General features: G+C 73.4%; 49 protein-coding genes (1 of these 49 running past the window's edge). 27 read left to right on the top strand and 22 right to left on the bottom strand.

What is annotated here, in order from left to right:
• Nucleotides 1-93: the 5' portion of an excinuclease ABC subunit UvrB gene (gene uvrB / locus ABTZ91_RS20510; protein WP_352078608.1), read on the bottom strand. It extends 2,040 nt beyond the left edge of the window; 93 of the gene's 2,133 nt are visible here — the first part of the coding sequence; it begins with the start codon at nt 91-93; the stop codon falls past the left edge of the window.
• A 78-nt stretch (nt 94-171) separates the two neighbouring features.
• On the bottom strand, nt 172-1,077 hold the full coding sequence (locus ABTZ91_RS20505; protein WP_352078607.1) for an MHYT domain-containing protein: 906 nt from the start codon (nt 1,075-1,077) through the stop codon (nt 172-174).
• A 155-nt stretch (nt 1,078-1,232) separates the two neighbouring features.
• Between ABTZ91_RS20505 and ABTZ91_RS20500 the strand changes: the two genes are divergently transcribed.
• Both ABTZ91_RS20500 and ABTZ91_RS20495 read left to right on the top strand, forming a co-directional pair.
• Nucleotides 1,233-1,796 (top strand): methylated-DNA--[protein]-cysteine S-methyltransferase, encoded by a 564-nt coding sequence (locus ABTZ91_RS20500; RefSeq protein ID WP_352078606.1) that lies wholly within the window; start codon nt 1,233-1,235, stop codon nt 1,794-1,796.
• 145 nt (nt 1,797-1,941) lie between these two features.
• Nucleotides 1,942-3,186 (top strand): MFS transporter, encoded by a 1,245-nt coding sequence (locus ABTZ91_RS20495; protein ID WP_352078754.1) that lies wholly within the window; start codon nt 1,942-1,944, stop codon nt 3,184-3,186.
• A gap of 57 nt (nt 3,187-3,243) precedes the next feature.
• On the opposite strand, the gene ABTZ91_RS20490 is transcribed toward ABTZ91_RS20495, so the two are convergent.
• From ABTZ91_RS20490 to ABTZ91_RS20475, 4 genes are all read right to left on the bottom strand, one after another.
• Nucleotides 3,244-4,257, bottom strand: coding sequence for a hypothetical protein (locus tag ABTZ91_RS20490; protein ID WP_352078605.1), 1,014 nt, complete (start codon nt 4,255-4,257; stop codon nt 3,244-3,246).
• Nucleotides 4,254-5,621: an MFS transporter gene (locus tag ABTZ91_RS20485; RefSeq protein ID WP_352078604.1), complete on the bottom strand. Its 1,368-nt coding sequence runs from the start codon at nt 5,619-5,621 to the stop codon at nt 4,254-4,256. The genes ABTZ91_RS20490 and ABTZ91_RS20485 overlap by 4 nt, the downstream gene beginning before the upstream one ends.
• Nucleotides 5,621-6,958, bottom strand: a complete 1,338-nt coding sequence (locus ABTZ91_RS20480; protein WP_352078603.1) for a discoidin domain-containing protein — start codon at nt 6,956-6,958, stop codon at nt 5,621-5,623. Before ABTZ91_RS20480 ends, ABTZ91_RS20485 begins: the two co-directional genes overlap by 1 nt.
• 384 nt (nt 6,959-7,342) lie before the next feature.
• Complete coding sequence (locus ABTZ91_RS20475; protein ID WP_352078602.1) at nt 7,343-7,699, bottom strand: cupin domain-containing protein; 357 nt, start codon at nt 7,697-7,699, stop codon at nt 7,343-7,345.
• A 387-nt stretch (nt 7,700-8,086) separates the two neighbouring features.
• On the opposite strand from ABTZ91_RS20475, the gene ABTZ91_RS20470 reads away from it, so the two are divergent.
• The 4 genes from ABTZ91_RS20470 (at nt 8,087) to ABTZ91_RS20455 (ending at nt 12,002) form a co-directional block, all read left to right on the top strand.
• Nucleotides 8,087-8,941 carry a hypothetical protein gene (locus tag ABTZ91_RS20470; RefSeq protein ID WP_352078601.1) on the top strand — a complete coding sequence of 285 codons (855 nt, stop codon included), beginning with the start codon at nt 8,087-8,089 and terminating at the stop codon, nt 8,939-8,941.
• 229 nt (nt 8,942-9,170) lie between these two features.
• Nucleotides 9,171-10,154: a hypothetical protein gene (locus ABTZ91_RS20465; RefSeq protein WP_352078600.1), complete on the top strand. Its 984-nt coding sequence runs from the start codon at nt 9,171-9,173 to the stop codon at nt 10,152-10,154.
• Between the two features lie 49 nt (nt 10,155-10,203).
• Nucleotides 10,204-11,115 carry a pseudouridine-5'-phosphate glycosidase gene (locus tag ABTZ91_RS20460; RefSeq protein WP_352078599.1) on the top strand — a complete coding sequence of 304 codons (912 nt, stop codon included), beginning with the start codon at nt 10,204-10,206 and terminating at the stop codon, nt 11,113-11,115.
• The gene (locus tag ABTZ91_RS20455; protein ID WP_352078598.1) at nt 11,112-12,002 is read left to right on the top strand and encodes a PfkB family carbohydrate kinase; all 891 of its coding nucleotides are present in this window, start codon (nt 11,112-11,114) and stop codon (nt 12,000-12,002) included. The genes ABTZ91_RS20460 and ABTZ91_RS20455 overlap by 4 nt, the downstream gene beginning before the upstream one ends.
• A 24-nt stretch (nt 12,003-12,026) precedes the next feature.
• Here the strand turns inward: ABTZ91_RS20455 and ABTZ91_RS20450 are convergent, their stop codons facing one another.
• Nucleotides 12,027-12,662, bottom strand: coding sequence for a uridine kinase (locus ABTZ91_RS20450; RefSeq protein ID WP_352078597.1), 636 nt, complete (start codon nt 12,660-12,662; stop codon nt 12,027-12,029).
• A gap of 205 nt (nt 12,663-12,867) precedes the next feature.
• Between ABTZ91_RS20450 and ABTZ91_RS20445 the strand changes: the two genes are divergently transcribed.
• Nucleotides 12,868-13,647, top strand: coding sequence for an SDR family oxidoreductase (locus ABTZ91_RS20445; protein ID WP_352078596.1), 780 nt, complete (start codon nt 12,868-12,870; stop codon nt 13,645-13,647).
• 26 nt (nt 13,648-13,673) lie between these two features.
• The gene (locus tag ABTZ91_RS20440) at nt 13,674-14,126 is read left to right on the top strand and encodes a MerR family transcriptional regulator (protein ID WP_352078595.1); all 453 of its coding nucleotides are present in this window, start codon (nt 13,674-13,676) and stop codon (nt 14,124-14,126) included.
• 27 nt (nt 14,127-14,153) lie between these two features.
• Here ABTZ91_RS20440 and ABTZ91_RS20435 read toward each other — a convergent pair whose 3' ends face one another.
• Nucleotides 14,154-14,771, bottom strand: coding sequence for a helix-turn-helix domain-containing protein (locus tag ABTZ91_RS20435; RefSeq protein WP_352078594.1), 618 nt, complete (start codon nt 14,769-14,771; stop codon nt 14,154-14,156).
• Between the two features lie 84 nt (nt 14,772-14,855).
• Here ABTZ91_RS20435 and ABTZ91_RS20430 point away from each other — a divergent pair, with 84 nt between their 5' ends.
• Nucleotides 14,856-16,067: a pyridoxal phosphate-dependent aminotransferase gene (locus ABTZ91_RS20430; protein WP_352078593.1), complete on the top strand. Its 1,212-nt coding sequence runs from the start codon at nt 14,856-14,858 to the stop codon at nt 16,065-16,067.
• Between the two features lie 154 nt (nt 16,068-16,221).
• Nucleotides 16,222-16,881 carry a DUF2293 domain-containing protein gene (locus ABTZ91_RS20425; RefSeq protein WP_352078592.1) on the top strand — a complete coding sequence of 220 codons (660 nt, stop codon included), beginning with the start codon at nt 16,222-16,224 and terminating at the stop codon, nt 16,879-16,881.
• 261 nt (nt 16,882-17,142) lie between these two features.
• Here the strand turns inward: ABTZ91_RS20425 and ABTZ91_RS20420 are convergent, their stop codons facing one another.
• On the bottom strand, nt 17,143-17,901 hold the full coding sequence (locus ABTZ91_RS20420; protein ID WP_352078591.1) for a chaplin: 759 nt from the start codon (nt 17,899-17,901) through the stop codon (nt 17,143-17,145).
• 180 nt (nt 17,902-18,081) lie between these two features.
• On the opposite strand from ABTZ91_RS20420, the gene ABTZ91_RS20415 reads away from it, so the two are divergent.
• Nucleotides 18,082-19,908: a hypothetical protein gene (locus tag ABTZ91_RS20415; protein WP_352078590.1), complete on the top strand. Its 1,827-nt coding sequence runs from the start codon at nt 18,082-18,084 to the stop codon at nt 19,906-19,908.
• Nucleotides 19,909-19,958: 50 nt separating this feature from the next.
• On the opposite strand, the gene ABTZ91_RS20410 is transcribed toward ABTZ91_RS20415, so the two are convergent.
• From ABTZ91_RS20410 to ABTZ91_RS20395, 4 genes are read right to left on the bottom strand one after another with little or no spacing between them, the layout of a single operon-like run.
• Nucleotides 19,959-22,124, bottom strand: coding sequence for a tetratricopeptide repeat protein (locus ABTZ91_RS20410; protein WP_352078589.1), 2,166 nt, complete (start codon nt 22,122-22,124; stop codon nt 19,959-19,961).
• On the bottom strand, nt 22,121-22,579 hold the full coding sequence (locus tag ABTZ91_RS20405; RefSeq protein WP_352078588.1) for a hypothetical protein: 459 nt from the start codon (nt 22,577-22,579) through the stop codon (nt 22,121-22,123). The genes ABTZ91_RS20410 and ABTZ91_RS20405 overlap by 4 nt, the downstream gene beginning before the upstream one ends.
• Before the next feature lie 43 nt (nt 22,580-22,622).
• Nucleotides 22,623-24,011 carry an SWIM zinc finger family protein gene (locus ABTZ91_RS20400; protein WP_352078587.1) on the bottom strand — a complete coding sequence of 463 codons (1,389 nt, stop codon included), beginning with the start codon at nt 24,009-24,011 and terminating at the stop codon, nt 22,623-22,625.
• Nucleotides 24,008-26,887, bottom strand: a complete 2,880-nt coding sequence (locus ABTZ91_RS20395; RefSeq protein ID WP_352078753.1) for a DEAD/DEAH box helicase — start codon at nt 26,885-26,887, stop codon at nt 24,008-24,010. The genes ABTZ91_RS20400 and ABTZ91_RS20395 overlap by 4 nt, the downstream gene beginning before the upstream one ends.
• Before the next feature lie 216 nt (nt 26,888-27,103).
• On the opposite strand from ABTZ91_RS20395, the gene ABTZ91_RS20390 reads away from it, so the two are divergent.
• Nucleotides 27,104-27,490, top strand: coding sequence for a hypothetical protein (locus ABTZ91_RS20390; RefSeq protein ID WP_352078586.1), 387 nt, complete (start codon nt 27,104-27,106; stop codon nt 27,488-27,490).
• Here ABTZ91_RS20390 and ABTZ91_RS20385 read toward each other — a convergent pair.
• Nucleotides 27,480-28,181 (bottom strand): class I SAM-dependent methyltransferase, encoded by a 702-nt coding sequence (locus ABTZ91_RS20385; protein WP_352078585.1) that lies wholly within the window; start codon nt 28,179-28,181, stop codon nt 27,480-27,482. The genes ABTZ91_RS20390 and ABTZ91_RS20385 overlap by 11 nt on opposite strands.
• A 206-nt stretch (nt 28,182-28,387) precedes the next feature.
• Between ABTZ91_RS20385 and ABTZ91_RS20380 the strand changes: the two genes are divergently transcribed.
• A complete protein-coding gene (locus ABTZ91_RS20380) occupies nt 28,388-28,660 on the top strand; it encodes a DUF6343 family protein (RefSeq protein WP_352078584.1) in 273 nt (90 codons plus the stop codon).
• Nucleotides 28,661-28,671: 11 nt separating this feature from the next.
• Here ABTZ91_RS20380 and ABTZ91_RS20375 read toward each other — a convergent pair whose 3' ends face one another.
• From ABTZ91_RS20375 to ABTZ91_RS20365, 3 genes are all read right to left on the bottom strand, one after another.
• Nucleotides 28,672-29,043, bottom strand: a complete 372-nt coding sequence (locus ABTZ91_RS20375) for a tetratricopeptide repeat protein (RefSeq protein ID WP_352078583.1) — start codon at nt 29,041-29,043, stop codon at nt 28,672-28,674.
• Between the two features lie 169 nt (nt 29,044-29,212).
• Nucleotides 29,213-29,818, bottom strand: coding sequence for a dephospho-CoA kinase (gene coaE, locus ABTZ91_RS20370; RefSeq protein ID WP_352078582.1), 606 nt, complete (start codon nt 29,816-29,818; stop codon nt 29,213-29,215).
• Between the two features lie 31 nt (nt 29,819-29,849).
• A complete protein-coding gene (locus tag ABTZ91_RS20365) occupies nt 29,850-30,788 on the bottom strand; it encodes a PAC2 family protein (protein WP_352078581.1) in 939 nt (312 codons plus the stop codon).
• 220 nt (nt 30,789-31,008) lie between these two features.
• Between ABTZ91_RS20365 and ABTZ91_RS20360 the strand changes: the two genes are divergently transcribed.
• Nucleotides 31,009-31,959 carry a right-handed parallel beta-helix repeat-containing protein gene (locus ABTZ91_RS20360; RefSeq protein ID WP_352078580.1) on the top strand — a complete coding sequence of 317 codons (951 nt, stop codon included), beginning with the start codon at nt 31,009-31,011 and terminating at the stop codon, nt 31,957-31,959.
• 143 nt (nt 31,960-32,102) lie between these two features.
• Here ABTZ91_RS20360 and rpsA read toward each other — a convergent pair whose 3' ends face one another.
• Nucleotides 32,103-33,605 (bottom strand): 30S ribosomal protein S1, encoded by a 1,503-nt coding sequence (gene rpsA / locus ABTZ91_RS20355; protein ID WP_345489430.1) that lies wholly within the window; start codon nt 33,603-33,605, stop codon nt 32,103-32,105.
• 362 nt (nt 33,606-33,967) lie between these two features.
• Between rpsA and ABTZ91_RS20350 the strand changes: the two genes are divergently transcribed.
• A complete protein-coding gene (locus ABTZ91_RS20350; RefSeq protein ID WP_352078579.1) occupies nt 33,968-34,810 on the top strand; it encodes a class I SAM-dependent methyltransferase in 843 nt (280 codons plus the stop codon).
• A gap of 107 nt (nt 34,811-34,917) precedes the next feature.
• Nucleotides 34,918-37,485 carry an ATP-dependent helicase HrpB gene (hrpB, locus tag ABTZ91_RS20345; RefSeq protein ID WP_352078578.1) on the top strand — a complete coding sequence of 856 codons (2,568 nt, stop codon included), beginning with the start codon at nt 34,918-34,920 and terminating at the stop codon, nt 37,483-37,485.
• On the opposite strand, the gene ABTZ91_RS20340 is transcribed toward hrpB, so the two are convergent.
• From ABTZ91_RS20340 to ABTZ91_RS20330, 3 genes are all read right to left on the bottom strand, one after another.
• Nucleotides 37,469-38,449 carry a DUF3068 domain-containing protein gene (locus tag ABTZ91_RS20340; RefSeq protein ID WP_352078577.1) on the bottom strand — a complete coding sequence of 327 codons (981 nt, stop codon included), beginning with the start codon at nt 38,447-38,449 and terminating at the stop codon, nt 37,469-37,471. The genes hrpB and ABTZ91_RS20340 overlap by 17 nt on opposite strands.
• An 11-nt stretch (nt 38,450-38,460) precedes the next feature.
• Nucleotides 38,461-38,601 (bottom strand): SPW_0924 family protein, encoded by a 141-nt coding sequence (locus tag ABTZ91_RS20335; protein ID WP_345489423.1) that lies wholly within the window; start codon nt 38,599-38,601, stop codon nt 38,461-38,463.
• A 164-nt stretch (nt 38,602-38,765) separates the two neighbouring features.
• On the bottom strand, nt 38,766-40,517 hold the full coding sequence (locus tag ABTZ91_RS20330) for a lytic murein transglycosylase (protein WP_352078576.1): 1,752 nt from the start codon (nt 40,515-40,517) through the stop codon (nt 38,766-38,768).
• Nucleotides 40,518-40,710: 193 nt separating this feature from the next.
• Between ABTZ91_RS20330 and ABTZ91_RS20325 the strand changes: the two genes are divergently transcribed.
• Nucleotides 40,711-41,589, top strand: a complete 879-nt coding sequence (locus ABTZ91_RS20325; protein WP_352078575.1) for a DUF4184 family protein — start codon at nt 40,711-40,713, stop codon at nt 41,587-41,589.
• Between the two features lie 109 nt (nt 41,590-41,698).
• Here ABTZ91_RS20325 and polA read toward each other — a convergent pair whose 3' ends face one another.
• Complete coding sequence (polA, locus tag ABTZ91_RS20320; protein WP_352078574.1) at nt 41,699-44,419, bottom strand: DNA polymerase I; 2,721 nt, start codon at nt 44,417-44,419, stop codon at nt 41,699-41,701.
• Between the two features lie 144 nt (nt 44,420-44,563).
• Between polA and ABTZ91_RS20315 the strand changes: the two genes are divergently transcribed.
• From ABTZ91_RS20315 to ABTZ91_RS20270, 10 genes are all read left to right on the top strand, one after another.
• Entirely contained in the window at nt 44,564-46,849 is a 2,286-nt protein-coding gene (locus tag ABTZ91_RS20315; protein ID WP_352078573.1) for an FdhF/YdeP family oxidoreductase, read from the top strand.
• Between the two features lie 239 nt (nt 46,850-47,088).
• On the top strand, nt 47,089-47,538 hold the full coding sequence (locus ABTZ91_RS20310; RefSeq protein ID WP_352078572.1) for a hypothetical protein: 450 nt from the start codon (nt 47,089-47,091) through the stop codon (nt 47,536-47,538).
• 404 nt (nt 47,539-47,942) lie between these two features.
• Nucleotides 47,943-48,452: a hotdog fold thioesterase gene (locus ABTZ91_RS20305; RefSeq protein WP_352078571.1), complete on the top strand. Its 510-nt coding sequence runs from the start codon at nt 47,943-47,945 to the stop codon at nt 48,450-48,452.
• 319 nt (nt 48,453-48,771) lie between these two features.
• A complete protein-coding gene (locus ABTZ91_RS20300; protein ID WP_352078570.1) occupies nt 48,772-49,656 on the top strand; it encodes a trypsin-like serine protease in 885 nt (294 codons plus the stop codon).
• A complete protein-coding gene (locus ABTZ91_RS20295; protein WP_352078569.1) occupies nt 49,653-50,081 on the top strand; it encodes a hypothetical protein in 429 nt (142 codons plus the stop codon). The genes ABTZ91_RS20300 and ABTZ91_RS20295 overlap by 4 nt, the downstream gene beginning before the upstream one ends.
• A 448-nt stretch (nt 50,082-50,529) precedes the next feature.
• Nucleotides 50,530-51,765: a branched-chain amino acid ABC transporter substrate-binding protein gene (locus ABTZ91_RS20290; protein ID WP_352078568.1), complete on the top strand. Its 1,236-nt coding sequence runs from the start codon at nt 50,530-50,532 to the stop codon at nt 51,763-51,765.
• A gap of 112 nt (nt 51,766-51,877) precedes the next feature.
• The gene (locus ABTZ91_RS20285; RefSeq protein WP_352078567.1) at nt 51,878-52,810 is read left to right on the top strand and encodes a branched-chain amino acid ABC transporter permease; all 933 of its coding nucleotides are present in this window, start codon (nt 51,878-51,880) and stop codon (nt 52,808-52,810) included.
• A gap of 5 nt (nt 52,811-52,815) precedes the next feature.
• The gene (locus ABTZ91_RS20280; protein ID WP_352078752.1) at nt 52,816-54,585 is read left to right on the top strand and encodes an ABC transporter permease subunit; all 1,770 of its coding nucleotides are present in this window, start codon (nt 52,816-52,818) and stop codon (nt 54,583-54,585) included.
• A gap of 5 nt (nt 54,586-54,590) precedes the next feature.
• Complete coding sequence (locus ABTZ91_RS20275) at nt 54,591-55,637, top strand: ABC transporter ATP-binding protein (protein ID WP_352078751.1); 1,047 nt, start codon at nt 54,591-54,593, stop codon at nt 55,635-55,637.
• Entirely contained in the window at nt 55,634-56,350 is a 717-nt protein-coding gene (locus tag ABTZ91_RS20270; RefSeq protein WP_352078566.1) for an ABC transporter ATP-binding protein, read from the top strand. Before ABTZ91_RS20275 ends, ABTZ91_RS20270 begins: the two co-directional genes overlap by 4 nt.
• The last annotated feature ends 157 nt before the right edge of the window (nt 56,351-56,507 follow it).

Raw genomic sequence — 56,507 nt, 5'->3', positions numbered from 1 at the left:
GGCGATGGCCGCCGGCTGGTCACCGCTGGGCTGGTAGGGGCTGACGACCTCGAAGGGCGCCACCGTACGTTCGATCTTGGAAACGGGCCGCATGCAACCACCGTACGACCCGGCACCGACAGTCGGGGGGTGATCGGCCCGCCGCCGTCACGGCGCGGGCCGGTCCGGGCCTCACCAGTCCTGCGTGCGATAGGTGTCGCGGTAGGCGCCCCTGCGGCCGGAGCGGGTGGCGGGGCGCGCCGACCAGTTCGCGGGCTCGCCGTAGGCCGAGGTACGGCGCTGGGTGGGCAGGCCGGGGAGACCGTGGCCGTGGCCGCCGCGCGCGGCGGGCCGCTGCCAGTCCGGCTCGCCCATGACGAGCAGCGGGTCGAACATGACCACGACGGCGGCGAGCACCAGGAAGACGGCCGGGCCGATCAGCATGGGCAGCAGCAGCGAGGTGGCGGTGTCGCCGGTGCCGGGGGCGGGCGTGCCGTGCAGGGTGACGTCGACGGCCGCCATGGCGGTGTAGTGCATGCCGCTGACGGCGAGCCCCATCACCATGCTGGCGCCGAGGCTGGCGAGGAAGCCGTGGACGGAGACGGCGGCCCAGAGGGAGGCGGTGGCGGCCACGACGGCGATGACGACGGACAGGGCGACGGTGAGGGTGTCGTACTGGATGTCGCCGTGCAGGCGCATGCCGGCCATGCCCAGATAGTGCATGGTGGCGACGCCGAGGCCGGTGATGGTCCCGCCGGTGACGAGGGTGAGCGGTGTCGCGCCGCGGTAGCCGACGATGAAGATGCCGATGCCGACCATGACGACGGCGACGCCCAGGCTGGCGAAGGTGATGGGCCGGTCGTAGCTGATCGGGGCCTGGTGGACGGTGAAGCCCATCATGGCGATGAAGTGCATGGTCCAGATGCCGGTGCCGATGGAGGTGGCGCCGAGCGCCAGCCAGCCCGCCTTGAAGGTGTCCTGGTGGCGCAGCGACCTGGTGGTGCAGCGCAGTCCCAGCGCCCCGCCGAGGCAGGCCATGAGGAAGGCGGCCACCGGCGTGACCAGTCCGTAGCTGAATCCGTCGACCGTGCCCTGCATGAGCGTCGTCCTCCACCCCTGGTGCAACGTCGTCCGAAAACAGTCGGTACCGCTGAGTAGTGCTATCGGATTATGGCGCCCGGCGAGGCCCGGCGGCCATGCCGTCCGGGAATTGGCCTGCCCCTTTGTCAGTGGCGGGTCGTACGGTGATCTGCATGGAGCGGGAGAAGCCGGAGACGGAGCCGACGGCGGGGCGGGTGGAGTGGGCGGTGGTGCCCAGCGACATCGGTCCCCTGCTGCTGGCCGCGACGGACCGGGGTCTGGTGAGCGTGGCCTTCCACGCCGACGAGCGGGGACGGGAGCGGGCGCTCGGGCGGCTGGCCGGCGCGTTCGGCGGGGCGCTCGTGGAGAGCGCGTCGGGCCGGCTCGCCGGGCCGATACGGCAGGTGGGGGCCTATTTCGACGGGAGCCTCCGACGCTTCGATGTCAAGTTGGACTGGTCGCTGGTGACCGGATTCAACCGTCAGGTGCTGCGCGAGCTGGCGGGCACCGTCCCGTACGGGACGGTGGTGGGGTACGGGGAGCTGGCCCGCCGGGTCGGGCAGCCGACGGCCGCGCAGGCGGTCGGCGCGGCGATGGGGTCCAATCCGCTGCCGCTGGTGGTGCCGTGCCACCGGGTGGTCGAGAGCGACGGCGGGATCGGCGGCTTCGGCGGCGGGCTGGAGACCAAGCGGAGGCTGCTCGCCCTGGAGGGAGTGCTGCCGGAGCCGCTGTTCTGAGCCGGACGGCCTGCCGGGGGGCGTCCGCGAGGGGCGGCCGAACGGCGCACTCGGCGTTCCCCGGTCGAGGGTGGACTGGCACTATGTGTAAGTGACCAAGGCCCCTGACGCTCCTGACGGCCCCGGCGCGCTCCAGTCGACCGCGATATCCATACCCGGCTCCCCCGCCGGGCTTCCCGCCGTGCGGCGCCGCATCCAGGCGGTGCTGATCGCCACGCAGATCCTCGGCGGGCTCGGCATCGCCATCGGGTTCGCGCTCGCCGCGGTCCTCGCCAAGGAGGTCAGCGGTACGGAGGCGCTGTCGGGGCTCGCGTCGACGGCCGCGGTCGCGGGACCCGCCCTCCTGGCGATGCCGCTCGCCGCCCTGATGGCCCGCCGAGGGCGGCGGGCCGGACTGGTCCTCGCGTATCTCGTCGGCGCCGTCGGTGCGGGCGTCGCCGTCCTCGGCGCCGACCTCGGCGACTTCCCGCTGCTCCTGGCGGGCCTGGTCGGCTTCGGCGCCGGTTCCTCGGCCAACCTCGCCGCCCGGTTCGCCGCCGCCGACCTCGCCGAGCCGGACCGGCGGGCGCGGGCCATCTCCACGGTCGTGTGGGCCACCACGATCGGGGCCGTCCTCGGCCCCAACATCGCCGCTCCGGCCGGCGAGAGCGTGGCCGGTCTCGGTATCCCGGCCGCGGCCGGGCCGTTCGTCTGGGCGGCGGGCGTGTTCGTGGCCGCCGCCGTCATGGTGGCGCTGCTGCTGCGCCCCGACCCGCTGCTGACCGCCCGGGCGCTGGCCGCGCCCGCGGAGGCGGAGACGGCCGACGGCCGGTCCCTGAAGGCCGGGTTGCGGGCGGTACGGGAGTCCTCCCGGGCCCGGCTCGCCCTGGTCACGGTGGCCGGCTCGCACACCGCGATGGTGTCGATCATGTCGATGACCCCGGTCGCGCTCGCCCACCACGGGGCGGACATCCGGCTGATCGGTCTGGTGATCAGCGGGCACATCGCGGGCATGTACGCCTTCTCGCCCGTGATGGGCTGGCTGTCCGACCGGCTCGGGCGGCTCACGGTGATCGGCCTCGCCGTGGCGCTGACCGCGGTGGCGGCCCTGCTCGCGGGCACGGCCGGTCCACGCCACGGCCAGGTCGCCCTCGGGCTCTTCGTCCTGGGCCTCGGCTGGTCGGCGGGGCTCGTCTCCGGCTCGGCCCTGCTGACCGACTCCGTCCCCCAGGCGGCCAGGGCCGCCGTCCAGGGACTCTCGGACTTCACCATGAACACCTGTGCGGGGCTCGGCGGGCTCGCGGCCGGACTGATCGTCGCCCAGGCGGGATACGGGTGGCTGAACGTCGTGGGGGCGGGCCTGCTGGTGGTGGCGCTGCTGGCGGTACGGGGAGTGGGGCGGCGGGGCTGAGCGGGGGTGCGAAGGATCCGATATCCAACATCCCGGATCCGCCACACACCCCGGCCCTCACCGCGGCACCGCCGGTGAGGTCGCTCCGGCCAGAACCCGGCGCGGGGCTCCCGTGCCGTCGGCCGGCACGCTCCACACCGCTCCCTCGTGGGCGTAGGACAGGGTGCCGGGACCGGTCCAGGCGGCCTGGTCGTCTATCGAGCGCGCTTCGGCGAGCGGGTGCTCGCGGAGGGTGGCGAGGTCGAGGACGTGCAGCCGCCAGGGTGCGCGGGTGTCCTTGGAGACCTTCTTCTTGTAGGCGATCCGGGTGCCGTCCGGGGAGAGCGACGGACATTCGACGTTCTCCTTGAGGGCGCGCGCCTTCCAGGCCCGCAGGTCGCCCTCGACGAGATGGGTGCGCCCCTGGGTGGCGACGGTGGCGTAGAAGCGGTTGTCGTCGCGGGCGAAGCTGACGCCCCAGTAGTTGACGTCGGGGGCGTGGTGGCGGCGCCCGTCGAGGGTGAGCGGGATCTGCTCGATGTTCTTGATCAGATAGCCGGTGCGCAGGTCGAGGACCGAGGTCCGGGTGGAGAACGCGGCGGTGGCGTAGGAGTCGCCGGTCGCGAAGGTGGTCCAGGCGAGCACCCGGCCGGAGGCGGAGACGCGGGCCCGGTTGGGGATGCCGGGCAGGCTCATCCTGCGCAGTTCGCGCAGCCGCCGGTCCAGGACGATCACGTACGAGCGGGCCGGCACCCCGGGGCGCAGCTGGAGGCAGAGCGCGGTGCCCCCGGCGGCGTGGAAGCGCTCGCAGCGCGGTCCGAGCGCGAGACGGCCCCCGGGCGCGGACGGCTCCTCGCGGGCGACACGCCCGCTCGCGGTGTCGCGGAACCAGAGGGCGCCCGCGGGCCCGTCGAGGGTGAAGCCCTCGTCGGCGGCCGGGGCGCCTGGTCGGTCGGCGGCGGTCGGGGCGCCGGGGCGGTCGGCGGCCCGCAGGGTGTACGCGGTGGCCCCGCCGGCGAGCAGCAGCACGCCGAGGACGAGCGCCCAGAGGCGACGCCGGGTCGGGCCGCTCGCCATGGTGCTTTCGGTCATGACGGTTCCCTTTCGCGAGACGGCGGGGACGGATCGGCGGGCTCGGACGCCCGGGACACCCCGGCCGGCTCCGCCACCCCGGCCGGGAACAGACGTACGGCGCAGCACAGGGCCGTCGCGAGCCCCGCCACGGCGAGGGCGAGCGCGGTCGTCGGCCCCCACAGGGTCCACGCGGCGCCGAAGCCGGTCGCGGCGGCCACCTTGGCGAGTGCCTGCGCCGTCTGGACGAGGGCGAGCCCGCTCGCCCGCCGCGCGGGCGGGAGCAGCGGGCCGGTGAGCGCCATCAGGACCCCGTCCGTGGCCGCGTAGAACACCCCGATCAGCACCGGGACGCCGACGAGGAGGACGGGGCCCGGCACCGGGGCGAGGAGCAGTGCGAGGGCCAGGAGCAGGGCCCCGTGCCCGTACAGGAAGGGACGCCGGCGGCCGATGCGGTCGGCGAGCCGCCCGGCCGGTACGGCGAGCAGCAGATAGACGGCCGACGCGCCGAGCGGCAGGAACGGGAACCAGGTGGCGGCCAGTTCGGTCCGGTGCTGGAGCAGCAGGTAGAGGAAGGCGTCGCCGACGGTGACCGCGCCGAGGAGGGCCGCGCCGAGCGTGACCCGGCGCACTCCGGGCAGCCGGAGCGGCGCCGTGAGCTCGCGCCAGGTGGCACGCGGCCGCGCCGGCGCACCGGCCCCACCCCCACCTCTGCCCCTGCCACCGCCTCCGCTCCCGTCCGCCGTGCCGTCCGCTCCCCGGCGTCCCCCGGGGACGAGGACGACGAGGAGAAGCACGCCGAGCAGCCCCGTGCAGAAGCTGACGACGAAGACGGCGTCGTACGCGTCGGCGGTGGCCCACAGCAGCGCGAAGGCGGCCAGGGGACCCAGGAGCGCGCCGATGGTGTCCATGGCGCGGTGGACGCCGAAGGCGCGGCCGAGGCCGTCGGACGGGCTGTCGAGGGTGATGAGGGCGTCGCGCGGGGCGGTCCTGATGCCCTTGCCGAGCCGGTCGGCGGCGAGCGCGGTGGCGATCCAGCCGGCCGCGCCGCCCGCGAGGAGCAGGCCGAGCCGGGAGCAGGCGGACAGGGCGTAGCCGATTCCGGCGACTTGCTTGTGGTGGCCGCCCCGGTCGGCGGCGTGGCCGCCGGCGAGCCGTACGAGGGCGGTGGCCCCGTTGAAGAGCCCGTCGAGGAAGCCGAACTGAAGGGGCGTGAGGCCGAGGCCGAGCACAAGATAGAGCGGCAGGACGGCCGTGACCATCTCGGAGGACACGTCGGTGACCAGGCTGACCGTGCCGAGGGCGAGGACGGTGCCGGAGACGCGCCGCCGCGCCCCCGAGGGGGCGGGCGGCACGCTCGGGCGACCGGTGGTCGCGAGGTACATCAGTGGCAGGTGTAGGTCGGGGCGGCGTCCTTGACCCGGCCGTCGGTGCCGACGTACTGCCAGGTGTAGGTGGTGTCGGTGAAGTCCAGCTTCAGCACCCCGTACGAACCGCTGATCCGCTTCTGGCTGTGGGGCTGGACGGTCTCGATGGGGTACGGCTCGGCGCCGCCCATGCCGCCGACGATCTCGACGATCCCGTCGGGGGTGGCCCTGCCGTCCGGGTCCTGCGGGGCGAAGCGCTCGTAGTGGTGGTCGTGCCCGTTGAGGACGAGGTCGGCCTTGGCGGCGTAGAGGATCCGCCAGACGGGCTGGGAGACGGGGTCGTTGCCGTGGCCGCCCGAGGAGTAGAGGGGGTGGTGGAAGTAGGCGGCGACGCAGCCCTTGGTGGTGCGGGCGAGGTCGTCCTTCAGCCACTGGATCTGGGCGGGGTCGTCGAAGGAGTTGGAGTCGAGGGCGATGAAGTGCCAGTTGCCCTCGTCGTAGCTGTAGTAGGGCTTGCCCGCGGGGTAGGCGAGCGCGCCGAAGTACGCCTTGTAGCCGGCGAGCGGGCCGGCCGGGTCGTAGGTCTCGTGGTTGCCGGGCGCGGGCCGCGTCCTGGCCTTGAAGGCGCCCCAGGTCTTGTCGTAGTAGTTCCGGAAGTCGGACAGCCGGGCGTCGTCGTACTGGTTGTCGCCCATCGTCAGATAGAACTTCGGGTTGATCCGCTGGGCCTGCGCGGCGGTCTTCGGGTGGGCGCAGGAGCTGCTGGAGGCGGTGCACTGGGCGGCGATGTCGCCGGCGGCGACGACGGTGAAGGAGCCGGTCGTGGGCGGCGGGGTGGTGCCGTCGGCGATTCCGTACACCTCTACTTCGTAGAGGGAGTAGCCGTACGAGGTGCCGCGGGCGGTTCCGTGGACGCGGAGGTGGCGGCCCTTGCCGGTGAGTCCGGTCCAGTCGTCGGTGCCGCCGTTGCCGGCGGTCTCGGTGGCGAGCGTGGTCCAGGTGGCGCCGTCGGCGGAGATCTCGACGCGGTAGGCCTTGGCGTAGGCGGCCTCCCAGGAGAGGCGGACGCGCGAGACGGAGGCGGTGGTGCCGAGGTCGACGCGGATCCACTGGGGGTCGGAGCCCTCGGCGCTGGCCCAGCGGGTGGCGGGGTTGCCGTCGAAGGCCTTGTCGGGGGTGAGGGTGGAGTCCTCGTTCGAGGACGAGGTGGCGGGCTTGCCGCGGGACAGGAGCGGGTCGGCGGCGTCGGCGCGGCCGGGCGGGGCGATCAGCAGGCCGCCGGTGAGGAGCAGCACGGCGGCGAGGAGGAGGGTCAGGACGGGGCGGTGCGGTGGGGTTGAGGCGTGCGGGCGCATACCTGTGACTCCCTTGCCTGGGAAGGACGAGAGCTGGGCACCGGTGCGGGCAGCGCGGCCCGGTCCGCCGGCGTCGGGCGCCGAAGGGCGTGCCGCGGTGCGTGGCGGCCGGGTCAGAGCTCTCACTGAGCGCGTCACGCCCGCGCCCCGAGGGCGTCGGGGAACGGGCGCCGCGCCAAGCCGCCGCCCGGGATGCTAGCTGATAGGAAAGTTTCCTACCAGACTCTCGGCTCGGCTCGTCCCGAAGGGAACCAGAGACCTTTCCGGTCCCTGGGAGGCTGCCGGCCCCGGAGGCCGATGGCCTCGGAAGGCTGCCGGCCTCAGAGACCGATGGCCCCGGAAGGCTGCCGGCCTCGGACCGATGGCCTCAGAAGGCTGCCGGCTTCAGAGGCTGATGTGGTACGCCTTGCGCAGGGTCTCGTGCACCGTCCACGTGGTGCGGTCGCCCTCCCGCAGCACGCAGGCGTCGCCGGGACCGAGCTCCAGGGTGTCGCCGCCCTCGACGGCGACCGTGGCACGGCCGCTGACGACGACGAACAGCTCGTTCGCCTCGGTGTCGGTGACCACCCCGGGGGTGATCTGCCAGATGCCGCGGATCTGCTTGCCGTCGGCGGACTCCCACAGGACCTTGCCGGTCACCTCGGGGCTGCCGGAGAGGACCTGAGCGGGGTCGAGCGGCTCGGGCTCGAGGTCGGCGTCGGGGATGTGGACGGCGAAGGAGGGCTGCGCGTGTGTGGTCATGGGCGGTGACTGTAGCGGGGGCATGCGGGCGGGGGCCGGGGTGGGACCTCGTGGGAGACGGCCCCGGCCCCGCGCCCCGCATCCGGCCCCCGGCCCCGCGCCGCGCGTCCGGGGCCGGGCCTCGCGCCCCCGCGCCCCGCACCCCCGCTCGCGCCCCCGCACCCCGGACCCGCGCCCCGCGCCTTGCGCCCCGCGCCGAAAACCGTGCTCCGCGCGGGCGTCGGCGGCGGAGGTCTCCGCTGGTCGGAGGCGGCGCCTTTGGTGCGCCCAATGTTGGTCCGCGGGATTGCGCCGCGCCCTCTGTCAGGTGGGGCGCGGGACCGTCACACTCCCCTCGGAGCTGCTCGTTCTTCCCGCTCCTCCCCCCACTTCGGACAGGAGAGTGCGATGACCCCCACCCATGTCCGCGTCGCCGTCCTCGGCGCCGCCGCACTGCTGGCCGCCGCCACCACCGCCCCCGCCGCCTCGGCCTCGTCGGCCTCCGCCGGTCAGCCGGGGCCCGGGTCCGCGCCCGGCGCCGCGTACAAAGCCGCCCACGACACCCTCGGGCCGCAGTACCTGACGGCCGCCCAGCGCCGGCTCGCCGACGCCAAGCAGGCCGAGGCGGCCAGAACGTACGAGCGGGTGCGCACGCTCGGCGCCTCGGGCGCGCTCGCCGGGTACAAGCTGTCCGGCGGCATCCACCAGTCGCAGAAGACCTCCTACTGGTGCGGCCCGGCCGCCCTCGTGATCGCCCAGTCGGCCCACGACGAGGTCGGCGGCCGCTCGCAGCAGGACGCGGCGACGCTGCTCAAGACGAACACCAACGGCACCGCCTGGTACGGCATCAACATCAACGTGCCGAACCCGACCGGATACCCGATGGCCGACGCGCTCAACCACCGGCTGCCCGGCGCCGGTTACGTACCGAAGGCGTTGCCCTACACCCCGACCGCCACCGACAAGACCAACTTCAAGCAGCACATCACGCACAACACCGACTACGACTACGCGATCGCGGGCAACGCCTGGGAGGTGCCGGGTGGTCCGCACCTCGTGGGGCACCCCAACATCGAGATCTTCCACTGGGTGGCGATCGACGGCTACAACACCGACACCGCCGCCGGGCAGGTCAACTACCTCGACCCGGTGGGCGGGGTGAGCACCAGCGTCATCTCGTGGGCCGGGTCCGTACCGAAGTCGGCGCACATCTCCTCCGACACGATCACCACCATCATGGGCGGCCGTGGCTACGTCTGGTAGGCACGTCCGCTGCCTTCTCCTGGCGGGTGTCCTCCTCGTGGGGTGCTCGCCGGGAGTCGGCGGCCCGGCGTCCACGGGCGCCCCGACCGGCACCGCGACGGGTCCCGCCCACGCCGCCCCCTCGGCCACTCCCCCGGCCGCCCCCTCGGCCGCTCTTCCGGGCACTGCCTCGGGCTCCGCGTCGGCCACCGCGCCGAGCCCCGCCCCGGCGCGCGGCGGAGCCTGTGAGGTGCCGCTGCCCGCCGCGTGGCGGGGCGCGTTCGCCGCCGGCGCGTACCGGCCGCCGGCCGGAGAGCGCCCGGTGCTCGCGGACACGGGGCCCGGCTGGACCGCGCTCCAGCTCACCGGTGCGCAAGGACGCCGGGCCGTCCTCGTCCGCCGGGGCGAGACGTCACCGCGGACGCTGCTGCGGTTCGCCGATCCCGTCGAGCACCAGCTGCTCGCCGCCGACTTCGACGGCCACCGCTGGGCCGCCTTCGCCGTCCTCGAGGGCCGGACGCTCGACAGCGCGTGGAGCCTGTACGTGTGGGACGCGGCGACCGGCGAGGCCCGGCGCCTCGCCCGCGCCGACCGGCCGGGGCCGCTGCCCCGGCCCGTCGTCCACGACGGCACCGTGCTGTGGGCACAGGGCGCGGGGGCGGGGAAGGCGACCGTGTTCGCCGCTCCCGCGGGCGGCGGGCACGCGCGCGCGTGGCACACGGGCGTCCTCGACACGCCGTTCGCGGCGGGCGGCCTGCTGGTGTGGCGGGAGGCCGCCGGTGACCGGACACGGGCGGCGGCCGTCTCCCTCGAGGGCGGGCGGCCGGCCGCGCTGCCCCCGCCGATCGCCGCCCTGCGCGACATCCGCTCCCTCGTCTCCGACGGCACCACGTGGGCGTGGGTGGCGGGCGAGACCGCGCCGCGGCTGATGGTGTGGCGCACGGGCGAGGCCCGGCCGTCCGCCGCCGTGACGGCCTCGCCCGCCGCCGACGGCATGGACCAGCTGCGGATCGCGGGCCGCCTGGTCACCTGGCGCACGCCGGAGACCTCCTACGCCCTGGACCTCGCCTCGGGCGCGTACACCGCGATCACCCCGCCCTACGGGTACGCCGCCGCCGCGGGGAACGCGTTGGCGGTCGCGTACAGCCTCGGGAACGCCAAGACGGCCGGCGCGCGCCCCGTGATCCAGGTGGTGGACGCGGCCCGGCTGCCCCGGCTGCCGCGCTGTGGCTGATGTCGGCCGTCGAGGTTTGCGGGGGCGGTGGGTGCGCCAGAGATCCACCATGTCCACACATGTGTCCGAAGAGGTACGGGAGGCGCTCCACGAGGGGCGTCCCGTCGTCGCGCTCGAGTCGACGATCATCGCGCACGGCCTGCCGCGCCCGCGCAACCTGACGGTCGCCCGGGAGCTGGAAGCCCTGGTGCGGGACGGCGGGGCGGTGCCCGCCACCATCGCGGTCGTCGACGGCACGGTGCGGATCGGTCTGGACGAGGCGGGGCTCGCCCGGATCGCGGAGGACCCGTCGGTGCGCAAGCTCGGCCACCGCGATCTGGCGCCGGCGCTCGCGACCGGGGCGACGGGGGCGACGACGGTGTCGGCGACGGCGCTGCTCGCCGACACCGCCGGCATACGGGTCTTCGCGACCGGCGGGCTCGGCGGGGTCCACCGGGAGTGGGCGGAGAGCCAGGACGAGTCCGCGGACCTGCGGCTGCTGGCCCAGGTCGGTGTGACGGTGGTGTGCGCCGGGGTGAAGTCGATCCTCGACGTGCCCGCGACCCTGCAGCGCCTGGAGACCCTCGGGGTGACCGTCGTCGGCTACGGGACGGACACCTTCCCCGGCTTCTACCTCACCTCCTCGGGCGAGCCCGTCGACTGGACGGTGCGCACCCCGCAGGACGTGGCGCAGGTGATGCGCGCCCAGGACGAGCTGGGCGGGTCCCGCTCGGCGCTGATCGTCGCCCATCCCGTCGCACCGGAACGGCAGCTCGACCCGGACCTGCACGACCGGGTGCTCGCGGACGGGCTCGCGGTGGCGCGGGAGAAGGGCGTCACGGGGCAGGCCGTGACCCCGTTCCTGCTTGAGTATCTGACGACGCACACGGAAGGGGCGTCCCTGGAGGCCAATCTGGCCGCGGTACGGGGGAACGTGGCGCTCGCCGCCCGGATCGCCTCGGCGTACCGCACCAGGCCGTGACCGGCCCCGGCGCGCTTCTGGTGGTCGGGGACGTCGTCACCGACGTGGTCGCCCGGCACCGCACGCCGCTCTCCCCGGCGACGGACACGGCGGCGGAGATCCGGACCCTGCCCGGCGGCGCCGGGGCGAACGTGGCCTGCTGGGCGGCGCGTTCGGGCTGCGCCGACGTACGGCTCCTGGCGCGCGTGGGCACCGATTCCGTGGCCTGGCACGAGCGGGCGCTGCGCCGGGCGGGCGTACGGCCGGTGCTCGTCGCGGACCCGGAGGCGCCCACGGCGTCGGTGATCGCGCTCGTCGGCGCGGACGCGGAGCGCACGTTCCTGACGGACAGCGGGGCGGCGCTGCGGCTCTCGGCCGCCGACTGGTCGCCCGAACTGCTGGACGGGACCGCCCGGGTGCATCTGTCCGGCTATCTGTTCTTCGCCGGTCCGAGCCGCGAGACGGCCGGGCGGGTGCTGCGGGACGCGGGCGCGGCGGGCGTCCCGGTGAGCGTGGATCCGGCGTCGGCGGGTTTCCTCGCGGAGCTGGGCACGGAGGCGTTCCTCGCCGCCGTGGACGGCGCGGAGTGCCTGCTGCCGAACGCGGACGAGGCCCGGCTGCTGACCGGCCGCGCGGACCCGGCCGATGCGGCGGCGGCCCTCAGTCGTCGTTTCCCCCTGGTCGCGGTCACCCTGGGGGCGGCCGGAGCGGTCATCGCCGCCGGTGGGCGGGTGACGGCCCGCGTGCCGGCGCCCCCGGCCCGCCCGGTCGACTCCACGGGTGCCGGGGACGCCTTCACCGGTGCCTTCCTGGCCTCCCTGCTCACCGGCGCGGACCCGGTCGACGCGGCCGGGTCCGGCTGCCGTGCGGGCGCCCGGGCGGTGACCCGGGTGGGCGGCCGTCCCTGAGGCGGTGCCCCGGGGCTTCACCGGCTAGCCGGTGAAGCCCGTCCACGCCGGGCGGCGGGGGTCGTCGGCGCGGACGACGGCGTCGGCGACGTCGGCGGGGCCGACCTCTTCCTCGTAGCGCGCGAAGGCGGGCAGGGTCCACGGCTGGTCGGTGCGGCGGGCGAGCGCGCCGACGGACAGGCGCAGGTGCACCTTCACGTCGAAGGGGAACCAGTGGCCGAGCAGGAACGGCCCGTGGACCACGAGGACTCCGCCGGGCGGCAGCGGTACGGCGGGGCTGCGGGTGGCGCGGTCGGTGACGGGGTCCCAGAGGTCGGGCAGCACGCGCCCGCTGCCGCCCGGCTCCAGCGGACCGAACACCTCACGCCACAGCGCCCCGGTGTCGTACCAGCCGCTGTAGTACGCGTCCGGGTCCTGCTTCCCGTGTTCGAAGCGCAGCGAGGCCGGCCTGAGGAAGCCGCCGGTCGAGACGACGAGCACGGACCGCCCGCGCAGCCTCAGCGCTTCGGCGACCCGGTCGGCGAACTCCCCGCCGGGCGCGGCGGGAGCACCGTCGATCCCCACCTTGAGCCAGTCACTGCCGTCCGCGGGCTCGGCGCCGTCGACGCGGTCGACGACGGCGTCGGTCAGCCGCTCCCAGCTGATCGCTTCGAATCGCATCCGTCCCATCCTGCCGTATGCGTTCTGGATATCGGATCCGAGATCGGTTCGGAGATGGGATCCAGGCCGCTGGACTGGATCCGAGGCTTGGATCCTGGATCCAGCCCGGCGGGTCGGAGCCGAGGCCTGGATCCTGGATCCAATATCCGGGATCCAAGCAGCCGGCTTGACCTTGCCGCTGGCGGCAGGGTTTCAAGATCGCCGCATGAACAGCCAGACACAGCAGCAGAACACCGGCGCCGGCACCGCTCACCGCGTGGTCGTCGTCACCGGCGCCGGCACCGGTATCGGCCGGGCCACGGCGCGGGCCTTCGCCCGGCAGGGGGCGACGGTCGTCGCCGTGGGGCGCAGGCCGGGGCCGCTCGGCGAGGCGGCGGCGGGCTTTCCGGGAATCCGGCCGCTGGTCGCGGACATCACGGCCGAGGGCGGGCCCGAGGGCATCGTGCGCTCGACGGTCGAGACGTACGGGCGCCTCGACGTGCTGGTGAACAACGCCGGCATCGCGACCGGCGGCCCGCTCGGCACGCTGGGCCGCGGGACGATCGGCCCCCTCCTGGAGACGAATCTCGTCGCCCCCGTCCTGCTCACCCAGGCCGCGCTCGACCCGCTCACCGCCGCCGGTGGGGTGGTCGTGAACGTCACGACCACGGTGGGGCAGCGCGGCTGGCCGAACAACTCCGTGTATCCGGCGACCAAGAGCGCCCTGGAGACGCTGACCCGCTGCTGGGCGCTGGAGCTCGCGCCGCGCGGTGTCCGGGTGGTGGCGGTCGCTCCCGGGCCGACCGAGACGCCGATCGGCGAGCACACCGGCCTCACGCCGGAACAACTCCGGGCCGTGCGCGCGTGGCAGATCGCGCACACGCCACTCGGCCGGCTCGGCCGCCCGGAGGAGGTCGCCTGGGCGATCACGGCACTGGCCTCGCCGGATGCCGCGTTCCTGACCGGTACGGTGCTGCCCGTCGACGGGGGTGCCCTGGTGTCGTGATACGACTGCGCCGGGAGGTGGCGTCCGTGCGCATCGGTGAACTGGCCCGGAGGACCGGGACGACGGCTCGCGCCCTGCGCCATTACGAGGAGTCGGGACTGATCTCCTCGACGCGCGCGGCCAATGGATACCGGATGTACGACGAGGGTGCCGTGGTCCGTGTATCCAATATCCGATATCTCCTCGACGCGGGGCTGACCCTGGAGGACGTGGCGGCGTTCGAGCCCTGCCTCGACGGTGACATGTCCGCAACGGCGCCCTCCGCGGGCGGGCTCGCGATCGCCCGGGAGCGGCTCGCGGTCCTGGACGCGCGGATCGCCGTGCAGACGGAGGCGAGGAACCGGCTCGCCGCCGCCCTCGCCTCGCACGCCGTCGCTCCGGACCAGCCCCACCCGGCCACCACCGCCCGGACCACCGCCGCCGAGGCCACCACCCGGGCCTCCGCCACCCCTGCCACCGGCTCGTCGCCCGAGGACTGATCCGGTCTCAGGCAGCCTCGCGGTCGCCTAGAGCACGGCCGATTCGTGGAGTTCGGCACGGCCGGCCGCGACGGCCTCGGCCAGGGTCAGCTCCCCGCCGGCCAGGGCCCGGCAGGTCGCCGTGTCGGTGCGCAGGCGCACCTCGGCGTCGGTGGCCGGCCCCTCCCCGTACTCCACCTGTCCGTCGCCCCGCGTCCGTACATGGAACTCCCCCTCGTCGAGGGTCACCTGGACGACCCGCGCGTCCAGCCCCTCCAGGGCGGTGAGCAGCGGGATCGCGAACCAGTGGGCGCGGACCGCGTCGGTGGGCCGGGGCTCGTCGAGGGCGGGCGCGCCCCAGGCGGCGAGGGCGCGCAGGACGGGCAGCAGGTCGCGGCCGCGGTCGGTGAGCTCGTACACGGACGCGGAGGCGGGGGGCGGCAGCCGGCGGCGGGTGACGAGTTCGGCGCCCTCCATGTCCTTGAGCCGGCCCGCGAGCATGTCGGTGCTGACGCCCGGCAGGTCGGCGTGCAGATCGGTGTAGCGGCGTGGCCCGGCGAGGAGTTCACGGACGATCAGCAGGGTCCACCGGTCGCCGACGGCATCGAGGGCGCGGGCTGCGGCGCAGTACTGGTCATAGCTTCGGCGGCGAGGCTGGCGTGGCATGCGACGCAGTCTAGACATGTTGTTGGACTTTCCAAGCTCGAACTTGGTAAAACCAAGCATCAACACTTCTGGGGAGGTCGGCGCATGGAGTTCCGGCAGTCGAGCAAGCTGAGCGAGGTCTGCTACGAGATCCGCGGCCCGGTCATCGAGCAGGCCAACGCCCTGGAGGAGGCGGGCCACAGCGTCCTGCGCCTCAACACCGGCAACCCCGCGCTCTTCGGCTTCGAGGCGCCCGAGGAGATCGTCCAGGACATGATTCGGATGCTTCCGAAGGCCCATGGCTACACGGACTCCCGCGGCATCCTGTCCGCCCGCCGCGCCGTCGTCCAGCGCTATCAGTCGATGGGCCTGACGGAGGTGGACGTCGACGACGTCTACCTCGGCAACGGAGTCTCCGAGCTCATCTCCATGGCCACCCAGGCCCTCCTGGAGGACGGCGACGAGGTCCTCATCCCCGCCCCCGACTACCCGCTGTGGACCGCCGTCACCACCCTCGCGGGCGGCAGGCCCGTGCACTACCTGTGCGACGAGGCCGCCGACTGGTACCCCGACCTCGACGACATGGCGTCGAAGATCACCGACCGGACCCGGGCCGTCGTCATCATCAACCCCAACAACCCGACGGGCGCGGTCTATCCGAAGGAGATCGTCGAGGGCATCCTCGACCTCGCCCGCCGCCACGGCCTGATGGTCTTCTCCGACGAGATCTACGACCAGATCGTCTACGACGAGGCCGTCCACCACCCCACCGCCGCCCTCGCCCCCGACCTGGTCGTCCTCACCTTCGGCGGCCTGTCCAAGATCTACCGGGTGGCCGGGTTCCGCTCCGGCTGGCTGGTCGTCACGGGCCCGCGCGAGCACGCCAAGAGCTATCTGGAGGGCCTGACCATGCTGGCCTCCATGCGGCTGTGCCCCAACGCGCCCGCCCAGTACGCCATCCAGGCCGCGCTCGGCGGCCGCCAGTCCATCCACGAACTCACCGCCCCCGGCGGACGGCTGCGCGAGCAGCGCGACCGGGCCTGGGAGAAGCTCAACGAGATCCCCGGCGTCTCCTGCGTCAAACCGAAGGGCGCGCTCTACGCCTTCCCACGCCTCGACCCGGCCGTGCACGCGATCCACGACGACGAGAAGTTCGTCCTCGACCTCCTGCTGCGGGAGAAGATCCAGGTGGTGCAGGGCACCGGCTTCAACTGGCACCGCCCGGACCACTTCCGCATCCTGACCCTGCCGTACGCGGACGACCTGGACGCCGCGATCAGCCGCATCGGCCGGTTCCTGAGCAGCTACCGGCAGTAGACCGCGTAGTCCGGGTAGTCCGCGCAGTCCGCGTAGACCGCGTAGTCCGCGCCGGACTCCCGGGCCGCCGCGGCGATCCGGTGCCGCCCCCGAGCGTGGGGCGGAGGGGGCGCGCCGAGGGGTGCGCGCGGGGGCGTACGGGTAGAAGACCGTCGTGGATCTCGTCGCCCCGGTCGTGGTCGAGCCGCTCCGGCGGCGACGCTGCTCGGAGTGCCACCAGGGGCCGCTGGAGCGGATGATCGTCGAGTTCAACAGGCCCGTCTGCCTGGACTGCGCCGACCTCGGCCACCTCGTCTTCCTGCGCCGCGGCGACACCGCCCTCACCCGGCGCGCCCGCGAGGGCAGTGGCCTGTGGGCGGTGGTGGTCCGTCACAACCGGCGCCGGACGCGATACGAGCGCCAGGGCCTGCTCGTCGAGGAGGCGGCGCTCATCCGGGCGGAGGCGGCCTGCCTCGCGGACGCGGAGGCACGAGCGCGGCGCCGGGCCCGGGACGCCGCGCGACGGGCCGAGCGGGACGCCGAGGTCACGGCGGCCCTGGAGGCGGAGATTCTGCGGCTGTTCCCGGGCTGCCCGGCCGAGCGGGCCGCGCGGATCGCCGCGCACGCCTCGGCGAAGGGCAGCGGGCGGGTGGGCCGCACGGCCGCCGGCCGGGCCCTGGACCGGGGCGCGGTCACGGCCGCGGTGCGGGCCGCCGTACGCCACGTCGACACCGACTACGACGCCCTGCTCATGTCCGGCGTCCCCCGCCACCAGGCCCGGTCGACGGTGGCACCGGCCATCGAGGCGGTGCTCCGGTCCTGGCGTGCGGACTGAGACGAGAGGGCCGTCGAGAGCCGGGGGCTCCGAGTCGGCCACGCAGAGCCGGCCGTTCACGGCCGGGCGTTCACGGCCGGCCGCTCATAGCCGGGCCTTCACAGCCAGCCGCTCACTGCCGACCGCCCGCAGCCGGGCCTTCGTAGCGCTGGCGTGACAGCCATGACAGCCGGGCTTCCGTACTGGGCTTCCGTGCCGGGCGCCGCCCCCTGGGTCGGCAGGGGGACGGCTCCGTTCCGTCCGTCGTGGCCAGCTCCGCCGTCAGATCTCGCCGCCGGCGCGGCGGGCCCTGCGGTACACGATCGCGCCGCCGAGGAGCAGCGCGGCACCGGCCGAGGCCGCGTAGCCGACGCCGTCCGATCCGGTGCTGGCGAGCTCGACGGAGCTCGACTGCGGGGCGGGCCGGGGGGCGTCGTCGCCGCTCGGGGCGGGCGGCACGTTGCGGTTCGGGGTCTGCGGGCGCGGGGTGGGCGTCTCGGGGTGCTCGCACTCCTCCTCGGACTCGTTGACCGAGGTGTTGCCGACGGCCGGGTTGCCGATGCCGACGACGTTGACCGAGTTGCCGCTGATGTTGACGGGGAGGTCGATCGGCAGCTGGATGCCGTTGCCGGACAGCACGCCCGGCGAGCCCTCGGTGCGGCTCTCGGCGGTGGCGCCGCCGCCGTTGGACGAACCGCCGCCGCGCGAACCACTGTCCGACGAACCGGCGTGGGCGGTGCCCGGCACGTCCTTGTGCGCGGGGCCGCCGGCCTCGGAGCCGCGGCCGCCGCCGTCGGTCGAGCGGTTGGCACAGCTGTTGCCGTAGGCCGGGTTGAGCAGCCCGACGACGTTGACGGTGTTCCCGCAGACGTTCACGGGGGCGTCCACCGGCAGCTGGAGCGTGTTGCCGGAGCCGATCCCCGGCGAGCCGACGGCGGTGCCCTGTGCCGCGGAGTCGGCGTGGGCGGCGCCCGCCGAGAGCGCGAGCGCGCCACCGGTGACCAACAGAGTGGCCAGACCACTTCGGCGAATCTGCCTCATGGCTTCCTGCCTTCCGGATGTCTTCACGGGCACTCGCCCGTACCCGAAATAACGCCGTCCGTGAGGAGCCCGGATCCGACCGTGGGCGTGTTTCACTCCATCGAGGGAGTGTGGCGCGGCGGATCATGTCCCGACGTCGGGCGTGTGCGGTGGGTTACCGTGGCGCGGAAGGGGGGTCAGGTGACGGTGGGGCGGGAGCGGCTGCGGGTACCGGTGGGCCGCGACGCGGTGCGCTGGCGGACGCGCGAGCCCGCCCGCACGGTGCTGTTCGTCGTCCACAACGTCACCTCGGCGACCCGGCTGCTCGATGTGCTGCCGCTCTTCGACGACGCCCACGACGTGCAGACTCTCGCGACCTGTACGGGATCGTCCCCGTTCCTGGCCGGGGTTCCCGAACTCCTCGACGCGGCCGGACTGCCGGTGCTCCCGTGGGAGCAGGCGAAGGAGCTGACCGCGGAGGGACGGGTCGACCTCGCCATCGCGGCGAGTTACGGCGGGGAACTCCACGCCTTCCAAGGGAAGTTGGCCATCCTCTCACATGGGGTTGGATACAATAAGAGGCTGGCGACACCGGACACCGGACACCGGACACCGGACACCGGACACGGGGAGTGGGAGCCGGGTGGCGCCGGGCGGATCGCTCCCGTCTTCGGTACGGATCCGGCGTGGGTGCTCCATGAGGGCAGACCGCTCGCGGCGGCGACCGTGCTGTCCCACCCCGAACAGCTCGACCGACTGCGCAGGGACTGCCCCGAGGCCGCCGGGACCGCCGTCCTCGCCGGCGACCCGTGCTTCGACCGGATGCTCACGCTGCGCCGCCGGCGCCCCGCGCTGCGCCGCGCGTTCGGTGCCGGTGACGGGCGCCGGCTCGTCGTCCTGAACTCCACCTGGGGCCGCGCCGCGCTCCTCGGCTCGGACGCCTTTCCCGCACTGCTGCGGGAGTTGACCGAGACCTTCCCCCTCGACGAATACCGGCTCTGCGCGGTGCTCCACCCCAACATCTGGTACGGGCACGGACCCGGCCAGGTGCGGGCCTGGCTGCGCCGGGCCACCGACTCCGGGCTGAGTCCGATCGATCCCCTGGGGCCCTGGCGGCAGGCGGTCGCGGCGGCCGACTGCGTCATCGGCGACCACGGGTCCGTCACCTACTACGCCGCCGCGCTCGGACTGCCCGTGCTGCTCGGGACGTTCGCCGAGCAGGACCTCGACCCCGCCTCACCGGTCGCCGCGCTCGGGCGGGCCGCCCCGCGGTTGCGCCCGGAGACGCCGCTGCGCGCGCAGGTCGACGCGGTGATCGAGGGCCATGTGCCGGGGCGGTACGACGGGTTCGCGGCGGCGGCCAGTTCGGATCCGGGCGCTTCGGCGGGGCTGCTGCGGAATCTCTTCCACACCATGTTGGACCTGCCCGAGCCCGAACGGCCGGCCCGGCTTCGACCACTGCTGCCCGAGGACGTCCCCGCACCCGATGTCACCGTCCCCGTCCGGGCCCTCACCACCGTCCGGGTCCGCCCGGACGGGCCGCCCGAGGTGGCCGTCACGCGCTTCGCCGACCCCTCCGCGGAGCCGGACGCGCCCGAGGCGGAGGACGCGCACACGGCGGTGGACGCGTGGAGCGCCGACCAGGGACGGCTCTCCCTCGCGGACGTGGTGCTCGACGCCGGGCAAAGCGGCGACCCGGCGGGCCCGCGCGCGGCGGAGCTGCTCGCGCAGCACCCGTACGCCGGGCTCGCCGCCGTCCGCACGGGCCCCGGTCGCTGTCTGGTCCGCGGCCGGGAGGGCACGGTCCTCGAACTGGCCGCGCTGCCCCGCCCGGACGGCTTCGCCGATCCCTGTGACCCGTTCGCCTACGCCTCCGCCGCGTACGCCTGGTGGACGAGCGGCCGGCCGCTCTCGGCGCTCGTCGACGCGGGCGTCATGGTGGTGGCGACCGGGAACGCCCACCACCGGGTCACGGTACGGGCCGCTCCGGCCGACCGACGGCGCCCCGCAGCCCCCTGGCCCCCTTGACCCGCCCCTCCGTTCCCTTGGCCTGCTCGGCCCCTCCGGCCCCCCGGTCCCTACTCCGCCCCTGCGTCTCCTCCGGCCACTGGGCCCCCTCCGATCCGGTCCCGCTCGGCGCGCAGGGCGGCCGCCGCGGGTGAGCCGAGGCGCTCGTACCGCTCGATCGCCTCCGTCAGGAAGCGCACGCGCTCCTCGGGGGTGGCCGCGGCCCGGGCGCGGAGCGCGGCGATGGCCGCCTCCTGGACCGGGACCCGTTCGACGGCCATCCGCCGGGCCGCCTCCGCGAGAATGCCGGCGGCGCGCCCGGGGTCACCGGCGGCGAGCGCCGCCTCGCCGAGGCTGGTCAGGACACGGGCCTCGTTGTACGGGTCGGGGACCGGCAGCGCGGCCATGAGTTCCCCGGCCCGCTCCAGGGTGGCGGCGGCCTCGTCGTGGCGGCCCTGGCCGGAGAGGGCGCGGCCCAGGTGGTGCTGGAGGAGGGCGCGGGCGCGCGGGTCCTCGGCGAGATCCCGCGCGACACGGAAGCGGTCCGCGGCCTGCTCGTAGCGGCCCTGGGCGAGCCGTACCAGGCCGAGGGACTCGATCGCCGTCGCCTCTCCTCTGCGGTGTCCGCAGCGCCGGTCGGCCTCCGCGGCGGCGGCGAACGCCTCCTCGGCCTCGTCGTGGCGGCCGAGACCGAGCAGGGCGAAACCGAGCTGGGCGTGCATCCGGCCCTCCGCCTCGGGGGTGTCGGGGCAGCGGGCGGCGGCGCGGACGCCGAGCCGGTGGGTGCTGATCCAGTCCTGGTGGAAGCCCTGTCGGAAGAAGAGACTCCACAGCGCCTCGCACAACTGCCAGGTGAGGTCGTCGAGTCCGTACTCGTCGGCGGCCCGCACCGCCTCGACGAGGTTCTCGCGCTCGGCGAGCTGCCAGTCGGTGGCCTCGTCGGCGGTCCTGGGGTCGTCGGGCAGCCGGTCGTAGGCGGGCCCGAGGTGCCAGCGGCCGGGCATGACGCGGGCGTCCGCGGCGGCGGCCGCGGCCAGATGGTGGCGCAGGAGCCGGCCGACGGCGGCGGCCGAGCGGGCGTGGCCGTCGGTCCGGAGCGCCCGGCGCTCCGCGTGGGCCCGCAGCAGGTCGTGGTGGCGGTAGCGGCCGGGCGCGTGCTCCTCCAGGAGGTGGACGGAGGCGAGCTCTTCGAGCAGGGCGGCGGCGCGCTCTTCGGGGACCTCGGCGAGGGCGGCGGCGGCCGGGGCGGTCAGTCCGGCCCAGGGGCGCAGCCCGCCGAGGCGGTAGAGGCGGGCGGCGTCGGGGCCCAGATCCTCGTAGGAGGTGTCGGCGGCGGCGCTGACGGGGTCGTGCCGCGGGCCGTCGGGGCTGTCGGGACCATCGGAGGGGTGCGCTGCCGCGGAGGCCATGTCCTGCTCCAACTGCTGCCAGGTGAGGTGGGTCCGTACGGCGAGGCGTTCGCCGGCCATGCACAGGGCGAGCGGGAGTCCGCCGCAGCGGCGGGCGACGGCCTCCACGCCGGAACCGGTGTCGGCGGCCGTGGTGGGGCCGGTGGTGCGGCCGGCGAGTCGGGTGAGGAGCAGGGCGGCGTCGGCGGGGCCGAGCGGCGGGAGGGTGAGGTGGTGGGCGCCGGCCGCGCCGCCGAGGCCGGCGAGCCGGCGGCGGCTGGTGACGAGGGTGAGCGAGCCGGGGCCGGTGGGCAGCAGGGGCAGCACCTGGGCGACGGAGTGCGCGTTGTCGAGGACGGTGAGGAGGCGGCGGTCCGCGGTGAGGGTGCGGTACCAGTCGATCTGCTCCTGTTCGTCGGCCGGCACGTACTGCGGGGCGACGCCGAGGGCGCGCAGGAAGCGGACGAGGACGGTGGAGGGGGCGGTCGCCGTGGCCGTGGCGTCGCCGTGCAGGTCGGCGTGGAGCTGACCGCCGTCGTAGCGGTCCCGCAGGCGGGCGGCGAAGTGGAGCGCGGTGGCCGACTTCCCGACGCCGCCCGTGCCGGTGAGGACGACGACTCGGGGTGCCGGGTCGTCGTCCGCGCCGTCCAGCAGGGCGGTGAGCCGGTCGAGTTCGGCGTGCCGGTCGGTGAAGTGGCGGGTGGGCGCCGGGAGTAACCGGGGTGGCGGGCTGTCGGGGAGGATCGCCGGCACGACGGCCTGCTCCACGGTCAGGGTGCCGATGTGGCCCGCCTGGACGACCGTTCCGTGGACCGCGCCGCCGACCTCGTTGCGCACGGACGGGTTCACGGCCGGCGTCCTTCCGCACCGCCGTCACCGCTCATGTGGTTCGTCATCCGGCCGACGGTGCCGATCTGGAAGGCGATCCCGTGGACGTCGCCGGAGATGGTGTTGTGGACCACCGTGCCGGGCTGTGGACCGGTGCCCAACTCGTCCAGGATCGCGCGTAGTTCGTCGGCCGACCGCGGGTCGGCGAGCAGGCTGCGGCGCATCCGGGCCCGCCACTCGACGCGGGCCTCGGTCCTGGCCTCGTCCGCGGCCTCCTCGTCACCGGCCCGTTCGGCGCGCAGCAGTTCTTCGCGGGCGGCGTCGAGGTCGGCTTCGACGGCCTGCTCGGTGACCCCGGAGCGGGCGGCGAAGAACGCGGCGATCCTGGTCCGGGCCCGCTCCCAGCCGTCTCCGACCATGTGCTGGACGAGGGCGGTCGCCCCCGCCGACGCCAGTGCCACCAACTCGGCTTCCATCGGGCCCCCTTCGAAGCGTCGTCCGTCGTCGTCAGCCTATCGGTCACCGTCCCAGCAGGTCGGTGATCACGCCGACGGGGTCGGCGTCGGGAGTGCCGCGCGGCCACCAGTCCTCGCGGTCGGTGTCCGACTCGTATCCGTACCAGAGTCCGTCGCGGCCGAAGCGGAGCTGGAGGGACCGGGTGGACAGCCGGTTGCGCCAGGGCCGGAAGGCGGGGAGGTCGGCGGCGAGCAGGGCGGGTCTGGCCCGGTCGAAGGGGCCGGCGGGCGGGTCCCAGGGCTCCTCCAGGACCGCGAGTCCGGCGATGCCGCCCTGCCGCCAGGCGGCGACGGCGCGGGCCAGGTCGGTGGGGGTGCGGTCGAGGGCGTAGGCGAGGTCCCGGTACAGGGCGCGGGTGGAGGCGGTGAGCCCGGAGCCGGGGTGCGCGGCCGCCAGCCGTACGGCGTCCTGCCAGGGGGTGAGGCCGGCGACCGGGTCGTGTCCGGTGGTGAGGAAGGCGTGGGCGCGGGCGGCTGCCTCGGTGGCGAGGAGGTCCAGGGCGAGGGGGTCGGGTGCGTCGGGGTCGGCGGGGAAGACGGCGGGCCGGCCGGGGTGCGTGGGCGCGGGGAGCGGCGGGGGCAGCGGCGGGAGGGCGTGACCGGTGGTCGGAGCGAGCACCGTGCGGGCCGGGACGCTGGGCATGGCGGGGGCGGTGGTGGCGCTCTCGGCGGCGGAGCGGGCGGCGTTGCGCCGGGTGAGGGCGGCGAGGAGTTCCTGTTCGCCGCGGCCGCGCATGAGGAAGAGGACGAACGGGTCTTCGTCGAGGAGGCGCGCGGACTGGTAGCAGAGGGCGGCGGCGTGCTTGCAGGGGTAGCCGTCGTCGGGGCAGGAGCAGTCGGGGACGAGGTCGCCGGGGGCGGGCAGGAGTCCGGTGACGGCTTCCAGGGCGTGCGGGACGTCCTTGTCGAGGAGGGCGGCGATGTGCTCGGGCCGGGCGGCGGCCTGGTCGAGGAAGCGTTCCCAGTCGTCGTCGCCGAGGGTCCGCAGCCGGATCTCGGTGCGGTACGGGCGGGGCCGGGTGCCGTGGACGTAGGCGACGACCCGGCCGGGGGTGACGGTGATGGCGTCGACGTGGCCGCGCTGGGCGTACGCCTTGCCGCGGGCGAGCCGGGCGGCGTCGAGGGCGGTGTCCTCCAGGGCGTCCACCCAGGCGTTGCCCCACCAGGTGGCGGCGAACCGGCCGTCGGGGGCGGTGTGCGGGGCGAGTGCGGGGAAGGTCCTGCGCCGGTCGTCGTGCCGGGGCAGGGCGGGGCGGGCGGCGCCCGCACGGGGCCGGGAGGACCGGGAGCGGCCGGGCGTGGCGCCGGGGAGGCGGGGACCGTCGGGCGTGGCGCCGGGAAGGCGGGGGCCGTCGGGCGTCGTGCCGGGGAGGCGGGGGCCGTCGGGGCTCATGCGGGCCTCCTCAGGGACACCAGGTCGGCCAGTTCGCGGTCGGTGAGCTCGGTGAGGGCGGCCTCGCCGGAGCCGAGGACGGCGTCGGCGAGGGCCTTCTTGGCCCGCAGCATCTCGGCGATGCTGTCCTCGACCGTGCCCTCGGCGATCAGCCGGTGGACCTGGACCGGCTGGGTCTGTCCGATGCGGTAGGCGCGGTCGGTGGCCTGGTCCTCGACGGCCGGGTTCCACCAGCGGTCGTAGTGGACGACGTGGCCGGCCCGGGTGAGGTTGAGGCCGGTGCCCGCCGCCTTCAGGGAGAGCAGGAAGACGGGGACCTCGCCGGCCTGGAAACGGTCGACCATGCGCTCGCGCTCGGCGACGGGCGTGCCGCCGTGCAGCAGCTGGGCGGGGATGCCGCGGCCGGCCAGGTGGTCGGCGAGCAGTCGCGCCATCGACACGTACTGGGTGAAGACGAGGACCGAGCCGTCCTCGGCCAGGATGGTGTCGAGGAGTTCGTCGAGGAGGGCGAGCTTGCCGGAGCGGCCGGCCAGCCGGACCGTGCCGGCACCGCCACCGTGCGGGGCCTGCTCCTTGAGGTACTGCGCGGGGTGGTTGCAGATCTGCTTGAGCGAGGTCAGCAGCTTCATGATCAGTCCGCGGCGGGCCATGCCCTCGGCGCCCTCGATCTGCGCCATCGTCTCGCGCACCACCGCCTCGTAGAGCGAGGCCTGTTCGCGGGTGAGGGCCACGGGGTGGTCGGACTCGGTCTTGGGCGGCAGCTCGGGGACGATGCCGGGGTCGGACTTGCGGCGGCGCAGGAGGAACGGCCGGACCAGCCGGGCCAGGCGCTCGACCGCCTCCTCGTTGTCGATCTCCTCGCTGTTCTCCACGGCGCGGGCGTGCCGGGCGCGGAAGGCCTTCAGCGGGCCGAGGAGCCCGGGGGTGGTCCAGTCGAGCAGCGCCCACAGCTCGGAGAGGTTGTTCTCCACGGGGGTGCCGGTGAGGGCGATCCTGGCGGGCGCGGGGACGGTGCGCAGTGCCTTGGCGGTCGCCGAGAAGGGGTTCTTGACGTGCTGGGCCTCGTCGGCGACGACCATGCCCCAGTCCCGCTCGGCGAGCTGGGGCGCGCTGGTGCGCAGGGTGCCGTAGGTGGTGAGGACGAAGCCGCCGTCGAGCCCTTCGAGGGTGCGGTCGGTGCCGTGGAAGCGGCGGACGGGCACTCCTGGCGCGAAGCGGCGGATCTCCCGCTGCCAGTTGCCGAGGAGGGAGGCCGGGCAGACGACGAGGGTGGGTGCGGTGCGGGCGCGGCGCAGGTGGAGCGCGATGAGGGTGACGGTCTTGCCGAGGCCCATGTCGTCGGCGAGGCAGCCGCCGAGGCCGAGGGAGGTCATGAGGTCGAGCCAGGCGAGACCGCGCAGCTGGTAGTCGCGCAGGGTGGCGTCGAGTCCTGGTGGTTGCGGGACGTCCTCGGGTCCGGCGAGGAGCCGGTCGCGCAGGGCGGCGAGGGCGCCGACGGGGACGGCGGGGACGGTTTCGCCGTCGATGTCGGCGGTGCCGGTGAGGGCGACGGCGAGCGCGTCGACCGGTTCGAGCAGGCCGAGCTCGCGCTTGCGGGCCTTGCGGACGAGGTCGGGGTCGATCACGACCCACTGGTCGCGCAGCCGGACGACCGGGCGGTGAGCCTCGGCGAGGGCGTCCATCTCCCGCTCGGTGAGGGGGTCGCCGTCGAGGGCGAGCTGCCAGTTGAAGCGGAGCAGCTCCTCGCTGTCGAAGAAGGCGGTGCCGTCGGTGGCGGAGCCGGGCGCGGTGCGGGCCGGCCGGACGACGGCGGAGGCGCTGAGGGAGCGGGCGAGGTCCCGCGGCCAGTGGACGGCGACCCCGGCGTCGGCGAGGCGGGCGGCGGCGGGGCCGAGGAGCTCGTACAGCTCGTCCTCGGACACGGCGAGGACGTCGGGCACGTCCCGCTCCAGGAGGCGGCCGAGCGGCGGCCAGACGCGGGCGGCGCGGCGCAGGGCGAGGACGGCGTCGATCCGGGCGCGGGGCCCGAAGTGCTCGTCGCCGTCCCCGGACCAGAGGGCGGCGGCGTCGATGACGAGGGTGGGGTCGGCGAGGCTGTGCACCTGGAGGAGGGCGGCGGCCTGCCGTTCCTCGCCGGTGCCGTCGTCCGAGGCGTCGAACAGCTCGTAGCCGGACAGGTCGAGGCGCAGCGAGACGCGGACGCCGGCGTCCATGCCGGCGGCGGCCTCGGCGGCCCAGGCACGCGCGCGGGGCAGGTGCTGGGGCTCGCGGGCGGCGAACGGCGCGCCGACCGCGTGGGGCGCCGCGGGCGTCCGGGGCAGGGTGTCGGCGACGGCGTCCAGGAAGGCCCGTACCAGCGCCTCGGGCTCGGGGAGCCGGAGCGGGCCGCCGCCGGGTACGGGCGTGGCGTGGGCCTCGTACGGCATGGCGGCGGCGACGGCCCGGAGGTGGGCGATGTCCTCCGCGTCGAGCGGCCCGGCCCGCCAGGCGTCGTGGTCGTCGGCGGTGAGGCCGGGCAGCAGGCGCCCGCGGGCGACCAGGTGCAGCGCGTGCAGGGCGGCGGCGCCCCAGCAGGCGGCCGCGGGGTGGGCGGCCGGGTGATGGCGGGCGGCGACCAGATGGGGCAGGGCTTCGGCGACGGGCATCAGGACGGCGGGCGCGGTCCGGCCGCGCGCCCCCGTGCCGTGGCGCCGCACGACGGTGATCTCGGCGCGCTCGGCGGTGCCGGGCGGGAGCTCGCCCGCCGGGTCGGTCCCGTCGGGCGACCAGAAGGCGATCCGGCCGTCCCGGGGCAGGGCGGCGGGCAGGAAGACGGCGGCACGGCCGAGCAGGACGCCGGTGCTGGTGCTCGTGCTCGTGCTGGTGCTGGTGCCCATGCTGCTGCTCGTGCTGGTGCTGGTCACGGTGTGGTTCACCTCCCGGTCCGCGACGGGTCCGACTCTGGACCTCCGACCTTACGGGTGGGGTCTGACAACGGGCCTCGCGGCGCTTCCCCCGGGCGGCGCATCCGGGCATGACACCCGGCCCGGCAGGCGGGAGGGTGGCGGGGAACAGGCTTCGGCCGCCCACGCCCGACAGACGAGGATTCCGCCATGTCCCTTCACCGGCGTCTGACCATCGCCACCGGGGCCGCCCTGCTCTCGCTCGCGGTCGCGGGCTGCTCGGGCCTCGGTCGCACCGCGGTGGGCACCATCACGTACGAGACGGGGCACGGGGCCGGGCAGGAGCCCGGGCACGAGACGCGGGAGGAGCCCGGGGTGGAGGCCGCGGCCGGGCTCGTGACGAGCCCGGCGGTGAAGGGCTGCCACAAGCTGGCCCCGGAGGGCGCGCACAAGGTCGAGAACGGCACGCTGGTGGACATCCGGCTGTACCCGACGCCGGACTGCCGGGGCCGGGAGTTCACGTATCTGCCGAGCAACAGCGGCGACGAGATCGCGCCGGGGGCCCCGGTCTGGCGCAGCTACGACGTCATCCACTGACCGGCACGGGCCGGGCCACGGCCCAGGTGCCGTCGTCGGTCGGATAGCGGTCGACGGCGAGCCCGGCCTCGGCGAGATGGCCCTCGAAGGCCTCCCTGGTCAGCGGCCGGGACAGGAACGTCTGGGTCCAGCGGGCGTCCGGGAACAGGTACTCGGCGAAGACCCGGTCGACGCCGTCGCCGATCGGCTCCGACGACACGATCCGTACGGTGTATCCGGCGGGGTCGCGGCGTTCCCGGGGCACGTCGTCGTGGTAGTCCGCGCCCTCGCGCTGGATCAGCACGAGCCCGTCGTCCTTCACGTGCCGCCGGCAGGTCTCCAGGAGCGCCTGCCGGCTGCGGTGGTCGGCGGTGTGCACCAGGAAGGAGCCGAGGACGACCGCGTCGAAGCGGCGGGGCAGCCGCAGGGCCTCGATGGAGCTGTGCACGGTCCGGGCGCCCGGTGCCCGCTCGGCGACCGCCGCCAGCATCTCCGCCGACTCGTCGACGGCCGTGACGGCGAAGCCGCGTGCGACGAGGGGGACGGTGACCCGGCCCGCGCCGCTGCCCAGTTCGAGGAGCGTGGCGCCGGCGGGCACGGCCGCCCCGATCACGTCGGGCTCGCTGCCGACCGACAGCCTGCGGTAGAGCTCGACGGCACAGCCGTCCGGGGTGATGGGGCCGGGTCCGGTGCCCTGGTGACCGTTGCGCATGCGCGTGACCCGCGTGCCCGTGTCCCGGTGTGCGTCCCTACCGTGTGCGTCCAGGCCGTGTGCGTCCCTACCGTGTGCGTCCATGTCCGCCGGCGTCCTCTCGCTGCACGGTCCGCCGCGTCCCCGGCGGACCTTTTCGGATCGTGCGTCGTGGGTGGATCCTGGAAGTGGCCTCGGGGGTCGCCTCACCCGGGAGATGCGAGGTCATGCGTACGGGAAGCGAACCGGCGACCGCGCGCAGTGCGCTGCGGCTGAGGTTCTGGCTGAGCCTGTGGGGAGCGCTGTGGGGCGCCTTCGGTACGGCGGCGTTCTCGCTGGTCGGGCGGCCGGGGTGGGCGGCGGCGTGCGGGGTGCTGTTCGCGGTGGCGGCCGTCGACCTGATCGTGGTGTCGCGCCATCTGCGGCAGGGCCCGCACTGGCAGCCGGGGCGTGACATCCCGCCGTACGAACCCGATCACCGCGGTCGCGGCAGGCGCTGAGGCCCGGCGGGCTATTCGGCCGTCGTGTCGAAGCGCGCCGCCTCCAGATACTCCGGCTTCGGGTCGAGGGCGGCGGCGAGGCGGAAGTGGCGGGTGGCCCGCTCGGGGCGGCCGGAGCGCTGGTAGGTGCGGGCGAGGGCGAAGTGCGCGAACGCGTTGTCCGGCTCTCTCTCCAGGACCAGTTCGAACTCCAGCTCGGCGGGTCGGAGTTGGGCGGCGGCGAAGAAGGCCCGGGCGCGCAGCAGCCGGGCGGCGGTGTTCTCGGGGTGGGCGGCGATCACCGAGTCGAGCAGCTTGACCGCGCCGCGCGGGTCACGGGCGGCGAGCAGCTGCTCGGCGGCGCGGAAGTCGATGACGTGGGTTTCCGGGTTGCTCTCGGCCACAGCGGTCTTCCTTCCCTCACTCCGGCGGTTCAACAGCGGGCACGGCGGTCGTATTCCACGGGGAGGCGCCGGCGCGCCGATTCCTCGCGAACGTCATCTCTACCCCGTCGGCAGGCCCTTGCGACGCGCCGGGCCCCGGTCGTTTCCCGGAAGGCCGGTCGGCGCCGCGTCAGCGGCTGTCCGAGGCCCGCTGCCGGAGCTCCTCCCAGATCTTGCGCACCTGCGGCTCCAGCGCCTCCAGCGGGCCGTCGTTGTCGACGACGAGGTCGGCGACGGCGCGTCGCTGGGCGCGGGTGGCCTGCGCGGCCATGCGGGCGCGTGCCTCGGACTCGGTCATGCCGCGCAGCCGGACGAGACGGTCGAGCTGGGTCTCGGGGGACGCGTCGACGACGACGACCAGGTCGTACAGGGGCGCCAGGCCGTTCTCGGTGAGCAGGGGCACGTCGTGGACGACGACGTCGTCGGGGCCGGCCTCGGCCTCCAGCTCGGCGGAGCGGGTGCCGACGAGCGGGTGGACGATGGCGTTGAGGGCGGCGAGGCGTTCGGGGTCGGCGAAGACGATCGCGCCGAGCTTCGGCCGGTCCAGGGCACCGCCGGCGTCGAGGATCTCCGGCCCGAACTCGGCGACGACGGCCGCGAGCCCGGGGGTGCCGGGCTCCACGACCTCGCGGGCGATCCGGTCGGCGTCGATCAGGACGGCTCCGTACGAGACGAGCAGCCGGGACACTTCGCTCTTGCCGGCGCCGATGCCGCCGGTCAGGCCCACTTTCAGCATGAGCGGCAGCTTAGAGCCCGTCGCCGGGCGCTCAGACGTCGCCCTCGCGCTCGGCGAGGAAGCGCTCGAACTCGCGGCCCAGTTCGTCGGCGGACGGCAGGTCGACGGGCTCGGCGACCAGGCTGCCGCGGGTCTCGGCGCCGGCCACCGCGTCGTACTGGTGCTCGAGGCCCTGGACGAGCGCGACCAGCTCCTCATCGCCCTCGCCGATCTGGCGGTCGATCTCGGTCTGGGTGCGGCGCGCCTCGGTGCGCAGGGCGTGGGCGACGCCGGGCAGGACCAGGCCGGTGGCGGCGGTGACGGCTTCGAGCACCGTGAGGGCGGCGTCGGGGTACGGGGAGCGGGCGACGTAGTGCGGGACGTGCGCCGCGACGCCGAGCGTGTCGTAACCCGCCTCGGTGAGCCGGAATTCGACGAGGGATTCGGCGCTGCCGGGCACCTGGGCCTCGTCGAAGGGGCTGCGGTGGCCGGGCATGAGGTCGGTGCGGCTGCCGTGGGGGGTGAGGCCGACGGGGCGGGTGTGCGGGACGCCCATGGGGATGCCGTGGAAGTTGACCGCGAGGCGGACGCCGAGGCGGTCGACGATCTGACGCACGGCGGCGGCGAACCGCTCCCATTCCACGTCCGGCTCGGGGCCGGACAGCACGAGGAAGGGCGCGCCGGTGGCGTCCTGGACGATGCGCACCTCGATCGCCGGGGTCTCGTACGCCGTCCAGCGGTCGCGGCGGAAGGTCAGCAGGGGCCGGCGGGCGCGGTAGTCCACGAGCCGGTCGTGGTCGAAGCGGGCGACCAGCTGGTGGGGCAGGGTGTCGAGCAGTCGGTCGATGATCTGCTCGCCGGTCTCACCGGCGTCGATGTATCCGTCGAAGTGGTAGAGCATGACCAGTCCGGCCGACTCCTGGGCCAGGGCCAGGTCGACCACGGCCAGGCCCTTCTGGTCCCATTCGTACAAATCCTGGGGATCAAGCACGATTTCCGCTCCTCCTCGCGTTCTCCCTGGACAACGCGGCCCACCCCGGCACCATTCCCGTCCGCCGGATTTCCCGCGCGGGCGGCCCACTGGTCCAGACCTTGACATGCCCACAGCACCTCCCTACCGTCACGGGACAGCACCGCGTTCAGCATCCCGTTCGCCGTACATGTACGGGAACGGTCAGCGAACCTCTGGCATCGACCGGAAGGCATCCCCCATGCGCCCCCGAACGCTGCTCCTCCCCCTGCTCCCCGCCCTCCTCGCCCTGCCTCTGGCCACGGCGGCGCCGGCCTCGGCGGCCACGATCGAGGTGTCCACCACCGCCCAGCTCAAGACCGCGCTGGTCAACGCCCGCCCCGGGGACACCATCCGCCTCGCGGACGGCACCTACACCGGGAACTTCAAGGCCACCGTCGCGGGCACATCCTCGGCCCGGATCACGCTCACCGGCTCGTCCCGGGCGGTCCTGAAGGCCGGCGGCGGCTACGGACTGCACCTCGACGGCGCCTCGTACTGGACGGTCCAGGGTGTCACCGTCACCGGCGGCCAGAAGGGGATCATGACCGACGCCGCCAACGGCGTCGTCATCGACGCGGTCACCGTGCACGACCTCGACATGGAGGGGGTGCACTTCCGCAACTCCAGCAGGAACGGGGTCATCAGGAACTCGAGGATCTACGACACCGGCAACGACGGCCGCGGCATGGGCGAGGGCGTCTACGTCGGCACCGCGAACACGCTCTCCGACCGCAGCGACCACGTGCAGATCCTGAACAACGTGATCGGCCCGGACGTCGGCGGCGAGAACGTCGACATCAAGGAGGGCACCACCGGCGCGCGGATCATCGGCAACACCTTCGACGGCAGCGGCCTGACGGGCGTCCACTACGACGACTCCTGGGTGGACGTGAAGGGGAACAACGTCCTCGTGGAGAACAACACCGGCCGCGGCACCATCAACAACGGCTACGAGACCCACACCCAGCAGAGCGGCTGGGGCTGCGGCACGGTCTTCCGCGGCAACCGCTCCGACCTCACCGGGGCGACCGGCGCCAAACGGCTGGCCGTCCACGTGACCAACCACAGCGGCGGCTGCCCGACCACGGTCTACGCCTCGAACACGGTGACCGGCGGATACGGGCTGACCAACATCGCCGTCACGCCCTGAGACGGCGGAAAGGCCCCGAGACTGGGAGAAGGCCCACCGAGACTGCGGGAAGGGCCCTGAGACTGCCGGAAAAGACCGAGGCCCGCCTCCCCGAAGGGAGGCGGGCCTCGACGCTAGCTACTGGAGCTCAGCGGTGAGCCGTTTCAGCTCTGGCCGCCGGCCAGCTTCTCGCGCAGGGCGGCAAGCGCCTCGTCCGACGCCAGGGCGCCGGAGTTGTCGTCCGACTCCGAGGAGTAGGAGCCACCGGACACGCCCGCCGGGGCACCGGCCGGAGCGGCGGCGCCACCCTCGGCAGCGGCGGCCTCGTCGGCCTCGCGGGACTTGATGACCTGAGCCTGGTGCTGCTCGAAGCGCTGCTGCGCCTCGGCGTACTGGGTCTCCCACGCCTCGCGCTGGGCCTCGTAGCCCGGCAGCCAGTCGTTGGTCTCGGGGTCGAAGCCCTCGGGGTAGATGTAGTTGCCCTGGTCGTCGTAGGACGCGGCCATGCCGTACAGGGTCGGGTCGAACTCGACCGAGGCCGGGTCGGCACCGAAGGACTCGTTGGCCTGCTTCAGCGAGAGGCTGATGCGACGGCGCTCGAGGTCGATGTCGATGACCTTGACGAAGATCTCGTCGTTGACCTGGACGACCTGCTCCGGGATCTCCACGTGGCGCTCGGCCAGCTCGGAGATGTGGACCAGACCCTCGATGCCCTCGTCCACGCGGACGAACGCACCGAACGGAACCAGCTTCGTGACCTTACCCGGAACGACCTGGCCGATCTGGTGGGTACGGGCGAACTGCTGCCACGGGTCCTCCTGGGTCGCCTTCAGCGACAGGGAGACGCGCTCGCGGTCCATGTCCACGTCGAGAACCTCGACGGTGACCTCCTGGCCGACCTCGACGACCTCGGACGGGTGGTCGATGTGCTTCCAGGACAGCTCGGAGACGTGGACCAGACCGTCGACGCCACCCAGGTCCACGAAGGCACCGAAGTTGACGATCGAGGAGACGACGCCGGAACGGACCTGACCCTTCTGGAGGGTCGTGAGGAAGGTCTGGCGGACCTCGGACTGGGTCTGCTCCAGCCAGGCGCGGCGGGACAGGACCACGTTGTTGCGGTTCTTGTCCAGCTCGATGATCTTCGCCTCGAGCTCCTTGCCCACGTAGGGCTGGAGGTCGCGGACACGACGCATCTCGACGAGGGAGGCCGGCAGGAAGCCACGGAGGCCGATGTCAAGGATGAGACCACCCTTGACGACCTCGATGACGGTACCGGTGACGATGCCGTCCTCTTCCTTGATCTTCTCGATGGTGCCCCAGGCGCGCTCGTACTGGGCGCGCTTCTTCGAGAGGATCAGGCGGCCTTCCTTGTCCTCCTTCTGGAGAACCAGGGCCTCGATCTCGTCGCCGACCTTGACGACCTCGTTCGGGTCGACGTCGTGCTTGATCGAGAGCTCGCGGCTCGGGATGACACCTTCGGTCTTGTAACCGATGTCGAGCAGGACCTCGTCCCGGTCGACCTTCACGATGACGCCGTCGACGATGTCGCCGTCGTTGAAGTACTTGATCGTCTCGTCGATCGCGGCGAGGAAGGCTTCCTCGTTACCGATGTCGTTGACCGCAACCTGCGGGGTGGTGGCGGTGGTCTCGGTGCTGCTCGTCATGTGGGAAAGGGCTCCGGTACGGACATTGAAGTCGTAGGTACTGCTACGCCGAGAGCCCGTATCGCAGCTGAAGAAGCCGGACAGCCAAAGAAGCACCTGACCCGCTGCCGGGTGGCGCCTCGAAAACCGAGGGGACATACAACAGATGCGAGCGCGGCCTGCTCCGTCTGAGGCGCGCAGGCCCGCAGCGCAACCTTTAGCATACGGGGGCGGCCGGACAGGGTCAATGCGCGAAGCGCGCACCCGGGGCAGAACGCCGCATACCCGGCACAACTCGTCTCAGCCCGGGCCGTCCTGGCCCACGGGAAGCCGTCCCCGCTCGCGCGCGGCGGCACTGAGCGCAAACTACATCGACGGGCGACATGAACCAAGAGTACGGACAGGAAGAGGGCCCCGGGGGTTCCGAGGCCGAGGCGGAGGCGACCCGCCGTGACGCGGGGGAAGCGGAGAGCAGCCGGGCGAGCCGTGGGTGGTGGGACCGCAACGCCGACGAGTACCAGACCGAGCACGGAGCGTTCCTCGGGGACGACCGGTTCGTCTGGGGGCCCGAGGGCCTGGACGAGGCGGACGCCGGCCTGCTGGGCCCGGCCGGCTCGCTGAAGGGGCTGGACGTCCTGGAGATCGGCGCGGGCGCGGCGCAGTGCTCGCGCTGGCTGGCCGCCCAGGGCGCCCGGCCGGTCGCCCTCGACCTCTCGCACCGGCAGCTCCAGCACGCGCTGCGGATCGGCGGGGACGTGCCGCTGGTCGAGGCGGACGCGGGGGCGCTGCCCTTCCGTGACGGCTCGTTCGACCTGGCCTGCTCGGCGTACGGGGCGGTCCCCTTCGTCGCCGATCCGGTACGGGTCTTCCGCGAGGTGCACCGGGTGCTGCGCCCGGGCGGCCGGTGGGTGTTCTCGGTGACGCACCCGATCCGCTGGGCGTTCCCCGACGAGCCGGGCCCGGAGGGGCTCTCGGTCTCGGCGTCCTACTTCGACCGGACGCCGTACGTGGAGCAGGACGAGCGGGGGCGGGCGGTCTACGTCGAGCACCACCGGACCATCGGCGACCGGGTCCGGGACGTGGTCGCGGGCGGCTTCCGGCTGATCGACCTGGTGGAGCCGGAGTGGCCGGCGTGGAACAGCCAGGAGTGGGGCGGCTGGTCCCCGCTGCGGGGGAACCTGATCCCCGGCACGGCGATCTTCGTCTGCGAGCGCGGGGACGGATAAGGCTTCCACGCCGGCCGATCCCACCGTCCGTCCTGTTAGTCATATGAATCGGCGGACCTGTGGACAACCGTGAGCACCGGGTCGGCCCGGCGTACGAGACTTGCCGCGTGATCCGAAACGACGCACTCGACCTGCTTCCCGTCCGCCATGCCGTCCCCGAGCTGCTGACCGCGCTCGACGAGCGCGGCACGGCCGTCCTGTACGCCCCGCCCGGGACCGGCAAGACCACGCTGGTCCCGCTGGCGCTCGCGGGTCTCATAGGAGAGGGGCCCGGGCGGCGGGTGCTGGTGGCCGAGCCGCGCCGGATGGCGGTGCGGGCGGCGGCGCGACGGATGGCGTGGCTGCTCGGCGAGGAGGTCGGCGGGTCGGTCGGCTTCTCCGTGCGCGGAGAGCGGCGGGCCGGTCCCACCACCCGGGTCGAGGTGGTGACGACGGGCGTCCTTCTCCAGCGGCTCCAGCGCGATCCGGAGCTCGCGGGAGTGGACGTGGTGCTGCTCGACGAGTGCCACGAGCGGCACCTCGACGCGGATGTGGCGATGGCGTTCCTGGTGGACGTGCGGGCCACGCTGCGGCCCGAGCTGAAGGTGATCGCCGCGTCGGCGACGAGTGACGCGGAGGCATGGGCCCAGCTCCTCACGGTCCTGGACGGGAGCGGGCCCGCGCCGATCGTGTGGGCCGAGGGCCAGGCGCACGGATACGCCGTGCGCTACGCACCGCCGCCGACCGGCATCCGCCCGGCGCACGGCACGTGGGTGGATCCGGCGCTGCTGCGCCATGTGGCGGCGACGGTGCGGATCGCGATGGAGCGGCACGAGGGCGACGTGCTGTGTTTCCTGCCGGGCACCGGGGAGATCGCGCGGACGGCCGGGCTGCTCGCGGATCTGGACGCCGAGGTGCTCCAGCTGCACGGGCGGGCTCCGGCGGCGGTGCAGGACGCGGTGCTGCGCGGCTCCGGGCCGCAGGGGCGGCGCCGGGTGGTTCTCGCGACCTCGGTGGCGGAGTCGAGCCTGACCGTGCCGGGGGTGCGCATCGTGGTGGACTCGGGGCTCGCGCGGGAGCCCCGGACGGACCATGCGCGCGGGCTCGGCTCGCTGGCCACGGTGCCGGTGTCGACCGCGGCGGCGACCCAGCGGGCGGGCCGCTCGGGCCGTGAGGGCTTCGGCGTGGTCTATCGCTGCTGGGCCGAGGCGGAGGACGGCAACCGCGCCCGTTTTCCCTCCCCCGAGATCCGGATCGCGGACCTGGCGGGCTTCGCGCTGCGGGCCGCCTGCTGGGGCGACCCGACGGCGGCCGGGCTCGCTCTGCTGGACGCGCCGCCCGCCGGGGCGATGGCGGCGGCCGGGCAGGTGCTGGCGGCGATCGGCGCGGTGGACCGGGACGGCCGGGCGACGGACCGGGGGGTGCGGATGGCCCGGCTCGGGCTGCACCCGCGGCTGGCGCGGGCGCTCCTGGACGGTGCCGCCGAGGTGGGGGCGCGGCGGGCCGCCGAGGTGGTGGCGCTGCTGAGCGAGGAACCGCCCCGGGAGTACGGGGACGATCTGGCGGCGGCGTGGCGCGAGGCGCGGCGGGGCGGTGACGGCTATGCGGCGCGCTGGAAGGCGGAGGTGCGGCGGCTGGAGCGCGCGGCGGCCTCCGAGACGGGGCCCGCGGCGGGGCGGGACGCGGGCGGCGGGGCGGTCGGTCCGGTGACCGGTGAGGACGCGGTGGCGGGGCTCGTGACGGCGCTCGCCTTTCCCGAGCGGGTGGCGCGGGCCCGGGAGCAGGGCGGGTATCTGATGGTGTCGGGCACGGGGGCCCGGCTGGCCGAGGGTTCGCGGCTGGGCAGCGGCGGGTGGCTGGCAGTCGCGGTGGCGGACCGGACGGCGCAGAGCGCCACCGCGCGGGTGCGGCTCGCGGCCGTGGTGGACGAGCGGATCGCGCGCGGCGCGGCCGGTCATCTGCTGCGGGCGGGCGAGGAGGTCCACTGGGAGGACGGGGACGTGGTGGCCCGGTCGGTGGAGCGGCTGGGCGCGGTGGAGCTGGCGGTCCGCCCGCTGCGGGACGACGCCGATCCCGCCCTCGTGCGGGAGGCGCTGCTCGACGGGCTCCGCCGGGAGGGCACTGCGCTGCTGCGGTGGAGCAGGGATGCCGAGGAGCTGCGGGCACGACTGGCTTTCCTGCACCGGGAGTTGGGCGAGCCGTGGCCGGACGTGTCGGAGGCGGCGTTGCTGGGGCGGGCCGATCAGTGGCTGGAGCCGGAGTTGTCCCGGGCGCGGCGGCGGGCGGATCTGGGCCGGATCGACGCCGGTGAGGGGCTGCGGCGGCTGCTGCCGTGGGCGACGGGCGAGGCGGGGCGTCTGGACGAGCTGGCGCCGGAGCGGATCGAGGTGCCGAGCGGTTCGCGGATCCGGGTGGAGTACGGCGGTGAGCGGCCGGTGCTCGCGGTGAAGCTCCAGGAGATGTTCGGTCTCGCCGAGACGCCGCGGGTGGCCGGGGTGCCGGTGCTGGTGCACCTGCTCTCCCCCGCGGGGCGGCCGGCGGCGGTGACGTCCGATCTGGCCTCGTTCTGGCGGGAGGGCTATCGGGCGGTACGGGCGGAGCTGCGCGGCCGCTATCCCAGGCACCCGTGGCCGGAGGACCCCTCGGCGGCGGAGCCGACCCGGCACACCAGCGCCCGGCTCAGACGGGAGCGGTGACGGGGGCGGGCTCCGGGGGTGCGGGGCGGCGGGAGCGGGCTTCGAGCCAGAGGGAGAGGCCGAGCAGGAGGAGGGCGAGGGCGGTGAAGCCCCAGGGGAGATAGGAGACGAGCAGCAGCACCATGAGGCGGTTGGACTCGACGAGCTCGACGACGTACGCGATGTAGTCCTCGCGCATCTTCACATGGCCGTCGAAGACGGTGACGGTGTCCCGGCCCATCAGGGCCCGGGCGTTGCGGAGCTCCTCCCTGTGGATCTCCTCGCCGTTGACGGGCGCGCCGGTGACGGGGTCGACCCAGAACATGCGCTTGGTGGTGTACCAGCGGGTGAGGCCGGTCTTGGCGAGGACATCGGGGGTGATGCCCTTGACGGGCATCGTCTTGGGCATGGGGACCTCGGTCCAGGGGACGGTCTGCTCGAAGTAGTAGACCTCCAGGCCGCGGAAGACGCGGGTCCCCTTGTAGTGGATGGGGGCGGAGGTGCGGGTCTGGGCGTCGAAGTAGCGGTAGTCCCGCTTCTCGGTGAGGAAGGGCCACTTGAACTCGATGCCGTCGCGGCGGACCGGGTCGCCGTCGACCATCTCGCCGGTGGCGTGGACGGGGTCCTGGGTGTGGGCGTCGAAGATGTAGCGCTCGGGGATCTTGGAGACCATCGTGCCGTCGGGGCCGAGGACGTAGGAGAGGGAGTCCCAGACGACGACGTCCCGGCCGGCGTCGCGCTCGATCCTCCGGGACTCCTCCACGTTGCCCTTGAGGGTCTGGACGATGGTGATGCTCTCGACCTTCTCGGCCTTGAGGGTCGAGTAGTCGAGCAGGGTGGCGGGCCTCGCCTCCAGGACCGTCTCCTGGTACTGGTTCGGCGGGATCTTCGCGAGGCGGGGGAAGGCGTACCAGCGCAGGGTCGGGGCCATGGCGGCGAAGAAGACGGCGAAGGCGAGCAGGACGAGGCTTGCTCGGCGGCGCACCGGTCCGCCCCTCACTTCTTGGGGCCGGGATCGGCGGTCAGCAGGGGCTTGGGCGAGGTGGGCCCGTCCGGCGGGAGGTCGACCAGGGAGACGAGGAGCATGAACAGAAGGACGGGAACGAGTCCGATGGCGGCGGCGACAAGGGCGCGCATGACCGGCCTCCCGATGCTCTGTCTGATACGTCGTCAGGGCGGGGGCACCGTAGCAACGCGGCCGCGAGATGAGAACACGTCGCACGCAGAACGCGGGGCGCCGCCCCCGGGTCCGGAAGGGACACGAGGGCGGCGTGGAGGCGGGCGTCGCCGGGTGGGCGGCGTCAGGACGAGGGGGTGGTCTCCGGCGTGCTCGTGGAGGGCGACGGCGACGGCGAGGTCGACGAGTCCGGCGACGGCGTCGGCGTGGGGGTCGGCTCGGGGGCGGGGGCGGTCACCTTGAGCTCGACGGTCACCGTGCCGCCGCCGGGTGCGGTCAGACGCAGCAGGAAGGTGCCGGTCTTGTCGCCCGCGTACACGGCCGGGAGGGTGAGGAACCCGTCGGCGTCCGTCTTCAGACCGGTGAGGGTGCGGACGGCGGTGCCGTCGGCGGTCTTGAAGAAGGGGCCGTCGGTGGCGGTCTGCGAGCCGTCCGCCGAGGTGACGAAGGTGGCGGTGAGGGCGACGCCGGAGGCGACGGCCCCGCCGTCGGTGGCCTTCACCGTGATCCGGTCGGCGAACTGGCCGCCGGTGGTGGCCGCCAGCTCCTTGGCGTCGATGCGGGTCAGGGTGTCGGCGGCGCGCTCGGTGACGGTCGCGGCGAACGAGACGGCGTTCAGGCTGCGGCCCACCACGGTGGCGCTGACGGTGAAGGAACCGGTCCGCTCGCCCGCCTTGACGCTCGGCGCCGCGGCCTTGCCCGTGCTGCCGGTGGTGGCGGTGATCTCGCGCGCGCCGATGCCGAACCGGGCGTCCGTGTCGCCCGTGATCCGGAAGCGCACCTGGACGCCCGCGACCGGCTTGCCCGCGAGGTCGACGGCCAGGACCGTGGGGCGGGTGGTGAAGGTGCTGCCGGCGGTGGCGGTGAGGCTGGCGGGGCCGGCCTTCTCGATCCGTACGACCTTGGCCGCCGGGGACGTGGTCGGCGGGGTCGGCTTCGGCGTGCCGGGCTTGGACGGGGCCGGCTTCGGGGTGGCCGGAGGCCGGGTCACGGGGGCCGTCGGGGACGGGGTGGGCCGGCCGGGCGTGGTGACCCGGTCGTCGTTGCGCTCGCGGGGCAGCACACCGGTGCCGTCGGGGACCTGGTGGGTGCCGCGCTTGTAGTACTCGAACCAGGACAGGACCGTGTGCAGGTACTCCGTCGAGCGGTTGTAGCTGAGGATCGCCCGGTCCAGGTCGGCCTTGACGGCGAGGTTGCGGTCGTTGGCGCAGAGGTAGAGGCCGGCGGCCTGGGCCGCGTCGTAGATGTTGTTCGGGTCCTTCTTCCCGTCGCCGTTGGCGTCCTGGCCCCAGGTGGCCCAGGTGGACGGGATGAACTGCATCGGGCCCACCGCGCGGTCGTGCACCTTGTCGCCGTCGTAGGCGCCGTCGTCGGTGTCCGAGATGTTGGCGAAGCCGACGCCGTTGAGGGCGGGGCCGAGGATCGCCGAGGTGGTGGTGCCGTTGGCGTCGACCGCGCCGCCGCGCGCCTGGCCCGACTCCACCTTGCCGATGCCGGCGAGGAGCTGCCATTGCAGGTTGCAGGAGGGGTCGGTGGAGCGGATCGACTGCTCGGCGCGCTGGTAGGCGGCGAGGACGGTCGCGGGTATGCCGGCCTGGGCGGGGCCGGTGATGACCGGCGGATTGCCGGGAGCACCCGGCTTGTTCGGGGTGTTCAGCGGGGGCAGCTCGGTGTAGTACGTCGAGTCACCGGGGCCCGAGGCGTCCGGTGGCGTGGTCGAGTCGCCCGCACCGATCGGAAGGTCACCGCCGGCGTTGTCCGTGGGCGGCGGTATCGAACCCGGCCCCTGCGAAGCGGCCAGCGCCGCGACCGCCGCGGCCACCACCGCACCGCTGGTGGCTCCCCTGCGCAGCCGACGGCCCAAGTGCGATGCCATACGTGTGGTCCCTCCCCGTGTCCCGCGTCCGCGCTCCCCGCGCGGGTCCGACCCGGAGACCCTATGCCAACTCCGGACACGGGAACACCGGGCCCTGACCGAGTTTCACGGTTTCGTCACCACTTGGCCGTCCACGCGTTCGACACCGGGCCGTCCTGAATACTGAGGGCACACCGGACGAGGGGGATTTTCCGTGCCGTTCACGCTCAGCCATGCAGCCGCCGTGCTGCCCGCACTCCGCGGGGACGGCACGGCCCGCGGTCCTCTGGTGGCGTCGGCGCTGGTCGCCGGCTCCTTCTCGCCCGACATGACGTACTTCGCGGCCACCGCCGTGCCCGACGCGATGTTCTTCGGTGACGTCACCCACTCCTTCCTCGGGATCGTCACGGTCGACGTGGTCGTCACGGCGGTGCTGGTGGCGCTGTGGCTGATGGTGCGTGAGCCGCTGGTGGCGCTGCTGCCGCGGCGGTGGCGCGGCCGGGTGTACGGGTTCGTCCGCGGCCGGCCGTGGCGGGAGCGCCGGCCGGTGTCCCTCGCCTTCTGGTTCGCCGTCTCGGCGGCGCTCGGGGCGCTGACGCACGTGGTGTGGGACGCGTTCACCCATCTCGACCGCTGGGGCACCCGGTTGATTCCGGTCCTCGGCGAAGTGGTGGGCGGTCTGCCCGTCTATCTGTACGCGCAGTACGGGGGTTCGGCGCTGGCGCTGGTGCTGATGGGCTGGTTCGCGGTACGGGCGCTGCGTGCGGCGCCTTCGGACGCGCCGTCACCGTCGCTCGTCCCGGTGCTCGACCGGCGGGGGCGCCTGCTGGCGGCCGGGGTGATCGGGGGCTGCGTCCTGGCGGGCGCGGCACATCGCGTGCTGCGCTGGTACGCGTACTGGGGCCGGATCGACTCGCCCCTGGACGTCGTCCCGACCTTCTGCTTCGGGGCGGGGGCGGGGCTGTTCCTGGGGGTGGTGCTGTACGGGGCCGGGGTGCGGGCACTGCGGGCGGGGGCCCGGCCGGCAGAGGGCGGCCCGGAGGGCCCGGTGGTGGGGCGGGAGCCGGAGCGGTCCCGTCCTGGAGCTCGCTGACGCCTGCCGGGGCGAAGCCGCGCGGGACGTACCCCGCACCCGTGGGCCTTCGGCCCGCCCCGTGGGGGGCGGACCGACACCGGTGACGGCGCCCCGGCAGGGGCATGGCTCAGTGCGCCGCCGAGTCCCAGTCCGGGCCGACGCCGACGGAGACGTCCAGGGGGGCGCGGAGTTCGACGGCGTGGGCCATCTCGTCGCGGACGAGGGCTTCGACCTGGTCGCGCTCGCCGGGGGCGAGTTCCAGGACGATTTCGTCGTGGACCTGGAGGAGCATCCGGGAGGCGAGGCCGGCCTCGGTGAGGGCGCGGTCGACACGGAGCATGGCGACCTTGACGATGTCCGCGGCGGTGCCCTGGATCGGGGCGTTGAGCGCCATCCGTTCGGCGGCCTCACGGCGCTGGCGGTTGTCGCTGTTGAGGTCCGGGAGGTAGCGGCGACGGCCGAGCATCGTCTCGGTGTAGCCGGTGGCGCGGGCCTCGTCGACGACCCGGCGCAGATAGTCCCGTACGCCGCCGAAGCGCTCGAAGTAGGTGTCCATCAGGCCGCGCGCCTCGGCCGGCTCGATGCCGAGCTGCTGGGAGAGGCCGAAGGCGGAGAGCCCGTACGCCAGGCCGTACGACATGGCCTTGATCTTGCGGCGCATCTCGGCGTCGACGGCGGACCGCTCGACGTTGAACACCTGTGAGGCGACCGTGGTGTGCAGGTCCTCGCCGGAGGTGAAGGCCTCGATGAGGCCCTCGTCCTCGGAGAGGTGGGCCATCACGCGCAGCTCGATCTGGCTGTAGTCGGCGGTCATCAGGGCCTCGAAGCCCTCGCCGACGACGAAGCCGTGCCGGATGGCGCGGCCCTCGTCGGTGCGCACCGGCACGTTCTGGAGGTTGGGGTCGGTGGAGGACAGCCGGCCGGTGGCGGCGACGGTCTGGCTGAAGGTGGTGTGGATGCGGCCGTCGGCGGCGACGGTCTTGATCAGCCCCTCGACGGTGGAGCGCAGCCGGGCCTGCTCGCGGTGCCGGAGCATGATCACCGGGAGCTCGTGCTCGGTCTGGGCGGCCAGCCAGGCGAGCGCGTCGGCGTCGGTGGTGTAGCCGGTCTTGGTCTTCTTCGTCTTGGGCAGGTTGAGCTCGCCGAAGAAGACCTCCTGGAGCTGCTTGGGCGAGCCGAGGTTGAACTCGTGGCCGACGGAGGCGTGGGCCTCCTTGACGGCCTGCTGCACGGCGCCCGCGAACTGCTGCTCCAGGGCCTCCAGGTGGTCGCGGTCGGCGGCGATGCCGTGCCGCTCCAGGCGGGCGAGGAGCGCGGAGGTGGGCAGCTCGACCTCGTGGAGGAGCTCCATGGCGCCGACCTCGGCGAGCTTCTCCTCGAAGGCGGTGCCGAGGTCGAGGACGGCACGGGCCTGGGTCATCAGGGCCTCGGCCTCGGCGTGGTCGTCGGCGCCGAAGGCGAGCTGGCCGTCGGCGGGGGCGGCGGGGGCGAGCTCGCGGCCCAGGTACTCGACGGCGAGCGCGTCCAGGGCGAAGGAGCGGCGGCCGGGCTTGACCAGGTAGGCGGCGAGCGCGGTGTCCATGGTGACGCCGGCGATGCTCCAGCCGTGCTCGGGGAAGACCCGCATGGCGCCCTTGGCGTTGTGCAGGACCTTCGGCCGCCCGGGGTCGGAGATCCAGGCGGCCCAGGCGCGCTCGTCGGCCTCGTCGAGCTCGGAGGGGTCGAACCAGGCGGCGGCGCCGTCGCCGGAGGCGAGGGCGATCTCGGCTACGTTGCCGGTGCCGAGGGCCCAGCTGTCGAGGGTGGCGACGCCGAGCGGCTGCCCGCCGTGCTCGGCGAGCCAGCCGGCGAGCTCGCCGGAGCCGAGGACGGTGAAGTCGAGGTCGACGCCGGGGGCCGGGGCGGGGGCGGTCTCCTCGGCGGCGCCGGGGTCGACGGCGAGGAGCCGCTCGCGCAGCGAGGGGTTGCGGATCTCCAGGGTGTCGAGGACGAGGGCGACGGCCGTGCGGTCGTACGGCTCACGGGCGAGGTCCGCGACGGTCTTGGGCAGCTCGACGTCGCGGACCATCTCGGTGAGGCGGCGGTTGAGCTTCACCGACTCCAGATGGTCACGGAGGTTCTGGCCTGCCTTGCCCTTGACTTCCTCGGCGCGCTCCACCAGCTGAGCGAAGGAGCCGAACTGGTTGATCCACTTGGCGGCGGTCTTCTCGCCGACGCCGGGGATGCCGGGCAGGTTGTCCGACGGGTCGCCGCGCAGGGCGGCGAAGTCGGGGTACTGCGACGGCGACAGCCCGTACTTCTCCTGGACCTTCTCGGGGGTGAAGCGGGTCAGCTCGGAGACGCCCTTGGTGGGGTAGAGCACGGTGGTGTGGTCGGTGACCAGCTGGAAGGAGTCCCGGTCGCCGGTGACGATGAGGACCTCGAAGCCCTCGGCCTCGGCCTGGGTGGCGAGGGTGGCGATGACGTCGTCCGCCTCGTACCCGTCGATGGCGAAGCGGGGGGCGTGCATGGCGTCGAGCAGCTCGCCGATCAGCTCGACCTGTCCCTTGAACTCGTCGGGGGTCTTGGAGCGGTTCGCCTTGTACTCGGGGAACTCCTCCGAGCGCCAGGTCTTGCGGGACACGTCGAACGCGACGGCGAAGTGCGTGGGCGCCTCGTCGCGGAGCGTGTTCGCCAGCATGGACGCGAACCCGTAGATCGCGTTCGTCGGCTGCCCGGTCGCGGTGGTGAAGTTCTCCGCGGGCAGCGCGAAGAACGCCCGGTACGCCAGGGAGTGCCCGTCCATGAGGAGCAGGCGCGGGCGGTTCTCTTCGGTCATATCGGTCTTCTTCGCTGCTGTCTCGGCCACGGGACGATCCTGCCACGCGCCGCTGACATTCCCGTCCACGCGCCGAGGGTGACCGGCCGCGCACCGACCGTGCGTGGTCCGTTGTCGGTGGCGCGTGACAGGATCGGAGTCGTACGAGTCCTTCACCGCTCAAGGGAGAGCGCGATGGTCAGCAAGCCGCCGGTCGGCGACCCGGTCCAGGACGCGCCGCGGGTCGCGGCGCCGCAGCACGCGGCCGCCGGGCTGCCCGCCGTCGCGCACACGCTGCGGATGGCCCACGAGCAGATGGGCGTGCGGCGCACCGCGCGGACCCTGCTCAAGGTCAACCAGAAGGACGGCTTCGACTGCCCCGGCTGCGCCTGGCCGGAGGCGGACAAGCGGCATGTGGCGGAGTTCTGCGAGAACGGGGCGAAGGCGGTCGCCGAGGAGGCGACGCTGCGCCGGGTGACGCCGGAGTTCTTCGCCGCCCACCCCGTGGCCGACCTGGCGACGCGCAGCGGTTACTGGCTGGGCCAGCAGGGCCGGATCACGCATCCGATGTACCTGCCGGAGGGCGCCGAGCGGTACGAGCCGGTGAGCTGGGAGCGGGCGTTCTCGATCATCGCGGAGGAGCTGACGGCGCTCTCCTCCCCCGACGAGGCCGTGTTCTACACCTCGGGCCGTACCAGCAACGAGGCCGCGTTCCTGCTGCAGCTGTTCGCGCGCGAGTTCGGCACGAACAACCTGCCGGACTGCTCCAACATGTGCCACGAGTCCTCCGGCTCGGCACTGACGGAGACCCTCGGCGTCGGCAAGGGCAGTGTGTCGCTGGAGGACCTGCACCGGGCGGACCTGATCGTCGTCGCGGGACAGAACCCGGGGACGAACCATCCGCGGATGCTGTCGGCGCTGGAGAAGGCGAAGGCGGCGGGAGCGCGGATCATCTCGGTGAACCCGCTGCCGGAGGCGGGCCTGGAGCGGTTCAAGAACCCGCAGACGGCTCAGGGCATGCTGAAGGGAGCGGCGCTCACCGATCTCTTCCTCCAGATCCGCATCGGCGGCGACCAGGCCCTGTTCCGGCTGCTCAACCGGCTCGTCCTGGAGACGCCGGGCGCCGTGGACGAGGAGTTCGTCGCCGCGCACACCCACGGCTTCGAGGAGTTCGCCGCGGCGGCCCGCGAGGCGGACTGGGAGGAGACGCTCGCGGCGACGGGCCTGACCCGCGCCGAGATCGAGAAGGCCCTGAAGATGGTCCTGGCCTCGCGGCGGACGATCGTCTGCTGGGCGATGGGCCTGACCCAGCACAAGCACTCCGTGCCGACCATTCGCGAGGTGGTCAACTTCCTCCTGCTGCGGGGGAATGTGGGCCGGCCGGGCGCCGGGGTGTGTCCGGTGCGCGGGCACTCCAATGTGCAGGGCGACCGGACGATGGGCATCTTCGAACGGCCGGCGCCGGCCTTCCTGGACGCCCTGGACAAGGAGTTCGGAATCACCTCGCCGCGCCACCACGGTTTCGACGTGGTGCGGTCCATCCAGGCGCTGCGCGACGGCGAGGCGAAGGTGTTCTTCGCGATGGGCGGCAATTTCGTCGGGGCGACCCCCGACACCGAGGTCACCGAGGCGGCGATGCGCAACGCCCGCCTGACCGTCCACGTGTCGACGAAGCTGAACCGCTCGCACGCGGTGACCGGCAGGCGGGCACTGATCCTGCCGACGCTGGGCCGCACCGACAAGGACGTGCAGAAGAGCGGCCGGCAGTTCGTCACGGTCGAGGACTCGATGGGCCTGGTGCACGCCTCGCGCGGCAACCTGCCGCCGGCGAGCCCGCACCTGCTGTCCGAGCCGGCGATCGTGGCGCGGATGGCGCGGGCCGTGCTCGGCGAGGCGTCGGCGACGCCGTGGGAGGAGTTCGAGGCGGACTACGCGACGATCCGCGACCGCATCGCGCGCGTGGTGCCCGGTTTCGAGGACTTCAACGCGCGGCTCGCGGCCGACCCGGGCGGTTTCGCGCTGCCGCACGCCCCGCGCGACGAGCGCCGCTTCCCGACGAACACCGGGAAGGCGAACTTCACGGCGGCGCCGGTCGAGTACCCGAGGGTGCCGGAGGGCCGGCTGCTGCTGCAGACGCTGCGCTCGCACGACCAGTACAACACCACGATCTACGGTCTCGACGACCGCTACCGGGGCATCACGGGCGGCCGCCGGGTGGTCCTCGTGCACCCCGAGGACGCGGCGGCGCTGGGCTTCGCGGACGGGGCGTACGCGGATCTGGTGAGCGAGTGGACCGACGGCATCGAGCGGCGGGCGCCCGGCTTCCGGGTGGTGCACTATCCGACGGCCCGGGGCTGCGCCGCCGCGTACTACCCCGAGACGAACGTGCTGGTGCCGCTGGAGTCGACGGCCGACGTCAGCAACACCCCGGCGAGCAAGTCGGTGATCGTACGGCTGGTCCCGCGGCCCGCGGGGGACTGATCCGGTCGTCGGAGACGGTGGCCGGCTCCGCACTGCCCGGGAGCGAGGAGGGTGGGGACCAGAGCCCGCCGGCACCGCTCGATCCGCCGGACCAGAGCCCCCCGGCGCCCGTACCGCAGGCACCCGTGCCGCCGGCGCCACCGGGACCCGCGGCTGCCCCGTCCCTCGCGGATCTCGCGCTGGAGCGGATCGCCCCGGGTTCCCCCGTCCCGCCGTCCCGGCGGGGCCGGGCGCGGGTCATGGTCCAAGGGCTGCTCGTACTCGCGGCGGGCCTGCTGGCCACCGCCGCCCTGGGGCAGGCGGTCACCCATGTCTACGACACCGTGTTCGCGGACGAGCGGCTGCGGGACGAGGACGAGGCCCAGCAGCGGCTGGACCAGGCGGAAGCCCCGTTCACCGCGGCGGTGGACCCCGATCTCTCCACGCTCGACAGCGCCGGCTGGACGATCGTCCTCGACCGGGCGCTCACGCCGGCCGAGCAGCACTCCCTCAAGGCCGTGAAGGTCCGGGCCACCGTCGGCTACGGGCGGGACGTCTGGCGGATCCTGGGCCCGCTCGGCGCGCGGGTCATCGGCTCGAAGCCGTTCATGGAGGCCGGTCCCTTCTCCATGGACGGGCCCACGACCACGTTCAAGCTGCATCTCTTCAGCGGCCGCAGCTCCCAGCTGGCGATCACCGAGCCCCGCTGATCACCGACGAGGGCGACGACCAGGGACTGCCGTTCTTCGACCGTCAGAAGATCGATCTCGGCGGGGCAGCACGCCGGGCGGGCTGCGGGTCGCGGCCACCGTGGGTTCGGAGAGCTGCGACTGGAGAATCGCCGCGACCTACCGGGACGCGGCCGGGACCCGCGGCGAGGTGGTGATCCAGGACGGTACGAGGCCGTTCCGCGCGGAGGCGGAGCCTGCCGCACCCGAACAGTTCTTCGTCGCCCAGGCCCATCCCTACCGGCTCACCCCGTGCCACGAGCCCCGTTTCGCGAAGGACGGCCTCTGTCGCACGGCTCTTCGGGGGCCATGACAGAATCGCCCCACCTAAGCGTTTGCTCAGGCAGTGAGGAAGACCAGCCGTACGACAGGAACGGAGCCCGGCCATGGGTGAGCAGCAGCATGTGAAGTTCCCGCAGGAGGTCATCGACGAGTACGCCTCGCTCGGGGTGGACCTGCCCGCGCTCTTCTCCGCCGGGCATCTCGGGAACCGCATGGGCGTGCAGATCCTGGAGGCCTCGGCGGAGCGCGTGGTCGGGACCATGCCCGTCGAGGGCAACACCCAGCCGTACGGTCTGCTGCACGGCGGCGCCTCCGCGGTGCTCGCCGAGACCCTCGGGTCGATCGGCTCGATGCTGCACGGCGGCGTCTCCCGCATCGCCGTCGGCGTGGACCTGAACTGCACCCACCACCGCGGCGTGCGCAGCGGCCTGGTCACCGGGGTCGCGACGCCCGTGCACCGGGGACGGTCGACCGCCACGTACGAGATCGTGATCACGGACGAGCAGGACAAGCGGGTCTGCTCGGCCCGGCTGACCTGCATGCTCCGGGAGATCGACGCGAAGGACGCGGGCAACCTGCCGGAGGCCGGCCGCCGGGACGGCGCCGGCGCCTGAGCGACCGGGACGCGGCGGCCTCGCGGAGCCCCGCTCCGGACCCCGCCGTGATCACCGCCGCCCGGGGCCCCGCTCCGGACCCCGCCGCCCGGGGCCCGGTAAGGACCGCACCCGCGCCCACCGCCACGCGGAGCCCCGCTCCGGACCCCGCCCGCGCCCACCTGCAACCCGGAGCCCCGGTACGGACCTTCCGTACCGGGGCTTCGTCGTCCAACTCCCCGGCGCCCTCCGCCTCTTGCCCTCGCGCGCCCCAGCCGGTTCACTGTCGACCCTCCCCCACAGGAGTACACCCGGTCCACCACACACCGAGGGGCTCTTCTTGACCGCCGTACGCACCACCACCATGGCCACCGCCGTGACCGCCGCCGCCTGCGCCGCCGTGATCGTCACCGCGATCCCGTCCGCGGCGATCAACTCCTACAACGCCGCTCCCGCGCCCGAGCGCACCGAGGTCGGCGCTCTGGTCGCGACCTGGGACAACGACGGCGACCCGGCCACGCCCGACCGGGTGGACTGGGTCTGCTCCGGCACGATGATCGACGCGGACACCTTCCTGACCGCCGCGCACTGCACGACCGACTGGCCGGAGAACGTACGTTTCTACGTCTCCCTCGACCAGGACGTGCAGGCCGGCCTCGACCGGGCCGCGGCCGAGCACCCCGGCGACCCGGCGGCCGTCGCGCGGGCCGTCGCGGTCGAGGGGCGGGCGATCAGTCACCCCGCGTACCCGGGGCCGGCCTCGGACGACCACGACATCTCGGTGGTGGAGCTGCCCGCGGCCAAGATCAAGGAGCGCTGGTCCTTCACCCCGGCCGCCCTGCCGAAGGCCGGGGCGCTCAGCGCGCTCGGCCCGCAGGGCCTGAACGACACCGACTTCCTCGTCGCCGGCTACGGCACCCAGGAGGCCCAGCGCGGACCGGGCGGCCACACCCACCCCGGCGGCGGGGTGCGCATGAAGGCGCCGGTCTCCTTCAACGCGCTGAACGACGCCTGGGTCCGGCTCGCCATGACGGCACCGCAGGGCAACGGCGGTGCCTGCTACGGCGATTCGGGTGGCCCGAACTTCGCCACGCTGGGCGGCCGGCTCACCCTGGTGGCGACCACCATCACCGGCGACGGCCCCTGCTACGCCACCAACGTGGTGTACCGCCTCGACACCCCGGGCGCGCGCGACTTCCTGAAGCCGTACGTCCAACTCCCTTGATCCGCCCGCCCTTCACGGTCAGGGCCGCGCTCGCCGCGACCCTGGCCGGCTGCTTGCTGGCCCTGGGCACCGGCTGCGCGCAGGCACCCCACGACCCCGCGCCCCGCGCGAGCACCCCCGCGGACATCTGCGCAAGTCTCGTGTCGTACTGGGTGAAAGAGGCACTGAAGGGCAGCACCTGGGCCGGGCTCGACTGGGAACAGAAGGGCCTGTCGAACGAGCAGTACGCGATCCACGACGAGGTGCTCGTGGCGGCGCGGGCGGAGGAGCGCCGGGCCGGCCGCGCGTCGGCGTTCGCGCTGACCGACCGGGAGGCGCGCCGGCGGTGCGAGGCGGCGAAGGGGGCGACGGGCAGTTCGGAGAACTGGCGACCGCCCAGCGAACACGCTGTTCCCACCAGCGGTTCCCGGCCATCGCCCTCGTAACACTGCGTAACATTCACGCCCCGCGGGAGGACCGCGGAAGCGGAGTGATCCGGTCGGCTCATCCGTCCGCTGACACCGAGGCGAGCGTCCGGTATCCGGACACCCCTCCGGGCAGGCCGTCAGCACCATGATCTGCTCAAGCCCCTTAGCGGAACTGCGCGTTCTCAGTATGTGAACACCGCACTACGGACCGATGTGCCCGAGTTTGCCCACGGCCCGCACACCGCTTCCCCCCGTCGGCATAACAAGACAGTCACATCATGTCCTCGGCGCTCCCCGACCTTCCCCACCTGCGCCTAGAGTCACGGCCAGTCACCGCGCCGCCGGGCGCCCTCCTCTGCACGGCCTGCTCGACCCAGTACGGCCCGGCATCGAAAACGGCACCTCTCGCTACAGCTTCACGGCACCGCCTCAGCTCGAGGGGGCCGCGCCAGGGAAAGGAAACTTCGTGCGACACCGTTCTTTGCTCATCCTGACCAGCGTCCTCACCACAGGAGCGCTCACCCTCACCGCCTGCGGTTCGCGTGACGAGGGCAAGGGTGGCGGCGACAACGCCGGAGGCACCACGACCGTGGTGATCGGTGTGGACGCCCCTCTCACCGGTTCGCTTTCCGCCCTGGGCCAGGGCATCAAGAACTCCGTGGACCTCGCCGTCAAGACCGCCAACAAGGACAAGGTCGTCCCCGGCGTCACCTTCAAGATCGAGGCCCTGGACGACCAGGCCACCCCGGCGACCGGCAAGGCCAACGCCCTCAAGCTGGTCGGCATGAAGGACGTCCTCGGCGTCGTCGGCCCGCTGAACTCCGGCGTCTCGCAGTCCATGCAGGCCGACTTCGACAAGGCCAACCTGACCCAGGTCTCGCCGGCCAACACCAACCCGTCCCTCTCCCAGGGCGACAACTGGGGCAAGGGCGAGAAGAAGCGTCCGTTCAAGACGTACTTCCGCACCGCCACCACCGACGTCATCCAGGGCAAGTTCGCCGCGAACTACCTGTTCAAGGACGCCGGCAAGAAGAAGGTCTTCGTCGTCAACGACAAGCAGACCTACGGCGCCGGTCTCGCCGCGATCTTCAGCGACGAGTTCAAGCGCCTCGGCGGCACCGTCGTGGGCACGGACTCCGTCACGGTGAAGGAGACCGACTTCTCCGCCACCGCCAACAAGGTCAAGGCCTCGGGCGCCGACTCCGTCTACTTCGGCGGCCAGTACCCCGAGGGCGGTCTGCTCTCCGACCAGATCAAGAAGGCCGGCGCCAAGATCCCGACCATGGGTGGCGACGGCATCTACGACCCGGAGTTCATCAAGGCCTCCGGCGAGGCCAACGACGGTGACCTGGCCACCTCGGTCGGCTTCCCGGTCGAGAAGCTCCCGACCGCCAAGAAGTTCATCGAGGACTACAACGCGGCCGGCTACAAGGACGCCTACGCGGCCTACGGCGGCTACTCCTACGACGCCGCCTGGTCGATCATCCAGGCCGTCAAGGCCGTCGTCGAGGCCAACAACGGCAAGCTGCCCGAGGACGCCCGCGCCAAGGTCACCGAGGCCATGGCCAAGGTCTCCTTCGAGGGCGTGACCGGCTCCGTCGCCTTCGACGAGTACGGCGACACCACCAACAAGCAGCTCACCGTCTACCAGGTCAAGAACGGCGCCTGGGTCGACGTGAAGTCCGAGACCTTCAAGGACTGACCCCCAGCCTCGCCCCGCACCACCACCCGCACCCCATGAACCAAGCCGCGCGAGGGCGCAAACAGCGCCCTCGCGCGGTCTCATATCCGACACGCTCATCGGAGGCCTTGCGGTGAACGAACTGCCGCAGCAGCTGGCCGACGGCCTTGCCCTAGGGGCCCTCTACGGCCTCATCGCCATCGGCTACACGATGGTCTACGGCATCGTCCAGCTCATCAACTTCGCCCATGGCGAGATCTTCATGATCGGAGGCTTCGGCGCCCTCACGGCGTACACGATCCTCCCCGACGGCACCGCGCTCGCCATCGCGATACCCGTGATGCTGGTCGGCGGCGCACTGGTCTCCGTGGCCGTGGCGACCGCCGCCGAGCGCTTCGCCTACCGCCCCCTGCGCGGAGCCCCCCGCCTCGCCCCGCTGATCACGGCCATCGGTCTGTCGATCGTGCTCCAGCAGCTGATCTGGGGCTTCTACCCGGGCGCCAAGAGCCCGGTGAAGTTCCCCGAGTTCAAGGGCGACAGCTTCCAGATCTTCGAGGGTCTGGCCATCTCCCGCGCCGACGCCTTCGTCCTCGTCGCCGCCCCCCTGTGCATGCTCGCCCTCGGCCTCTTCGTCTCCAAGAGCCGCAGCGGCCGCGCCATGCAGGCCACGGCCCAGGACCCGGACACGGCGAAGCTCATGGGCATCAACACCGACCGCATCATCGTGATGGCCTTCGCCATCGGCGCCGCGTTCGCCGCGGTCGCGGCGGTCGCCGAGGGCCTCGACAAGGGCCAGATCCGCTTCGAGATGGGCTTCCTGCTCGGCCTCAAGGCCTTCACCGCCGCCGTGCTCGGCGGCATCGGCAACATCTACGGCGCGATGATCGGCGGCGTCGTCCTCGGTCTCGCGGAGACCCTCTCCATCGCCTACGTCGAGCACATCCCCGGGATGGCGCAGTTCGGCGGCGGCGCCTGGAAGGACATCTGGGTCTTCTCCCTCCTCATCCTCGTGCTTCTGTTCAGACCACAGGGTCTCCTCGGACAGCGCACAGCGGACAGGGCGTGATCGTGATGACCGACCTCACCAAGACCCCCGCGGAGTCCGGCACCCCGGCGGACCCGGCGGAGCAGCCCACGGCCCCCCAGGGCCCCGGCCTCCTGCACTGGATCGTCGCCGGCGGCGGCCTCGCCACCGTGGCCTCCACCTTCCTCGCCTGGACCTACACCACCGAGTTCCCCGGCAACCTCACGGTCAACGGCTACCCCGGCGGCCTCCAGGTCCTCACCCTCGTCGCGGGCCTCCTCCTGACGCTGTTCGCCCTCTCCGGGCTCGGCATCACGGGCCTGCGCTGGCTCACCCCGGCCGGCTCCACGAAGGCGCTGCAGCTCCTCGCCCTCGCCGCGCTCGGCACCACCTGGTACACCGTGATCGCGATCGCCGTACAGCTCGGCGGCCTCGCACACCTGGACCCGGGCGCCTGGGTGGCCGCCGTCGCCACGCTGGTCCCGCTGGCCGCCTTCCGGCTCGCGGACGACACCCGCAAGCCGGCCCGACCCCGGGAGATCCCCTCCTGGGCCGAGATCCTCGTCCTCGTCGCGGCCTTCGCCGTCGGCATGTACGCGGTCACCTACGGCATCTCCACCGAGTACGGCGAGCTGTTCATCGGCTACCTGATCCTGGCCGGCTTCGCCGCCGCGGCCCTCAACAAGTCGGGCCTCATGGGCCGGATCTCGGTGATCGCCTCCAAGAACAAGCAGATCGCCGCCATCGCGGCGTTCGTGGCCGCGGCCGCGTTCCCCTTCACGCAGACCACGGACACGTTCACCGTCATCGCGGTCAACATCCTGATCTTCGCGACGGTCGCCCTCGGCCTCAACGTCGTCGTCGGTCTGGCGGGTCTGCTCGACCTCGGCTACGTGGCGTTCCTCGGCGTCGGCGCCTACACCGCCGCCCTCGTCTCGGGCTCCACCGCCTCCGCGCTCGGCATCCAGCTGCCCTTCTGGGCGGCCGTCCTGCTCGGCGCGATCGTCGCCCTGGTCTTCGGCGTCGTCATCGGCGCGCCGACGCTGCGACTGCACGGCGACTACCTCGCCATCGTGACCCTGGGCTTCGGTGAGATCTTCCGCATCACCGTCAACAACATGGACGGCGACAACGGCCCGCAGATCACCAACGGCCCCAACGGCATCCCGAACATCCCATCGCTGAACCTCTTCGGCTACGACTTCGGCCAGACCCACACCATCCTGGGCGTGGAGATCAGCAGCTACGCCAACTACTACCTGCTGATGCTGCTCGTGATGGTCCTCGTGGTCGTGGTCTTCAGCCGGGCGCAGGACTCCCGCATCGGCCGTGCCTGGGTCGCCATCCGCGAGGACGAGACCGCCGCCACCGCCATGGGCATCAACGGCTTCCGGGTCAAGCTGATCGCCTTCGCGCTCGGCGCCACCCTCGCCGGTGTCGCCGGCACCGTCCAGGCCCACTTCCAGGGCACGGTCCTGCCCGAGATGTACGTGTTCGCCGGCCCCGTCGCCCCGAACTCCGCGTTCCTCCTCGCGGCCGTGATCCTCGGCGGCATGGGCACCATCCGCGGCCCGCTCCTCGGCGCGGCGCTGCTCTTCCTGATCCCCGAGAAGCTGGCCTTCCTCAAGGACTACCAGCTGCTCGCGTTCGGCCTCGCGCTCATCCTGCTGATGCGCTTCCGTCCGGAGGGCCTCATCCCCAACCGGCGCGCCCAGCTCGAATACCACGAGCACGAGGAGAACGCCGACCAGCTCGACGTACCGGAGCCGCGGCCCGCCGCCGACCCGATCGTCGGAACCTCGAAGGCGGGTGCGTGAACGCCATGACGACGACCACCACCACGGCCACGGCCGCCACCGTCCTCGACGCCAGCGGTGTCACCATGCGCTTCGGCGGCCTCACCGCCGTGCGCGGCGTGGACCTCACCGTCCGCGAGGGCGAGATCGTCGGACTGATCGGCCCCAACGGCGCCGGCAAGACGACCTTCTTCAACTGCCTGACCGGTCTGTACGTCCCGACCGAGGGCCAGGTCAGCTACAAGGGCACGGTCCTCCCGCCGAAGCCGCACCTGGTCACCCAGGCCGGCATCGCCCGCACCTTCCAGAACATCCGCCTCTTCTCCAACATGACGGTCCTGGAGAACGTCCTCGTCGGACGCCACACCCGGACCAAGGAGGGCCTGTGGTCCGCGCTGCTGCGCGGCCCCGGCTTCAAGAAGGCGGAGACCGCCTCCCGCGAACGGGCCATGGAACTCCTGGAGTTCGTCGGTCTGGCCGCGAAGGCGGAGCACCTGGCGCGCAACCTCCCGTACGGCGAGCAGCGCAAGCTGGAGATCGCCCGCGCGCTCGCCAGCGACCCCGGCCTGCTGCTGCTCGACGAGCCGACGGCCGGCATGAACCAGAGCGAGACCCGCGCCACCGAGGAGCTCGTCTTCGCGATCCGCGACCGCGGCATCGCCGTCCTCGTCATCGAGCACGACATGAAGTTCATCTTCAAGCTGTGCGACCGGGTGGCCGTCCTCGTCCAGGGCGAGAAGCTCGTCGAGGGCACCGCCGAGGTCGTCCAGGGCGACGAGCGCGTCGTGGCCGCCTACCTGGGCACGCCCTTCGAGGGCGCGCCCGGCGCGGAGGAGGTCGCGGAGGTCGAGGCGGCCGAGGCCCACGCGGCCGAGGAGACCACCGCGGAGACCGCCGAAGGTTCCGACGGCTCCGAGGCCGGCGGCCCGGAGGAATCCGAGGACGCCGCGGCCGACGCCGACGACACCCCCGTGGACGAGGCTCCGGCCGACCAGGCCACGGCCGACGAGGAGGCCGGGGCCGAGGCCCCGACCGCCGACGCGGACAGCACCACCGAAGGAGACTCCAAGTGACCGCACTCCTCGAGGTCGAGGACCTCAGGGTCGCCTACGGCAAGATCGAGGCCGTCAAGGGCATCTCCTTCTCCGTCGATGCCGGCCAGGTCGTCAGCCTGATCGGCACCAACGGCGCGGGCAAGACCACGACCCTGCGGACCCTGTCCGGCCTGATCAAGCCGGCCGGCGGCAAGATCATCTTCGACGGCCAGGAGCTCAACGGCATCCCGGCCCACAAAGTGGTCTCCCTGGGCCTGGCCCACTCCCCCGAAGGCCGGCACATCTTCCCCAAGCTGACCATCGCCGAGAACCTCCAGCTCGGCGCCTTCCTCCGCAAGGACAAGGACGGCATCGAGCAGGACATCCAGAAGGCCTACGACCTCTTCCCCATCCTGGGCGAGCGTCGCAAGCAGGCCGCGGGCACCCTCTCCGGCGGTGAACAGCAGATGCTGGCCATGGGCAGGGCCCTCATGTCCCAGCCCAAGCTGCTCATGCTCGACGAGCCCTCGATGGGCCTCTCCCCGATCATGATGCAGAAGATCATGGAGACCATCGCCACGCTCAAGGCCGAAGGCATGACGATCCTGCTCATCGAGCAGAACGCCCAGGCCGCGCTGTCCCTCGCGGACCAGGCGTACGTGCTCGAGGTCGGCAAGATCAAGCTGTCCGGCACGGGCCAGGAGCTGCTCCACGACGACGAGGTCCGCAAGACCTACCTCGGCGAGGAGTAACCCTCGCCCGCAAGCGGAAGGCCCGCCCCACAGTGCTTCCGTTCTAGTGGTCGTCGCAACACCCCAGTTCAGGGGATGCGATGGATTTCGAGATCCGGGAGGACCGGACGGCTCAGGGGCGGAAGCAGCTGTTGCGTGAGCGGGAGACATACTTCCG

It is taken from the genome of Streptomyces sp. NPDC126499 (genome assembly GCF_040302485.1).
Lineage (GTDB): Bacteria > Actinomycetota > Actinomycetes > Streptomycetales > Streptomycetaceae > Streptomyces.
This window is presented reverse-complemented; position numbering and strand designations above follow the sequence as displayed.

What these genes read in the sequence shown, in the direction of transcription:
- ABTZ91_RS20435 (WP_352078594.1), bottom strand. Translation starts at nt 14,771, where the DNA reads ATGCCACGCCAGCCTCGCCGCCGAAGCTATGACCAGTACTGCGCCGCA.
- ABTZ91_RS20480 (WP_352078603.1), bottom strand. Translation starts at nt 6,958, where the DNA reads ATGCGCCCGCACGCCTCAACCCCACCGCACCGCCCCGTCCTGACCCTC.
- rpsA (WP_345489430.1), bottom strand. Translation starts at nt 33,605, where the DNA reads ATGACGAGCAGCACCGAGACCACCGCCACCACCCCGCAGGTTGCGGTC.
- coaE (WP_352078582.1), bottom strand. Translation starts at nt 29,818, where the DNA reads ATGCTGAAAGTGGGCCTGACCGGCGGCATCGGCGCCGGCAAGAGCGAA.
- ABTZ91_RS20470 (WP_352078601.1), top strand. Translation starts at nt 8,087, where the DNA reads ATGACCCCCACCCATGTCCGCGTCGCCGTCCTCGGCGCCGCCGCACTG.
- ABTZ91_RS20420 (WP_352078591.1), bottom strand. Translation starts at nt 17,901, where the DNA reads ATGAGGCAGATTCGCCGAAGTGGTCTGGCCACTCTGTTGGTCACCGGT.
- ABTZ91_RS20275 (WP_352078751.1), top strand. Translation starts at nt 54,591, where the DNA reads ATGACGACGACCACCACCACGGCCACGGCCGCCACCGTCCTCGACGCC.
- ABTZ91_RS20405 (WP_352078588.1), bottom strand. Translation starts at nt 22,579, where the DNA reads ATGGAAGCCGAGTTGGTGGCACTGGCGTCGGCGGGGGCGACCGCCCTC.
- ABTZ91_RS20385 (WP_352078585.1), bottom strand. Translation starts at nt 28,181, where the DNA reads ATGCGCAACGGTCACCAGGGCACCGGACCCGGCCCCATCACCCCGGAC.
- ABTZ91_RS20475 (WP_352078602.1), bottom strand. Translation starts at nt 7,699, where the DNA reads ATGACCACACACGCGCAGCCCTCCTTCGCCGTCCACATCCCCGACGCC.
- ABTZ91_RS20490 (WP_352078605.1), bottom strand. Translation starts at nt 4,257, where the DNA reads ATGACCGAAAGCACCATGGCGAGCGGCCCGACCCGGCGTCGCCTCTGG.
- ABTZ91_RS20360 (WP_352078580.1), top strand. Translation starts at nt 31,009, where the DNA reads ATGCGCCCCCGAACGCTGCTCCTCCCCCTGCTCCCCGCCCTCCTCGCC.
- ABTZ91_RS20305 (WP_352078571.1), top strand. Translation starts at nt 47,943, where the DNA reads ATGGGTGAGCAGCAGCATGTGAAGTTCCCGCAGGAGGTCATCGACGAG.
- ABTZ91_RS20505 (WP_352078607.1), bottom strand. Translation starts at nt 1,077, where the DNA reads ATGCAGGGCACGGTCGACGGATTCAGCTACGGACTGGTCACGCCGGTG.
- ABTZ91_RS20310 (WP_352078572.1), top strand. Translation starts at nt 47,089, where the DNA reads ATGGTCCAAGGGCTGCTCGTACTCGCGGCGGGCCTGCTGGCCACCGCC.
- ABTZ91_RS20335 (WP_345489423.1), bottom strand. Translation starts at nt 38,601, where the DNA reads ATGCGCGCCCTTGTCGCCGCCGCCATCGGACTCGTTCCCGTCCTTCTG.
- ABTZ91_RS20350 (WP_352078579.1), top strand. Translation starts at nt 33,968, where the DNA reads ATGAACCAAGAGTACGGACAGGAAGAGGGCCCCGGGGGTTCCGAGGCC.
- ABTZ91_RS20390 (WP_352078586.1), top strand. Translation starts at nt 27,104, where the DNA reads ATGTCCCTTCACCGGCGTCTGACCATCGCCACCGGGGCCGCCCTGCTC.
- ABTZ91_RS20400 (WP_352078587.1), bottom strand. Translation starts at nt 24,011, where the DNA reads ATGAGCCCCGACGGCCCCCGCCTCCCCGGCACGACGCCCGACGGCCCC.
- ABTZ91_RS20380 (WP_352078584.1), top strand. Translation starts at nt 28,388, where the DNA reads ATGCGTACGGGAAGCGAACCGGCGACCGCGCGCAGTGCGCTGCGGCTG.
- ABTZ91_RS20445 (WP_352078596.1), top strand. Translation starts at nt 12,868, where the DNA reads ATGAACAGCCAGACACAGCAGCAGAACACCGGCGCCGGCACCGCTCAC.
- ABTZ91_RS20395 (WP_352078753.1), bottom strand. Translation starts at nt 26,887, where the DNA reads ATGGGCACCAGCACCAGCACGAGCACGAGCACCAGCACCGGCGTCCTG.
- ABTZ91_RS20460 (WP_352078599.1), top strand. Translation starts at nt 10,204, where the DNA reads ATGTCCACACATGTGTCCGAAGAGGTACGGGAGGCGCTCCACGAGGGG.
- ABTZ91_RS20280 (WP_352078752.1), top strand. Translation starts at nt 52,816, where the DNA reads ATGACCGACCTCACCAAGACCCCCGCGGAGTCCGGCACCCCGGCGGAC.
- ABTZ91_RS20485 (WP_352078604.1), bottom strand. Translation starts at nt 5,621, where the DNA reads ATGTACCTCGCGACCACCGGTCGCCCGAGCGTGCCGCCCGCCCCCTCG.
- ABTZ91_RS20330 (WP_352078576.1), bottom strand. Translation starts at nt 40,517, where the DNA reads ATGGCATCGCACTTGGGCCGTCGGCTGCGCAGGGGAGCCACCAGCGGT.
- ABTZ91_RS20500 (WP_352078606.1), top strand. Translation starts at nt 1,233, where the DNA reads ATGGAGCGGGAGAAGCCGGAGACGGAGCCGACGGCGGGGCGGGTGGAG.
- ABTZ91_RS20450 (WP_352078597.1), bottom strand. Translation starts at nt 12,662, where the DNA reads ATGCGATTCGAAGCGATCAGCTGGGAGCGGCTGACCGACGCCGTCGTC.
- ABTZ91_RS20315 (WP_352078573.1), top strand. Translation starts at nt 44,564, where the DNA reads ATGGTCAGCAAGCCGCCGGTCGGCGACCCGGTCCAGGACGCGCCGCGG.
- ABTZ91_RS20430 (WP_352078593.1), top strand. Translation starts at nt 14,856, where the DNA reads ATGGAGTTCCGGCAGTCGAGCAAGCTGAGCGAGGTCTGCTACGAGATC.